59 protein-coding genes and 6 pseudogenes (2 of these 65 only partly in view) are annotated in these 55,537 nt (G+C 62.1%); 28 read left to right on the plus strand and 37 right to left on the minus strand.

Going from position 1 to position 55,537, the window contains the following annotated elements:
- The 7 genes in view from MTX19_RS27735 to MTX19_RS27765 are tightly spaced (at most 33 nt apart) and all read left to right on the plus strand, a layout consistent with a single transcriptional unit that may run on beyond the window.
- Positions 1-324: the 3' portion of an ABC transporter ATP-binding protein gene (locus MTX19_RS27735; protein WP_280980229.1), read on the plus strand. The gene continues 531 nt to the left of window position 1, outside the view; the window shows 324 of its 855 coding nt (coding positions 532-855); its start codon lies beyond the left edge, outside the window; the stop codon is at positions 322-324.
- Complete coding sequence (locus tag MTX19_RS27740; RefSeq protein WP_280980230.1) at positions 321-1,115, plus strand: ABC transporter ATP-binding protein; 795 nt, start codon at positions 321-323, stop codon at positions 1,113-1,115. Before MTX19_RS27735 ends, MTX19_RS27740 begins: the two co-directional genes overlap by 4 nt.
- The gene (locus MTX19_RS27745; protein ID WP_280980231.1) at positions 1,115-3,049 is read left to right on the plus strand and encodes an AMP-binding protein; all 1,935 of its coding nucleotides are present in this window, start codon (positions 1,115-1,117) and stop codon (positions 3,047-3,049) included. Before MTX19_RS27740 ends, MTX19_RS27745 begins: the two co-directional genes overlap by 1 nt.
- Positions 3,050-3,922 (plus strand): branched-chain amino acid ABC transporter permease, encoded by an 873-nt coding sequence (locus tag MTX19_RS27750; RefSeq protein WP_280980232.1) that lies wholly within the window; start codon positions 3,050-3,052, stop codon positions 3,920-3,922.
- On the plus strand, positions 3,922-4,968 hold the full coding sequence (locus MTX19_RS27755) for a branched-chain amino acid ABC transporter permease (protein ID WP_280980233.1): 1,047 nt from the start codon (positions 3,922-3,924) through the stop codon (positions 4,966-4,968). Before MTX19_RS27750 ends, MTX19_RS27755 begins: the two co-directional genes overlap by 1 nt.
- Before the next feature lie 33 nt (positions 4,969-5,001).
- Positions 5,002-6,162, plus strand: coding sequence for an ABC transporter substrate-binding protein (locus tag MTX19_RS27760; RefSeq protein WP_280980234.1), 1,161 nt, complete (start codon positions 5,002-5,004; stop codon positions 6,160-6,162).
- 2 nt (positions 6,163-6,164) lie between these two features.
- Positions 6,165-6,911, plus strand: coding sequence for an NAD(P)H-dependent oxidoreductase (locus MTX19_RS27765; RefSeq protein WP_280973577.1), 747 nt, complete (start codon positions 6,165-6,167; stop codon positions 6,909-6,911).
- Positions 6,912-6,921: 10 nt separating this feature from the next.
- On the opposite strand, the gene MTX19_RS27770 is transcribed toward MTX19_RS27765, so the two are convergent.
- The 9 genes from MTX19_RS27770 to MTX19_RS27810 form a co-directional block, all read right to left on the minus strand.
- Positions 6,922-8,115 carry an acyl-CoA dehydrogenase family protein gene (locus tag MTX19_RS27770; protein ID WP_280980235.1) on the minus strand — a complete coding sequence of 398 codons (1,194 nt, stop codon included), beginning with the start codon at positions 8,113-8,115 and terminating at the stop codon, positions 6,922-6,924.
- Positions 8,112-9,047 carry an alpha/beta hydrolase gene (locus MTX19_RS27775; protein ID WP_280980236.1) on the minus strand — a complete coding sequence of 312 codons (936 nt, stop codon included), beginning with the start codon at positions 9,045-9,047 and terminating at the stop codon, positions 8,112-8,114. Before MTX19_RS27775 ends, MTX19_RS27770 begins: the two co-directional genes overlap by 4 nt.
- Before the next feature lies 1 nt (position 9,048).
- Entirely contained in the window at positions 9,049-9,798 is a 750-nt protein-coding gene (locus MTX19_RS27780) for an SDR family oxidoreductase (protein ID WP_280980237.1), read from the minus strand.
- A 1-nt stretch (position 9,799) separates the two neighbouring features.
- Positions 9,800-10,594, minus strand: coding sequence for an enoyl-CoA hydratase-related protein (locus MTX19_RS27785; RefSeq protein ID WP_280980238.1), 795 nt, complete (start codon positions 10,592-10,594; stop codon positions 9,800-9,802).
- Between the two features lie 104 nt (positions 10,595-10,698).
- Positions 10,699-11,196 (minus strand): aromatic-ring-hydroxylating dioxygenase subunit beta, encoded by a 498-nt coding sequence (locus MTX19_RS27790; RefSeq protein ID WP_280980239.1) that lies wholly within the window; start codon positions 11,194-11,196, stop codon positions 10,699-10,701.
- Complete coding sequence (locus tag MTX19_RS27795; protein WP_280980240.1) at positions 11,196-12,455, minus strand: Rieske 2Fe-2S domain-containing protein; 1,260 nt, start codon at positions 12,453-12,455, stop codon at positions 11,196-11,198. The genes MTX19_RS27790 and MTX19_RS27795 overlap by 1 nt, the downstream gene beginning before the upstream one ends.
- A gap of 187 nt (positions 12,456-12,642) precedes the next feature.
- Positions 12,643-13,155, minus strand: coding sequence for a hypothetical protein (locus MTX19_RS27800; RefSeq protein ID WP_280980241.1), 513 nt, complete (start codon positions 13,153-13,155; stop codon positions 12,643-12,645).
- Positions 13,152-14,210 (minus strand): phosphotransferase family protein, encoded by a 1,059-nt coding sequence (locus tag MTX19_RS27805; RefSeq protein WP_280980242.1) that lies wholly within the window; start codon positions 14,208-14,210, stop codon positions 13,152-13,154. Before MTX19_RS27805 ends, MTX19_RS27800 begins: the two co-directional genes overlap by 4 nt.
- Complete coding sequence (locus tag MTX19_RS27810) at positions 14,210-15,763, minus strand: long-chain fatty acid--CoA ligase (RefSeq protein ID WP_280980243.1); 1,554 nt, start codon at positions 15,761-15,763, stop codon at positions 14,210-14,212. Before MTX19_RS27810 ends, MTX19_RS27805 begins: the two co-directional genes overlap by 1 nt.
- Positions 15,764-15,966: 203 nt before the next feature.
- Here MTX19_RS27810 and MTX19_RS27815 point away from each other — a divergent pair, with 203 nt between their 5' ends.
- From MTX19_RS27815 to MTX19_RS27830, 4 genes are read left to right on the plus strand one after another with little or no spacing between them, the layout of a single operon-like run.
- Positions 15,967-17,190, plus strand: a complete 1,224-nt coding sequence (locus tag MTX19_RS27815) for an ABC transporter substrate-binding protein (protein ID WP_280980244.1) — start codon at positions 15,967-15,969, stop codon at positions 17,188-17,190.
- Positions 17,191-17,245: 55 nt separating this feature from the next.
- The gene (locus tag MTX19_RS27820; RefSeq protein WP_280980245.1) at positions 17,246-18,361 is read left to right on the plus strand and encodes a hypothetical protein; all 1,116 of its coding nucleotides are present in this window, start codon (positions 17,246-17,248) and stop codon (positions 18,359-18,361) included.
- A gap of 20 nt (positions 18,362-18,381) precedes the next feature.
- A complete protein-coding gene (locus MTX19_RS27825) occupies positions 18,382-18,819 on the plus strand; it encodes a hypothetical protein (protein ID WP_280980246.1) in 438 nt (145 codons plus the stop codon).
- A 2-nt stretch (positions 18,820-18,821) separates the two neighbouring features.
- Positions 18,822-19,292: a hypothetical protein gene (locus MTX19_RS27830; protein ID WP_348638209.1), complete on the plus strand. Its 471-nt coding sequence runs from the start codon at positions 18,822-18,824 to the stop codon at positions 19,290-19,292.
- Between the two features lie 441 nt (positions 19,293-19,733).
- On the opposite strand, the gene MTX19_RS27835 is transcribed toward MTX19_RS27830, so the two are convergent.
- Positions 19,734-19,976: a hypothetical protein gene (locus tag MTX19_RS27835; RefSeq protein WP_280980248.1), complete on the minus strand. Its 243-nt coding sequence runs from the start codon at positions 19,974-19,976 to the stop codon at positions 19,734-19,736.
- A gap of 350 nt (positions 19,977-20,326) precedes the next feature.
- Between MTX19_RS27835 and MTX19_RS27840 the strand changes: the two genes are divergently transcribed.
- The 3 genes from MTX19_RS27840 to MTX19_RS27850 all read left to right on the plus strand — a co-directional run bounded on the left by MTX19_RS27840 (position 20,327) and on the right by MTX19_RS27850 (position 22,154).
- Positions 20,327-20,509 (plus strand): hypothetical protein, encoded by a 183-nt coding sequence (locus MTX19_RS27840; protein WP_057855957.1) that lies wholly within the window; start codon positions 20,327-20,329, stop codon positions 20,507-20,509.
- Positions 20,510-20,931: 422 nt separating this feature from the next.
- Positions 20,932-21,333, plus strand: a complete 402-nt coding sequence (locus MTX19_RS27845; protein ID WP_280980249.1) for a transposase — start codon at positions 20,932-20,934, stop codon at positions 21,331-21,333.
- 623 nt (positions 21,334-21,956) lie between these two features.
- Positions 21,957-22,154 (plus strand): hypothetical protein, encoded by a 198-nt coding sequence (locus MTX19_RS27850; RefSeq protein WP_280980250.1) that lies wholly within the window; start codon positions 21,957-21,959, stop codon positions 22,152-22,154.
- Positions 22,155-22,712: 558 nt separating this feature from the next.
- Here the strand turns inward: MTX19_RS27850 and MTX19_RS27855 are convergent.
- Together MTX19_RS27855 and bfr are read right to left on the minus strand one after the other, a co-directional pair.
- Positions 22,713-22,985 (minus strand): hypothetical protein, encoded by a 273-nt coding sequence (locus tag MTX19_RS27855; protein WP_280980251.1) that lies wholly within the window; start codon positions 22,983-22,985, stop codon positions 22,713-22,715.
- Complete coding sequence (bfr, locus tag MTX19_RS27860; RefSeq protein WP_280980252.1) at positions 22,975-23,457, minus strand: bacterioferritin; 483 nt, start codon at positions 23,455-23,457, stop codon at positions 22,975-22,977. The genes MTX19_RS27855 and bfr overlap by 11 nt, the downstream gene beginning before the upstream one ends.
- Before the next feature lie 197 nt (positions 23,458-23,654).
- Here bfr and MTX19_RS27865 point away from each other — a divergent pair, with 197 nt between their 5' ends.
- From MTX19_RS27865 to MTX19_RS27880, 4 genes are all read left to right on the plus strand, one after another.
- Positions 23,655-24,023 carry a VOC family protein gene (locus MTX19_RS27865; RefSeq protein WP_280980253.1) on the plus strand — a complete coding sequence of 123 codons (369 nt, stop codon included), beginning with the start codon at positions 23,655-23,657 and terminating at the stop codon, positions 24,021-24,023.
- Positions 24,024-24,105: 82 nt separating this feature from the next.
- Positions 24,106-24,858 (plus strand): cupin domain-containing protein, encoded by a 753-nt coding sequence (locus MTX19_RS27870; protein WP_280980254.1) that lies wholly within the window; start codon positions 24,106-24,108, stop codon positions 24,856-24,858.
- Positions 24,859-24,885: 27 nt separating this feature from the next.
- Positions 24,886-25,140: a hypothetical protein gene (locus MTX19_RS27875; protein WP_280985008.1), complete on the plus strand. Its 255-nt coding sequence runs from the start codon at positions 24,886-24,888 to the stop codon at positions 25,138-25,140.
- Positions 25,044-25,379, plus strand: coding sequence for a hypothetical protein (locus MTX19_RS27880; protein WP_280984896.1), 336 nt, complete (start codon positions 25,044-25,046; stop codon positions 25,377-25,379). Before MTX19_RS27875 ends, MTX19_RS27880 begins: the two co-directional genes overlap by 97 nt.
- Positions 25,380-25,431: 52 nt before the next feature.
- Here MTX19_RS27880 and MTX19_RS27885 read toward each other — a convergent pair.
- The 5 genes and pseudogenes from MTX19_RS27885 to MTX19_RS27905 form a co-directional block, all read right to left on the minus strand.
- A pseudogene (locus MTX19_RS27885) lies at positions 25,432-25,684 on the minus strand (ABC transporter ATP-binding protein); the annotation flags it as partial.
- Positions 25,685-25,768: 84 nt separating this feature from the next.
- Positions 25,769-26,782 carry a 2-dehydropantoate 2-reductase gene (locus tag MTX19_RS27890; RefSeq protein ID WP_280986143.1) on the minus strand — a complete coding sequence of 338 codons (1,014 nt, stop codon included), beginning with the start codon at positions 26,780-26,782 and terminating at the stop codon, positions 25,769-25,771.
- A gap of 75 nt (positions 26,783-26,857) precedes the next feature.
- Positions 26,858-27,601 (minus strand): annotated as a pseudogene (locus MTX19_RS27895) (fumarylacetoacetate hydrolase family protein); the annotation flags it as partial.
- 184 nt (positions 27,602-27,785) lie between these two features.
- Positions 27,786-27,947, minus strand: coding sequence for a hypothetical protein (locus MTX19_RS27900; RefSeq protein WP_280980255.1), 162 nt, complete (start codon positions 27,945-27,947; stop codon positions 27,786-27,788).
- Between the two features lie 589 nt (positions 27,948-28,536).
- The gene (locus tag MTX19_RS27905) at positions 28,537-29,466 is read right to left on the minus strand and encodes a glutamate cyclase domain-containing protein (protein ID WP_280980256.1); all 930 of its coding nucleotides are present in this window, start codon (positions 29,464-29,466) and stop codon (positions 28,537-28,539) included.
- Positions 29,467-30,006: 540 nt separating this feature from the next.
- On the opposite strand from MTX19_RS27905, the pseudogene MTX19_RS27910 reads away from it, so the two are divergent.
- A pseudogene (locus MTX19_RS27910) lies at positions 30,007-30,338 on the plus strand (response regulator).
- A gap of 21 nt (positions 30,339-30,359) precedes the next feature.
- On the opposite strand, the gene MTX19_RS27915 reads toward MTX19_RS27910, so the two are convergent.
- Complete coding sequence (locus MTX19_RS27915; RefSeq protein ID WP_280980257.1) at positions 30,360-30,494, minus strand: hypothetical protein; 135 nt, start codon at positions 30,492-30,494, stop codon at positions 30,360-30,362.
- Positions 30,495-31,181: 687 nt separating this feature from the next.
- Here MTX19_RS27915 and MTX19_RS27925 point away from each other — a divergent pair.
- Positions 31,182-31,568: a hypothetical protein gene (locus MTX19_RS27925; RefSeq protein ID WP_280980258.1), complete on the plus strand. Its 387-nt coding sequence runs from the start codon at positions 31,182-31,184 to the stop codon at positions 31,566-31,568.
- A gap of 146 nt (positions 31,569-31,714) precedes the next feature.
- Here the strand turns inward: MTX19_RS27925 and MTX19_RS27930 are convergent, their stop codons facing one another.
- Positions 31,715-32,083 carry a VOC family protein gene (locus MTX19_RS27930; RefSeq protein WP_280985566.1) on the minus strand — a complete coding sequence of 123 codons (369 nt, stop codon included), beginning with the start codon at positions 32,081-32,083 and terminating at the stop codon, positions 31,715-31,717.
- A 362-nt stretch (positions 32,084-32,445) separates the two neighbouring features.
- On the opposite strand from MTX19_RS27930, the gene MTX19_RS27935 reads away from it, so the two are divergent.
- Positions 32,446-33,672, plus strand: a complete 1,227-nt coding sequence (locus MTX19_RS27935; RefSeq protein WP_280985567.1) for a lactonase family protein — start codon at positions 32,446-32,448, stop codon at positions 33,670-33,672.
- Between the two features lie 152 nt (positions 33,673-33,824).
- On the opposite strand, the gene MTX19_RS27940 is transcribed toward MTX19_RS27935, so the two are convergent.
- On the minus strand, positions 33,825-34,766 hold the full coding sequence (locus tag MTX19_RS27940; protein WP_280985568.1) for a LysR family transcriptional regulator: 942 nt from the start codon (positions 34,764-34,766) through the stop codon (positions 33,825-33,827).
- A gap of 145 nt (positions 34,767-34,911) precedes the next feature.
- On the opposite strand from MTX19_RS27940, the gene MTX19_RS27945 reads away from it, so the two are divergent.
- Positions 34,912-35,889 (plus strand): tripartite tricarboxylate transporter substrate binding protein, encoded by a 978-nt coding sequence (locus tag MTX19_RS27945; protein ID WP_280980263.1) that lies wholly within the window; start codon positions 34,912-34,914, stop codon positions 35,887-35,889.
- Positions 35,890-36,291: 402 nt separating this feature from the next.
- On the opposite strand, the gene MTX19_RS27950 is transcribed toward MTX19_RS27945, so the two are convergent.
- Entirely contained in the window at positions 36,292-38,058 is a 1,767-nt protein-coding gene (locus MTX19_RS27950) for an adenylate/guanylate cyclase domain-containing protein (RefSeq protein WP_280980264.1), read from the minus strand.
- Positions 38,059-38,183: 125 nt separating this feature from the next.
- Between MTX19_RS27950 and MTX19_RS27955 the strand changes: the two are divergent.
- The 4 genes and pseudogenes from MTX19_RS27955 to MTX19_RS27970 all read left to right on the plus strand — a co-directional run bounded on the left by MTX19_RS27955 (position 38,184) and on the right by MTX19_RS27970 (position 42,613).
- Positions 38,184-39,061: pseudogene (locus tag MTX19_RS27955) on the plus strand (dihydroxy-acid dehydratase).
- Between the two features lie 379 nt (positions 39,062-39,440).
- Complete coding sequence (gene acs / locus MTX19_RS27960) at positions 39,441-41,468, plus strand: acetate--CoA ligase (protein ID WP_280980265.1); 2,028 nt, start codon at positions 39,441-39,443, stop codon at positions 41,466-41,468.
- Positions 41,469-41,522: 54 nt separating this feature from the next.
- On the plus strand, positions 41,523-41,780 hold the full coding sequence (locus tag MTX19_RS27965) for a hypothetical protein (RefSeq protein ID WP_280980266.1): 258 nt from the start codon (positions 41,523-41,525) through the stop codon (positions 41,778-41,780).
- Between the two features lie 117 nt (positions 41,781-41,897).
- Positions 41,898-42,613: pseudogene (locus tag MTX19_RS27970) on the plus strand (IS5 family transposase).
- A gap of 19 nt (positions 42,614-42,632) precedes the next feature.
- On the opposite strand, the gene MTX19_RS27975 reads toward MTX19_RS27970, so the two are convergent.
- Both MTX19_RS27975 and MTX19_RS27980 read right to left on the minus strand, forming a co-directional pair.
- A complete protein-coding gene (locus MTX19_RS27975; protein WP_280980268.1) occupies positions 42,633-42,788 on the minus strand; it encodes a hypothetical protein in 156 nt (51 codons plus the stop codon).
- A complete protein-coding gene (locus MTX19_RS27980; protein WP_280985451.1) occupies positions 42,785-44,008 on the minus strand; it encodes an IS701 family transposase in 1,224 nt (407 codons plus the stop codon). Before MTX19_RS27980 ends, MTX19_RS27975 begins: the two co-directional genes overlap by 4 nt.
- A 336-nt stretch (positions 44,009-44,344) precedes the next feature.
- Between MTX19_RS27980 and MTX19_RS27985 the strand changes: the two genes are divergently transcribed.
- Complete coding sequence (locus tag MTX19_RS27985) at positions 44,345-45,124, plus strand: hypothetical protein (protein ID WP_280980269.1); 780 nt, start codon at positions 44,345-44,347, stop codon at positions 45,122-45,124.
- A 108-nt stretch (positions 45,125-45,232) separates the two neighbouring features.
- Here MTX19_RS27985 and MTX19_RS27990 read toward each other — a convergent pair whose 3' ends face one another.
- The 4 genes and pseudogenes from MTX19_RS27990 to MTX19_RS28005 form a co-directional block, all read right to left on the minus strand.
- Entirely contained in the window at positions 45,233-45,457 is a 225-nt protein-coding gene (locus tag MTX19_RS27990) for a hypothetical protein (RefSeq protein ID WP_280980270.1), read from the minus strand.
- Between the two features lie 366 nt (positions 45,458-45,823).
- Positions 45,824-46,017, minus strand: a pseudogene (locus MTX19_RS27995) (DUF190 domain-containing protein); the annotation flags it as partial.
- Complete coding sequence (locus MTX19_RS28000) at positions 46,010-46,171, minus strand: hypothetical protein (RefSeq protein WP_280980271.1); 162 nt, start codon at positions 46,169-46,171, stop codon at positions 46,010-46,012. The pseudogene MTX19_RS27995 and the gene MTX19_RS28000, both read right to left, overlap by 8 nt.
- Positions 46,168-46,674: a hypothetical protein gene (locus tag MTX19_RS28005; RefSeq protein ID WP_280980272.1), complete on the minus strand. Its 507-nt coding sequence runs from the start codon at positions 46,672-46,674 to the stop codon at positions 46,168-46,170. The genes MTX19_RS28000 and MTX19_RS28005 overlap by 4 nt, the downstream gene beginning before the upstream one ends.
- Positions 46,675-47,012: 338 nt before the next feature.
- On the opposite strand from MTX19_RS28005, the gene MTX19_RS28010 reads away from it, so the two are divergent.
- Positions 47,013-47,531, plus strand: a complete 519-nt coding sequence (locus MTX19_RS28010) for a hypothetical protein (RefSeq protein ID WP_280980273.1) — start codon at positions 47,013-47,015, stop codon at positions 47,529-47,531.
- A 33-nt stretch (positions 47,532-47,564) separates the two neighbouring features.
- Here the strand turns inward: MTX19_RS28010 and MTX19_RS28015 are convergent, their stop codons facing one another.
- From MTX19_RS28015 to MTX19_RS28060, 10 genes are all read right to left on the minus strand, one after another.
- The gene (locus MTX19_RS28015) at positions 47,565-47,858 is read right to left on the minus strand and encodes a hypothetical protein (RefSeq protein WP_280985569.1); all 294 of its coding nucleotides are present in this window, start codon (positions 47,856-47,858) and stop codon (positions 47,565-47,567) included.
- A 146-nt stretch (positions 47,859-48,004) separates the two neighbouring features.
- Positions 48,005-48,355 carry a hypothetical protein gene (locus MTX19_RS28020; protein WP_280980274.1) on the minus strand — a complete coding sequence of 117 codons (351 nt, stop codon included), beginning with the start codon at positions 48,353-48,355 and terminating at the stop codon, positions 48,005-48,007.
- 878 nt (positions 48,356-49,233) lie between these two features.
- On the minus strand, positions 49,234-50,217 hold the full coding sequence (dhaK, locus tag MTX19_RS28025) for a dihydroxyacetone kinase subunit DhaK (RefSeq protein WP_280980275.1): 984 nt from the start codon (positions 50,215-50,217) through the stop codon (positions 49,234-49,236).
- A 37-nt stretch (positions 50,218-50,254) separates the two neighbouring features.
- On the minus strand, positions 50,255-50,668 hold the full coding sequence (locus tag MTX19_RS28030) for a hypothetical protein (RefSeq protein ID WP_280986144.1): 414 nt from the start codon (positions 50,666-50,668) through the stop codon (positions 50,255-50,257).
- Between the two features lies 1 nt (position 50,669).
- Positions 50,670-52,289, minus strand: coding sequence for a phosphoenolpyruvate--protein phosphotransferase (ptsP, locus tag MTX19_RS28035; protein ID WP_280980276.1), 1,620 nt, complete (start codon positions 52,287-52,289; stop codon positions 50,670-50,672).
- A gap of 1 nt (position 52,290) precedes the next feature.
- A complete protein-coding gene (locus tag MTX19_RS28040; RefSeq protein WP_280980277.1) occupies positions 52,291-52,593 on the minus strand; it encodes an HPr family phosphocarrier protein in 303 nt (100 codons plus the stop codon).
- A 31-nt stretch (positions 52,594-52,624) separates the two neighbouring features.
- Positions 52,625-53,017 (minus strand): dihydroxyacetone kinase phosphoryl donor subunit DhaM, encoded by a 393-nt coding sequence (gene dhaM / locus MTX19_RS28045; protein WP_280985571.1) that lies wholly within the window; start codon positions 53,015-53,017, stop codon positions 52,625-52,627.
- Positions 53,014-53,637 carry a dihydroxyacetone kinase subunit DhaL gene (gene dhaL, locus MTX19_RS28050; protein WP_280980278.1) on the minus strand — a complete coding sequence of 208 codons (624 nt, stop codon included), beginning with the start codon at positions 53,635-53,637 and terminating at the stop codon, positions 53,014-53,016. Before dhaL ends, dhaM begins: the two co-directional genes overlap by 4 nt.
- A 20-nt stretch (positions 53,638-53,657) precedes the next feature.
- Positions 53,658-54,683: an ABC transporter ATP-binding protein gene (locus MTX19_RS28055; protein WP_280980279.1), complete on the minus strand. Its 1,026-nt coding sequence runs from the start codon at positions 54,681-54,683 to the stop codon at positions 53,658-53,660.
- Positions 54,676-55,537: the 3' portion of an ABC transporter ATP-binding protein gene (locus MTX19_RS28060; RefSeq protein ID WP_280985572.1), read on the minus strand. It continues 236 nt past the right edge of the window; the window shows 862 of its 1,098 coding nt (coding positions 237-1,098); its start codon lies beyond the right edge, outside the window — the gene reads right to left on this strand; it ends in the stop codon at positions 54,676-54,678. Before MTX19_RS28060 ends, MTX19_RS28055 begins: the two co-directional genes overlap by 8 nt.

The following is a 55,537-nucleotide window of genomic DNA, read 5'->3' on the forward strand; positions in this document are numbered from 1 at the left end:
ACCGATCCCGTTCTGCTGGCGCTCGACGAGCCGTCGCTGGGCCTCGCACCGCTGATCATCGACCGCATCTATGAGGTGATCGTCCGCCTGCGCGACGAGCTGAAGATGACGGTGCTCTTGGTCGAGCAGAACGCGCAGCGCGCGCTCGACATCGCCGACTACGGCTACATCCTGGAGACCGGCCGCGTGGTGCTCGACGGCACGGCAAGAAAGCTGACGGCCAACGAGGACGTCCAGGAATTCTATCTCGGTGTCGCCTCTACGGGACGCAAGAGCCTGCGCGACGTCAAGCATTACAAGCGCCGCAAGCGGTGGCTGTCGTGACCGCGCTGCTTGCGATCGAGAACCTGTCAAAACGCTTCGGCGGCCTGCAGGCGGTCGCCGATGTCAGCCTGCGGGTCGCCCCTGGCGAGATCTGCAGCGTGATCGGCCCGAACGGCGCCGGCAAGACCACGCTGTTCAACATGATCTCGGGCGTGCTGCGGCCGAGCGCAGGCCGCATCACCTTCGACGGCATCGACCTTGCGACCATTTCGCCCTGGAAGTTCGCCGCCGTCGGCATCGGCCGCACTTTCCAAAATCTCGCGCTGTTCAAGCACGGCACCGTGGTCGAGAACATCCTGACCGGCCGCCACCCCCATCTGCGCTCGACCGTGCTCGACGCCGTGGTCTTCTTCGGCCGCACCCGCAAGGAAGAGATCGCGGCCCGCCAACGCGTCGAACGCATCATCGAATTCCTTGAGATCGAGCATATCAGGGATGCCGTGGTCGGCACGCTGTCCTATGGCCAGCAGAAGCGCGTCGAACTCGCCCGCGCGCTCGCCTGCGAACCGAAACTGCTGCTGCTCGACGAGATGGTCTCCGGCATGAACCAGGAGGAGACCGAGGACATCGCGCGCTTCGTGCTCGACATCCGCGACGAGCTCGGCATGACCGTCTTGATGATCGAGCACGAGATGCGCATCGTGATGGACATCTCCGATCGCATCCATGTGCTCAATTTCGGTCGCAAGATCGCCGAAGGCACGCCCGACGAGATCAGGCGCGATCCCGCGGTCGCGGAGGCCTATCTCGGCGGCCAGCGCGCCGAGGCGATGGCAAAGGCAGGCGCGTGATGTCGACGCTGGACAGTTTTCGCACCGTTCATCCGCCGTTGCAGGCCAGTGCCCCGCGCAGTGCGCCTGCGGCGGGCGCCGATGCGTTCCAGGCGGCGCTCGAGGACGCCGCCATCACCATACCGCAATTGCTGCGGCAGCGCGCCGCCATGCATGGCGAGGCGCTGGCGCTGCGCGAGAAGGATTACGGCATCTGGAACCCGTATTCCTGGCGGCACTATTACGAAACGGCGCGCGCGGTCGCGCTGGGCCTGCTCTCGCTCGGCATCAAGCCCGGTGACCGTGTCGCCATCGCCGGCGAGAACGCGCCGGAATGGTTCTACGCCGATCTCGGCACCCAGATGATCGGCGCGGTTGCGGTCGGCATCTATCCGACCAATCCCTGGGTCGAGCTGCAATATATCGTCAAACATTCGGGCGCCCGAATTGTCGTCACCGGCGACCAGGAGCAGACCGACAAGGTGCTCGACGCGATGGCCAACAATGGCGGCCTGCCCGATCTTGAGGCCATTGTCTGCATCGACATGAAGGGGCTGCGGCACTATCGCCAGTCGGAACTGATGTCGTTCGCGGCACTATGCGAGCGCGGCACGACATTTGCGAGAGAGAACCCGGAGGCCAACGCCACCCTCGACCGCCTGATCAGCCAGGGTGCGCCCGACGATGTCTGCATCCTGGTCTACACGTCGGGCACGACGGGCCCGCCGAAGGGCGCGATGCTGACCCATCGCAATCTCGTCTACGCCGCCTATGCCTATGCCAAAACCGTAGGGATCGCCGATAAGCCGTTCGAGGCGGTGAGCTATTTGCCGTTGTGTCACGTCGCCGAGCGCTGCTACGGCACGGTGACGCATCTCGTGCTCGGCGGCACCGTCTCCTTTGCCGAATCGATCGACACGGTCGCGATCAACATCCGCGAGATCGCGCCGACCTTCTTCGTCGGCGTGCCGCGCATCTACGAAAAATTGCAGCAGGGCTTCCTGTTCCGCCTCGGTGAAAGCGGCAGGCTGCGGCAGAGTTTTACAAGAGCGTGCCTTGCCTGGGGCCGTACGCTGTCCGACCGTCGGCAGGCCGGCAAGGACGGGCGGCTCGATCGCGCCGCGTTCGGCGTGCTCTATCTCCTGATGTTCCGCAATTTGCAGCGTCATCTCGGTTTCGCCTACAGCCGTCATCGGCTGTGTGCCGGCGCCTCGATCTCGCCGGAGACGTTGCGCTTCTTCGACATCATCGGCCGGCCGGTGTCGCAGGGCTATGGGCTGACCGAGAGCGGTGGCGTCGCTTTCATCCAGACCGCAGACCATCACCGGATCGGCGGCTGCGGCGTGCCCTTGCCGCGGACCGAATGGAAGTGCGATGCCGACGGCGAGATCCTGCTGCGCAACCCCGGCGTCTTCAAAGGTTACTTCCTCGACGAGAAGGCCTCGACCGCTTCGCTGGAACAAGGTGGCTGGCTGCGCACCGGCGACATCATCGACATCCTCGACAATGGCGAGATCGCCGTGGTCGACCGCAAGAAGGCGATCATCATCACCGCCGGCGGCAAGAACATCGCGCCATCGGAGATCGAGAACGCACTGAAGGATTCCGAGTTCATCAAGGAAGCGATCGTCGTCGGCGAGGCCAAGAAGTATCTCGGCGCCATCATCCAGGTCGATTACGACAATGTCGGCCGCTGGGCGCGCGACCGCGCGCTGGCCTATACCAACTACAAGTCGCTGTCGCAGCTGCCGGAGGTGCACGAGCTGGTCGAGCGGATCGTGGACGAGACCAACAAGCGGTTCGCCCGGGTCGAGAACATCAGGCGCTTCGCCATCCTCGAGAAGGAGCTCGACCACGACGATGGTGAGCTGACCGCGACGCAGAAGGTACGCCGCGCCATGATCGAGAAGAAGTTCGCGCGCGAGCTCGCCATCATCTACCAGACGGAGGGCTGAATGCAGTATCTCATCCAGCTCTTGATCTCCGGACTTGCGATCGGCGCGATCTACGGCCTGATCGCGATGGGCTTTGCGGTGATCTACAAGTCGACCGGTCTGGTCAATTTCGCGCAGGGCGAGATGACCATGATCACCGCCTATATCGCCTGGACCATCTCGACCACGGTCAACGGCAATGTGTTTGTCGTCGCAATAGGCGCCATCCTCGCTGCGGTCGTACTCGGCCTCGTCATCGAGCGGCTGGTGATGCGGCCGATGCTTGGCGAGCCGGTGTTCGCGACCGTGATGGTCACGATCGGGCTCGCCGTGATCCTGCGCTCGGCGATCAACTTCATCTGGGACGCCTACCCGCACGGTCTCGATATCGGCATGGGCCGCGGCATCGTGCATCTCGGGGGCATCGGCGTGCGCACCGGGCAGGTTGCCGTGATCGCGACGCTGCTGGTGCTGCTCGCCGCGATCTGGGCGTTCTTCCGCTACAGCAAGGTCGGCGTCGCGATGCGCGCGGTCGCGGCCGACGACCGCACCGCGCTCCTGATGGGCATCAGCGCAACCAAGGTGCACGCGCTGGCGTGGGCCGCGTCCTCCGTGATCGCCGGCATCGGCGGCGTGTTCTTCGCGCTGTCCTACGATCTGTCGCCGGCGATGTTTCAGCTTGGGCTGAAGGCGTTTCCGGCCACGATCTTGGGCGGCCTCGACGCCGTGCCGGGCTCCGGCCTCGGCGGCCTCCTGATCGGCATCACCGAAAACCTGGCCGGCGGGTATCTCGGCTCCGGCATGAAGGAGGTCGCGGGCTTTGCCATGATCATCGTGGTGCTGATGATCCGCCCGTTCGGCATCTTCGGCGAACGCGACATCGAGAGGGTCTGATGCGCACCGGCGATTACAAGCAGACCTATGGCGAACTGGTTGCGCTGATCGATTCTCCGCCGGTGTGGCTGTGGTCGGCGGTGCTGCTGCTGGCGCTGATCGCGGCGCCTTACCTGCTGAACTCCTACGCGCTGTCGTTACTGATGATCATCCTGATCACGGTGACCGGCGCGCTCGGGCTCAACATCCTGACCGGCTACACTGGCCTGATCTCGCTCGGCCATGTCGGCTTCCTCGTCACCGGCGCCTATGCCTATGCGGTGCTGGTGTCCAAATATCAGATGCCACCGCTGGTCGGCTTCCTCGGCGCCGGCGTGGTGCCGGCGCTGGCGAGCCTGATCGTGGGCGCGCCGTCGCTGCGGCTGAAAGGGCTCTATCTCGCGATCACCACGCTCGCCTTCTCCTGCATCATCAACACCGTGATCCTGGAGATGCGCTGGCTCACCAATGGCGCCCGCGGCATTCAGATACAGCGGCCTGAAATCTTCGGCATCAGCTTCGATAGCGATGCCGCCTTCACCTATCTCTGCCTTGCAATCGCGGCGCTGACGCTGCTTGCAACGCTCAACATCCGCCGCAGCCGGGTGGGCCGTGCCTTCGTCGCGATCAGGGATAACGATACCGCGGCCCGCGTCATGGGCATCAATCTGCACGCTTACAAGCTGTTCGCCTTCGTCACCTCGGCCTTCATCACCGGCATCGCTGGCGCGCTCTACGGAATCTATCTGTCCTTCGTCAGCGTCGAGGGCTTTCCGTTCCTGCTCTCGATCGAGGCGCTGGCGATCCTGATCGTCGGCGGGCTCGGCTCGGCGCTCGGCGCAGTGCTCGGTACCATCCTGATCGTGCTGCTGCCGGAGGCGACCAGGCTCATCTTCAGCCTGTTTAGCGCGCAGATGGACGCAGCGTTCACGACCGGCGCGCAGGAGCTGAAGAGCATGCTCTACGGCCTCGTCATCATCCTGTTCCTGCGCTTCCAGCCGAGGGGGCTGGTCGGCGCCTGGCACGACATCAAGCGGGCCTGGGTCCATTGGCCGCTGCGCTACTAACCAAAAAAGACGCAACACCATGAGGAGGAGACAATGATCAAACATCTGGCGGCAGCCTCGCTGCTGCTGACCACCGCCTGTCTTGCCGCCGGCCCGGTTCGCGCCGCCGATCCCGGCATCACCGACACCGAGATCCTGATCGGCGACGTCGAGCCGCTGACCGGTCCGCCGGCGCTGCTCGGCGTCGCGGCCTCGATCGGCCACAAGATCGCGATCGCGGAGGCCAACGCCGCCGGCGGCATCAACGGCCGCAAGATCAAATATGTGCTGGAAGACGACGGCTACGTCACCGCGCGCACCATCCAGGGCGTCAAGAAGGTGATCGACGTCGACAAGGTCTTTGCGATGCTCGGCATCTCCGGCTCGGGCCAGTCGATCGCTGTGATGCCGGTGCTGGAGAAGTCCGGCATCCCGACCGTGATCGACGTCGCGCCGGTCAAGCACCTCTGGGAGCCGCCACGCAAGAACGTGTTCGTGATCGGGCAATCCTACGAGGAGGGCATCGTCCACCTCGTCAACTTCCTGGCCGACAAGAACCCGAGCAAGAAATGGGGCCTGATCACCCAGGACGACGATTACGGCATCACGGTCCGCGACGGCTTCGACTCCGTCGTCAAGACGAAGAAGCTGAACGTCGTCTACAGCGGCAATTACAAGAAAGGCCAGCAGGACTTCTCGTCCGACATGCTGCAACTCAAGGATTCCGGCGCCGAGGTGTTCCTGGCCGGCGGCATCATCGCCGAGAACATCGCGATAATGAAGGAGATCGAGAAGCTCGGCATCAAGCCGGTGACCGGCATCTTCTGGCCCGGCCGTATCGAGCCGGTGCTGAAGCTGATGGGCCCGGCCGGCGACGGCATCTATGCGGTCGACTATGTCGAGTCGTTCGCGGGCGCGGCCGGCAAGGCGTTCCTGGAGAAGGCCAAGCCTTTGGTGTCGGAAGCCGAGTTCAAGGGCATCAACCGCTACACCATAACCGGCTATGCCGCGGCAAAGGTGTTGATCGCGGCGATCGAGCGCTGCGGCAAGCAACCGACCTGGGCCTGCACCATCTCGGAGCTGGAGAAGACCAAGAATGTCGAAACCGGGGTGATGGCGCCGATCAGCTTCGGCCCCGGCGTCCGCTTCTCCAACCAGAAGCTGCAGATCATGCAGGCCGATACGGCCACGCTCAGCTTCAAGCCGGTGGATTAACGATGAAGGTCCTGATCGTCTTTGCCCATCAGGAGGCGCAGTCGTTCAACACCGCGCTGCTGGCGCGGTCGGTGGCGGAGCTCACCGCGCTCGGGCATACGGTCAGGATCTCCGATCTCTATGCCATGCGCTTCAACCCGGTGGCGACCGCCGAAGACTTCGGCGAGCGGCGGTTTCCCGACCGGCTGCAGTATGACCGCGAGCAGAAATACAATCTGCAACATGGCACGCTCAGCGGCGACATCACGGCCGAGATCGAGAAGCTGTTGTGGTGTGACCTGCTAATCCTGCAGTTTCCGCTGTGGTGGTTCTCCGTCCCCGCCATCATGAAGGGCTGGATCGATCGGGTATTCGTCAACGGCGCCGTCTATGGCAGCGGCCGCCGCTACGACACCGGCGGCCTCGCCGGGCGTCGAGCGATGGTCGTGACCTCGACCGCGGCCTATCCCGGAATGTGCGCGCCGGACGGGCTGGTCGGCGCACTCGATGTGGTGCTGTGGCCGATCCAGAACGGCATGCTGGCCTATGCCGGCTGCAAGGTGCTGCCGCCCTTCGTGTCGTACTCGGTGAATTTCGTCGACGAAGCGACACGGCATCGCTATCTCGAAGACTACACCGAGCGGCTACGGCAGCTCGAGACCACCGAGCCGCTGTTCTTCCATCCGCTGGCGGATTTTGGCGAGGACTGGCGGTTGAAGCCGGGCATCGCCGCGCAGGCGGTCGGCCAGGGCAAGCCGTCAGCGCCGTAAGGATCGGCCCTCACATTCGCTTGGCAACTTCTTCCAGCATCACCTCGGTGGCACCGCCGCCAATCGTCAGGACGCGCGCGTCGCGCACCATGCGCTCGATCGGGGTGCCGCGCATGAAGCCGCTGCCACCATGCAGCTGCAGGCAGCCATGCACCACCTCGTGCAGGACCTCCGGCGACAACGCCTTCACCATCGACACTTCGCGGAGACATTCCTTCCCGGCCGCAGCGAGTTCGGCGGCGTGATAGGCCAGCGCCCGCGCGGCAGCCGCCTTCGCGGCGAGCTGGGCGAGCTTCATCCGCACGCCCTGCTGGTTCCAGAGCGGGCCGCCGAATGCCTGCCGCGCCTTCACATAGTTCGTCGTCAGCTCGATCGCCTTGGCGGACTCGCCGGCGCAGATGCCGCCGATGCAGATCCGCTCGTTCTGGAAGGTTTCCATGATGCCATAGAAGCCCTTGTTCTCCTCGCCAAGCAGGTTCTCCGCCGGCACCCGCACGTCCTGGAAGCCGAGCTCGGCGGTGTCCGAGCAGAGCCAGCCATGCTTGTCGAGCTTGGTCGCCGTGATGCCCGGCGTGTTGCGCTCCACGATGAACAACGAAATGCCGCGACTGCCCTTAGCACGCGGATCGGTGCGCGCGGCGACGATCAGGATGTCGCCATAGACCGCGTTGGTGATGAACATCTTGGCGCCATTGATCACCCAATGATCGCCGTCGCGCCGCGCGCGCGTCTTGAGGCCGGCAACGTCCGATCCGGCGTCGGGCTCGGTCACCGCGATCGAGCAGACCGTCTCGCCGCGGACGATCGCGGGCAGATATTTTCGCTTCTGCTCCAGCGTGCCGCGCAAGCTGATGTGCACCGCCGACATGTCGGTGTGCACGAGAATCGACGAGGTGAAGCCACCGAAGCTCGAGCGTCCGAGCTCCTCGGCGAACACCATCGAGGCCAACGGCCCCATGTCGGTGCCGCCATATTCGGCCGCATGGCGCATGCCGAGGAAGCCGAGCCCGCCCATGCGGCGGTAGATCTCGCGCGGGATCTTGCCGTCGCGCTCCCACGCCTCGGCATGCGGCATCACTTCCTTCTCGACGAAGCGGCGGACCTGCTCGCGCAGCATGCGCAGCTCCTCGGGCAGATTGGGCGGCTCCGAGAAATGGAATTCGGTCTCAGCGAGCTGGCGCGGGTCCGACGTCATGACGTTCATTGTGGCGCCCTCTCTTGGCCGATGTGAAGATGGTTGCGCAGGAAATTCGCCAGCGATGCGATCGCCTCTCGCGCCTGCGGAATCTCCGGGAATAGCTGGAACACGTGGATCATGCCGTCCCAGACCTGCAGCTCGACGTCGACGCCGGCGGCCTTGGCACGCGCAGCGAGCTCCGTCGAATCGTCGCGCACGGTCTCGCGGTCGCCCGCCTGCACCAGCAGCGGCGGCAGACCGGCGAGATCGGCGTAGAGCGGCGACGCGAGCGGATCATGGGGATCGCCATCCTTGCCGAGATAATTCTTCGCCAGTGCCAGGATCATCGCGCGCTGGTGGATCGGATCGGCCTCGGCCCTGTTCTTATAGCTTGCGCCCGTCGCGGCGAGATCGGTCCAGGCCGACATCAGCGCGCCGGCGGCGGGGAGCGGCCAGCCTCGCTCGCGCGCCGCCAGCATCGCGCCGAGTACGAGATTGCCGCCGGCCGAGTCCCCGGCGAAGGCGATATCCGCCGCGCGCAATCCCTGATCGCGCAGATATCGATAGGCAATCAGCGCATCATCCAGCGCGGCCGGAAAGCGATGCTCCGGCGCAAGGCGATAGTCGATCGCGAGCACGCGGCAGCCGGATGTATCGGCGATTCGCGCGATCAGGTCGCGATGCGAGGCGATCGAACCGATGCGGAAGCCGCCGCCGTGAAAATAGAGGATCGCCTTGTCGCGCGGTGCGTCTGATGGCACGAGCCATTCACCGTCAACGCCACCGGCCAAGACGGATTGGCACGTCACCTGTACCGAGCAACTGGCAAAGGCCGAGTCCCAATCGCTACGCATCTGCGCCACCGATGTCTCGCGGCTCCAGCCGCGATAGATCGCGCGCAAGCGCTCGATCGCACGTTCGACCGGATCGATTGCGATATCGTCGCCCGCGCTGCCCATCTCAGCCGCCGATGCCCATGCCGCCGGACACGCCGAGCGTCTCGCCGGTGATATAGGCCGCCTGGTCGGAAGCCAGGAACAGTGCGGCGGCCGCGACCTCCTCCGGCTCACCGAGGCGGCCGAGCAGCGTCGCGCCAGTCATCGCCTGCAGAATCTTGTCACCGCCCTTGGCCACCGCCTGCTCCAGCATCGGCGTGCGGATCGGTCCCGGCGCGATCGCGTTGGCGGTGATGCGAAACCGCGCATTCTCCCGCGCGATGCTCCGGGTGAAGGAGATCACGCCGCCCTTGGCCGCGGAATAGACCGCGCCGCCCTTGGAGCCGAGCCGCGCCGCTTCCGAGGTCACGTTGATGATGCGACCGAAGCGCGCCGCCTGCATCGCCGGCAGCGCAGCATGCGTGCAGGCGAGCACCGAGGTGAGGTTGACCGCGATCAGCCGCGCCCAATCGTCCGCACTGGTGTCGGTGAAGAAGGCATGCTGATCGATGCCGGCATTGTTGACGACGATGTCGAACGGGCCGTCCTGCGTCATCACGGCTTGCACCGCCGTGGCATCGCTGACATCGAGTCCCGCGACGTCAGCCCCGGTCTCCCGCGCGAGCGCCGAGGCTGCGGTCACATCGAGGTCGGCGATCACGACCCTGGCGCCCGCCCTGGCAAAGCTGCGGACAATCGCAGCTCCAATGCCGCGCGCGCCGCCGGAGACGAAGGCGCGGCGGCCGTCGAGGCGCCCGAATGGCAAGGTCGCCACCTCAGCGCCCCGTGAATACAGGCTTGCGCCGCTCGATCACGGCCGCCAGCCCTTCGCGGGCGTCGGCCATGCCCGAGAGCTCGGCAACCGTGCGGGCTTCTTCCGACAGGCACTGCTCGATACTTGTGCCGGTGCCGGCCCAGACCAGTCGCTTGGTCGCCGCCAGCGCCTTCGGCGCACCGGCCGCGAGCTCGCGTGCCAGTGCAAATGACGCATCGGCAAGCTCCGCGTCGGGCACGACCTTGGTGACGATGCCCATCTGCAGTGCTTCCGCAGCCGGGATCACCGGGTTGGTCAACAGGATCGACATTGCCCGCCGCAAACCGACCAGCCGCGACAATGTGACGGAGACGCCGGCATCCGGCGCCATCGCCACCCGCGTCGCACCGGCGAGGAATTTTGCCGACTCCGCGGCGATCACGATGTCCGAGGCGCAGACCAGGCCGAAGCCGCCGCCGCCCGCCGCAAAGCCCTGCACCGAGGCGATCACCGGCGCCTCGAGACGCAACAAGCCGGTCACCGCATTCTGCAGATAGGCGGTGGCCTGCCGGATATAGTCCGGCAGCTGCTCGCCCTTGGAAGCAAAGGCGCGGACATCGCCGCCGGCGCAGAAATTGGTGCCCTCGCCGCTCAGCAGCACCACGCGCAGGTCCGGATGGCCGTGGCACACCATGATGGCGTCGCACAGCGCGCGGAGCAGCTCGGCGCTCATGCCGTTGGCAGCATCAGGGCGGTTGAGCCGCAGCCGCGCGATGCGGTCGGTGATGTCGAGCAGAATGGGGCCCTTGTCGATCATGGCGAGACCTTCCCCTAAAGCATGATCCGGAAAAGTGTGAAGCGGTTTTCCGGACAGATCATGCACAGAAACAATGGTCTAAAGCGCGATGAAGTTATCGCGCTTTAGACCAGGAATGACAGCGTGTAGATCGCCTTGTCGTTGTTGACGAGGATGACCTTCTTGTGGGCCATTCGCAATTCGCCGTCGACATGACGGAGCCGGTATTCGTTGCGGGCTGCCCACAGCGTGTCGTCACGCAGGCTCGACTCGAAAATCAGGCTGTTGCTGGCGACCGCGATGTCGCCATCGTCAGGCTGCTCGTCCATCAGTTCGATGTTCGAGATCAGCCGGCGCAGGTTCGACTGCGGCGTCTGGGTGAAGTGTTTGCCGGTCATCAGCTGGCGGACGCGCAGCGCAATCCGCGAGCGGTTGTCGTAGATGATCGACATCTGCCGCTCCGGGTCGATGTCGACGCCGTTGGCCGGCACCCAGTAGACGCCGTCGTCCGTCCAGAGCTTTTCCCAGGCCTCATATTGATGCTCGTCCTGCAACCGCGCCTCGCGATAGAGGAAGGCGGTGATGGCGCTCATCAATGTGGCGCCGCTCTCACGCGACAGCATCAGGCCGGCTCCATCAGCTTGCGATAATGGGTCCAGATGCCGCGCGACGGCACCTCGTCGGTGACGTGGCCGACCGTGAAGCCGAGTTCGTCCTGCCGCTCGCGCTTCTCGCCGCGGCCAAGGAAGATCCATTCCGGATTGCGCGCCAGCACGCCGCGGTGGCAGCGCTCGTACATTTCGGAATCATCCGCGAGAAGGAAGCCGGCCGGGCCGACCGAGCCCATGGTCTGCTGGCGCAGCCTTCGGTTCAGATCGGGCGCGCCCTTGAATTGCAGCGCGGTGACGTGCTGCACGCTATCGTCGACGCCGAGCGGCTGGATCACGAACATCTGGATCTCGGCGATGAACAGGTTCGGGAAGATCATCACATGCGGCGTGCCGTCGATCATGATTCCGCGCGCCGCGGTATCGCCATAGGCGGCCTTCATACGCGTTGCGTAGTCCGGCAGCCGCTCCTCACTGGTGCCAAACCAGCTCATCGGCGCATCGCGCTTGCGGAACTCGGGCCGCAGGTCGATCTCGGTATGGCCGTTACCGTAATCGCGCGTCAGCGCGGTCGAGGCGCCGCCGTAGAGCTTGCCGATCATGCTGTCGGCGACACCGAAGATCGAGGTGTGGACGAAGGCCGGGTGATAGCCGTCGCATTCGTTCTCCAGGATGAACTTCCAGTTCGCCTTGACGCGGTGCTTGAGGAATCCAGCTGTGATCTCAACCTCGCCCTCGGGCGAGGTGCGCACCAGGCGGTCGATGGTCTCGGCCGCGCCGCCGAGATGCTCCTTCAGGGTCGGGCCATCCGCCGCGAACGAGCCGAACACGAAACCGCGATAGGACTCGACGCGCGTCACCCGCCCGAGCGCGAGTTGCGACTTGTCCTGCCCCTCGTAACCGTCAGGGAAGGCATAGCCGACCAGGCGGCCGTCATTGGCAAAGGTCCAGGAATGGAACGGACAGGTGAACGAGCGCGCATTGCCGCGCTCGTAGGAACAGACCTGGTTGCCGCGATGCGAGCAGCGGTTCAGCAGCAGATTGACCTTGCCCTGCTCGTCGCGCGTCATGATCACGGATTGCGGGCCGATCGACTTGACGACGTAGTCGTTCGCGTTCGGCACCTCGCTCTCGTGCCCGACATAGACCCAGGTCCGGTACCAGATGTACTTGAGCTCGGCTTCGAAGATCTCGGGATCGGTGTAGAGCGATCCGTGCACCCGGTCGGGCCGGATCAGCCGCTCCCATGGCGAGACGCCGGTCATCATGTTCATCGCTCCGTCTCCGTCGCCGGCCGCTTGCCGCGGACGCTTTCCTTGGTCGTCAATAATAATCCGAATGACCGTTCGATGAATTAATAGCACGGGTGCTGTAGGCCGGCAAGCTTCTTTCCGAACACCGCAGCCAATCCCGGAGCAGCATGCAATGATGCAATTCCGGGTAGCCGGCGGCGCAGCCGTCTCAACCCTGTGCGGCGCCGCCGTCGCGTTCGCCGCCGCCTGCGATCTGCTGCAACATCGACTTCGGCGTCGTCGCAAGCTCGATCTTCAGCTGGTCGCAGATCGCACGGCGCAGCAGGTGCTCGATCTCGGTCGCGACAGCGCGATTGACCGCACGCGCACCCTCGCCGCTCGCCCAGAGCAGAAGTTGCCCCAGCCGCCGGTCGCCATCGTCGCGCAATCCTTCGATCGCAGCAGCATCGGAGCTGTCGTGCGGGATGCGTGGGGTAGCCGGGATCTCGGGATGCGTCATGCCATCGGCCAATCGTTTGACCGCCGCAAAAGTATGATCCTGCAGACGCACCTGATCGAGCAGCGGCCCAGCCTTCCAATCGGCGGCGAGCTTCAGCCCGTTCAGCGCATAGATCGCGGAAAATACCTGCCCGCGGACGAAATCGTCGTTGCTGTTCGGCACGACGTGGCTCTTCAGTGCGTCGATGATGCCGTCGATCAACCGCTCGAAGGATGCACTCATGCTGCAGCCTCCAGTGCACGCTCGAAGGCCCGCACGATCGAGGGCATTTGGCTTGCCATCACCGCAAGGCGCATGTCGTTGAAGCGATCCACCTCAAACGCACGCACCGCGCACATCTGGATCGCCGCGGCCTGATACAGCGCATAGGCCTCGTAGAAGGCGAGGCTTTTGTCCGAAACCGGAATGCCGGAGGCGCGCTGATAAAGATCGATCACCTCCGCGCACTCGAGCACACCATAGAGCTTGCGGCTTCTGGCGTTGAAGGTCGGCATCATTGCCCAGGCCAGATCCTCGTGGGGATCGCCCAGATGAGTGAGCTCCCAATCGAGAATGGCGGTGATCCGCCCCTTGTGCTCGATGAAATTTCCGATCCTGTAGTCGCCATGCACGATGGTACAGCGCGGCGGCTGCGGACAATTCTCGTGCAGCCAGCGCCCGCCCCAGTCGAGCAGCGGATAGTAGCGCGCCGTCGGACGGGCGAGCGAGGCGCGCCAGCCGGCGATTGCGCGCAACTCGGCACGCTGTTCACCTTGTTGCAGCGATGCAAATGGGGTTGCACCTGGGTCGATGCGGTGCAGCGATGCGAGGATCTTGACGAACTGCCGGGCAATTGCGCGCTTGTGGTCCGGATCGAGCTCGCTCGCTGCCCAGGGCGCGGGAACGTCGCCCTCGACATGCGCGCAGATGAAGAAAGGAAAGCCGATCTCGGCGCCATCCTGCTCTGATGACACCAGCGTCGGCACCGGAACATTGCTGCCGACCAGCGACTGCAGCGCATAGACCTGAGGCAGCACCGAGTAAGGCGCAAATAACCCGCTTGGAGGACCGACACGCAGGATCAGCTTGCGATCTCCTTCAGCCGCAGAGCGCGCCACGAAGGCGAAAGTGATCCAGGAGAAGCCCGACGATTTGCGGCCGAAGCTGACAATCTCCGTCCGGCTCCCGGATACCCGCGACAGATGCTGAGCGAGCGCCGTCCGCACCGCATCGTCATTCACTACGGCGGGACGAGCGAGCTCCGGCGCATCGTCGGATCGTTTCGTAGCCTCCCGCATCAATTGACCGACCTCGTATAGCCCTGCCACTTCTCCTCGCGCAGCGCCGACTTCATGATCTTGCCGGAGCCGGTCAGCGGCAGCGGCTCGAGGCGGATGTCGACCGAGCGCGGACATTTGTAGCCCGCAATCAGGGTGCGGCAGTGCGCGATCACCATTTCAGAATCGAGGCGCTTGCCGTCCTTCGGCACCACGATCGCGTGCACCGCCTCGCCCCATTGCGGATCGGGCACCGCAATGACGGCGCATTCCTTCACATACTCATGCTGGAAGATGGCGTTCTCCACCTCGCCGGAATAGACGTTCTCGCCGCCGGAGACGATCATGTCCTTCAGGCGATCGACGATATAGACAAAGCCGTCCTCATCCATCCAGGCGCCGTCGCCGGTATGCAGCCAGCCATTGCGCAGCACGCGGGCGCTTTCCTCGGGCTTGCGCCAATAGCCGAGCATCACGCCGGCCCCGCGGATCGCGATCTCGCCGACCGTGCCGCGCGGAACTTCGTTGCCCGCCGGATCGATGATGCGGATTTCGACACCAGGCGCCGCCCGCCCCGCCGACTTCCGCTTCCCCGCCAGCGGCCCTTCGAGCGCGTGATATTCCCAGGGCAGGATCGTCGCGAGTGCCGCGCTCTCGGTCATGCCGTAGCCCTGGTGGAAGCGCCAGCTCGGCAGCACGCGCATTAGCTTGACCAGCAGCGCGTCCGGCATCGGAGACGCGCCATATTCGCAATCCTTCACGCTGCTGAGGTCATACGTCCCAAAGGACGGATGATTGAGCATCATGTTGAGCATCGTCGGCACGAAGAGGCAGTAATCCACCTTGTGCTCGGCGATGGTCTTCATCGCGAGTTCGGGCTCGAATTTCGGGATGGTGACGTGAGTGCCGCCCACAAGCGTGAGCGCGATCATCGGCGATGTGCCGGCCAGATGGAACATGCCGGCTGAGTGCAGATACCTGGTGTCTTCGCGGAAGCGCAGCGCATAGATCCAGACCAGCGATTCATAGATGATGTTGGCGTGCGACAGCATCACGCCCTTGGGGAAGCCGGTGGTACCGCCAGTGTAGAAGATGCCGGCGAGATCGTTGTAGGCGCCTGAGGCATCCTCGACCGGCGCGTGCGCAATGAGCTCGTCGTACCCCTGCATGCCTTCGGGGACCAGTCCCTCGTCGAGATAGATCATCGCAGTGAGTGATTTCGCGCCGCGCAGCGCGGATCCGATCTGGGCAAAGGCCTTGTCGACCAGCAGCAGCTTTGGCGTGGAGTCGTCGATCGCGTAAGTGTTCTCCGCGACCGCCCAGCGCGTGTTGAGCGGCACCGCGACCGCGCCGGCCCAGGCGATGGCATAGAGCGCCTCGATATAGAGATCGCTGTTGAGCGCGAGGATCGCGACGCGATCGCCGGCCTCGACGCCGAGCCGCTGCAGTCCGCCCGCGGCACAGGCAACGCGGCGGCCGATCTCCTTCCAGCTCCGCGACCGTCCGGCATGGATGGTGCCCGGTAAATCTTTGCGTAACTGCACCGCCGAGATGAGCGCCTGCGTCAGCTTCATGTTTCCTCCTCGCCGTCATGCGGCCGCGCACGCCCGCGGATGTTTCCGTCATGCGTGAGGCCGATAACGCTGCCCGGAGATTCTAGTTGATAATCCGGACAGACGGTCTATTATTACACGACCAACGCGACGGGTAAAGCCCTTGAAGGCACCGCCGCCGGGATCAACGAGCCCCGCAAAAGAGGGCGTTATGGGAGGGGAAGATGCGGAAGCCAATCGTCACGCTTGCAGTGTGGGCGTTCGCGCTCACCGGCGCGCTCGGAACAGCGAACGCCCAGAAGGCCTATGGTCCCGGGGTCAGCGACACCGAGATCATCCTCGGCGCCAATGCGCCCTACAGCGGACCGGCGTCGATCTATGCGAGCTTCCCGAAGACCATGCTCGCCTATTTTGCGATGCTGAACGAGAAAGGCGGCATCAATGGCCGCCACATCAACTTCCTGACCCGCGACGACGCCTATAGCCCTCCCAAGACGGTCGAGGTGACGCGCGCGCTGGTCGAGAACGACAAGGTGCTCGCGATCATGGCGCCGTTCGGAACGCCGACCAATGCCGCGATCCAGAAATATCTCAACAGCAACGAGGTCCCGCAGCTTCTCGTGCAGAGCGGTGGAACGCGCTGGAACGACCCGAAGCAGTTTCCCTGGACGACGCCCTACTCGCCGACCTACGTCAACGAGTCCCGGATCATTGCGCGCTACGTCCTGCGCGAGAAGCCGGATGCCAAGATCGGCGTGTTGCTGCAGGCCGACGACATCGGCAAGGATTTTGCGCTCGGTCTGAAGCAAGGGCTTGGCGCCAAGGCCGACACCATGATCGTCAAGGAAGCGATGTATCAGTCGACCGAACCGACGATCGACTCTCAGATCGTGAACCTGAAAGCATCGGGCGCCGATACCATCCTGATCGCGGCGCAGAACAAATTCGCCTCGATGGCGATCCGCAAGATCCACGAGCTCGGATGGAAGCCGCTGATCTTCCTCGGCTCGACCGCTAATTCGATCGCCGGCGTGCTGGTGCCGGCGGGCATCGAGGCGTCGACCGGCATCCTCACCACAACCTCCTACAAGACGCCCAACGATCCGGAGTGGGCCAACGACAAGGGCATGACCGACTATCTCGCGTTCGCCGCGAAGTACATGCCGGGGATGGACCCGAACGATGTGATCGCGGTGACCGGCTACACCACAGCCCAGCTCGGCGCGATCATCTTGCAGCGCTGCGGCGACAATCTCACGCGGGAGAATGTGCTGAAGCAGGCCACCAATCTCAGCGGCATCGAGCTGCCGATGCTGCTCCCGGGCATCACGATCCAGACCACGCCGCAGGACTACGCTGCGATCACCGAGCGCCGCTTCGCTCGCTTCGACGGCAAGACCTGGGTGCTGTTCGGCGACATCGTGGGCGCGGGCCCGGCGAAGGACTGACTCCGCGCTACGCATCCAACCGACCGAACCGGCTCAAAGACTAAGGATAAGAACAATGTTGACAGCCCAGGACGATCTCATCGGCCACCAGACGCCAGAGCCGTATGCCAAGGCAGGCGGCGGCGACGTCCGCTTCACCGAGCGCTACTGGTACACCGCGCACCCGATCGACGGCAGCGAGCTGCTGATCGATATCGGGCTCGGCTACTACCCGAACCGCAACGTGATGGACGGCTTTGCCGGCATCACTATCGGCCGCCGCCAGCACAATTTCCGTGCCTCGCGGCGGCTCGGGACGCGTCCGCTGGAGACGGAGGTCGGCGGGCTCAAGATCGAGATCGTCGAGGGCATGGGCCAACACAGGCTGTCACTTGCCGAGAACCTGTCCGGCATCAGCTTTGAGCTTGAATTCAAAGCGAGCTTCCCCGCGGCGCGGGAGAAGCAGAATTTTCGTGAGCGCAACGGCGTCGTCGAGGAAGACCTCTCCCGCGTCTCGCAATTCGGGCGCTGGCGCGGCTGGATCGCGGTCGATGGAAAGCGCTACGTCATTGAACCCGAGTTGTGGTGGGGCCAGCGCGACCGCTCCTGGGGCTTGCGCTCGGAGATGCGAACCGACGAAACGCGGCCGCCGGTTGCGACCCATCGCAATTTCTTCTGGACCTGGTCGATGTTCCAGTTTCCGCAGTCGGCGCTGTCGATCTTCATCAAGGAGCGCACGCCCGGCAAGCCGCATTACCTCTCGGGCACGGAGTTTCGCCGCGAGGCGGACGGATCGGTGTCGCATCGCGAGGTCACGTCGGTCGAGCACAACATCGAATGGGCCGACGATCCGCTCGGTCAAACCATTTCGACGGCCGACTTCACCTTCACTTTCGATCGCGGCGAGCCGCGGCGCGTCAGGATGCACGGATTGCCGACCCGGTTCTATCTCAAGGCCGGCATGTACGGCGGCCTGCAAGGCTGGACCCATGGCGACGACCGCGGCGAGAATCATGTCGGGCACGACATCTGGAACCTCGACGATGCCGCAACCCGCGCCATCGCGCGTACGCTGTCGGATCATGTCGTCCGGCTCGAGAGCGGCAACGAGACCGGATTTGGCATCAGCGAATATGGCGTTGCCGCCGGCTATCCGCTCTATCAGGGACCGCAGAAATTCCCGGCCATGTGATCGGGATGGAACGGCAAGCCATGCGCGTCGCGGAGAGCAACGAGGCCGCGTGCGATCCGTGGGATAACCAGGCAGCCGAGGCGCTGGTCTCGCTCGAGACCATCGCACCGCTCCGCTATCGCAGCCGCTTCGGCGACGGCAATCTCAACGGTCGTTCTTATGGCGGCCAGATCCTCGGGCAGGCGATGATGGCCGCGACGCTCAGCGCGCCCGAGGATCGCCCGGCCGCCATGCTGCAGCTCTTGTTCCTGCGCGGCGCCGATCCCGGCCGGCGCATCACCTTTGACCCGGAGGTCCTGCAGGTCGGCAAGCATTCTCCTCCCGCCATGTCGTCGGCAGCCAGGACGGCGGACGAACCATGCTCAGCGCGCAGGCCACGTTCTGCGCGCCACAGCCGGGCCCGCGGCACGCAGTATCGTTTGCGCCGCCGGAGGATCCCAAAAGCCTGCCCGATCTGACCATGATCCCCGACGCGCTGATGGCGCAGTTGCGGCCGCTCGGTCCCTACTCCCCGCAGATCAAGCCCAGCATGGATTTTCGAATTCCCGAGATCGAACATCAGCTCTCGGCCGCGACCGCAGGACCTTGCCTGCGCTTCTGGATCAGATGCCGGCAGCCACTCGCCGCCGGTTCGCGCGCCCAGGCCGCGGTGTTTGCCTATCTCTCGGATTGGTGGCTCAACTTCTCCAGCGTCGGCGGCCATCTCCGCGATCTGCAGTCACGGACGCCGCTCTATCTGTCGAGCCTCAACCACTGCATCTGGTTTCACCGAGCATTCTCACCGGATGCGTGGATGCATGTCGCAACCGAAAGTCCCTCCTCCAATGGCGGCCGCGGCTTGTCGGTCGCCCATGTCCACGATCGCGACGGGACAATGCTTGCGACCTCGATCCAGGAAACTCTGATGGTTCATCCCGACGCCAGAGCATGATGCTTTTATACGGAAACGTAACCTGAGTTTTTGAAGTAGTTGGTGCACTCCTCCTTGGAGAAGAGATCGAGGAGTTCACCGGCCTTTCGCCAGGTTGTCTCCACACGAGGCTCTGCAGCTCGCATGATCAAGGTGTGGTTTCCCGGGATGCCACCATGAACAAATCCTAGCGGCTTCTCTCCCAGCGGATTCCGGCGCGAGAAGCACGGCTGGAAGCCGACGCGGTAGCCTGCCAGGCATGGAATGCGCGCATGCTGGCGTTCTCCAGGGGCACGGGCGCGTGGCCAGTCTTGCTCGCTATGTAGAATGGGCACGGCCCCAGCCTTGGAGGAACTGGGGCCGTGGGGGGCATCGTGGTGTCTGGGTTTGGGGGACTTCGACACCTCGCGTGGAATGGAATTGAGAACCCGCCCGGTCGCCCTGGTCAATAACTCAAACGGGTCACCTCGTTCGGTGCAGACCGTGCAAGGTCTCGCCGGCGAGAAACTCTTGTGCGACCTGACGCTTGAACTCCAGGCTGTGAATGCGGTGCTTGAGGCCGTGCGCGCCATTGGTGATCGAGGGCGTGTTGCGCGCTACGATCGGCACGATCTCGCCGAAGCCCAGCGTCACGATGGCCAGATAATCCCCCTTGAGCCTCAGCGTCGGCGCGCCGAACAATACTCCGAAGAAGGCAGTGACCACACCGTATATCGTGACACGCTATCCGAAGGCTTCAGCCACTTCGTCACCTCCATAGCTGCTCCGGTTGCTTCCGGCTGGAGCGTTTGCCGGGTGGGACTTGCACCCACTGGAAAGCGCCGCCTTATCACGGCGCACGCCAACAGCGGTCATTCCGCAACCGCGTAGATGAGTGCTGCCCTCACCAGGAAGCGAGGCGGCGCATCGGGTGGAGCGGGTACAAACGCCGCAAGCCATTTGAAGCGCCTCGCCTTTACGTTTTCGGTACACAGGCTTGACCTTGACGCCCGCGCGTCGCAGGTTTCGGGGCGCCGCGCGCGGCTCGTGCGCCCAACAAGCAGAATCGATCTTTCATGGCATTCGTGCAGTTCACGCAACCGGACGATCAGCCCATCGTCATCAACACGGATAGGATCGTGACCGCCACACCACTGCCCGACGGACAAGGCACGCGCATCACCTTCAACAACGGTGGCCATCAGGACGTGAAGCAACTCATCGCTGACGTGCTGCGGCAGTTGAACATAAGCGCGTAGGCTCAGGACATCGCCGCCTGGGCGAACCATTCCGCCGATCAAGTGAGATCGTGCACTTTCTTGAGGGCTGCCCAATGTCGCAGATGGGTCATTGAACAAGCAAAACGGCCTCAGTGCGCGCACATCTGAGGCCGTTTGGGACCTCCCGCCGGGGGTGGGCAAAATGTCGACCGGTCGGTGGCTTGGCTTTCGGAGATAGGATCGCCGATTGCTGAGGACCAAGACCAGCCCAGGTGAATGGGTCCGTCCCAATCTGAAATATTTAGCGTCCTGATCGCCCCGCGGATGGCGCGCTGGCCCTGTTTTGACCCTTGAGTCGCTCTGTAACCACTAATTCGTAAGCCCCCGGCGAGGGCCGTCTTCCCGGATTGTGTTCGAGCGTGAGATGGTTTGCTCATTGATTTGCAAACAAATGAGCAAACGTGACGACGGTTACGGTTCTGTCCGGTCCAGAGCGGCGACGGCGGTGGACGACTGCCGAGAAGCTTCGGATCGTGGAGGAGAGTCTGGCGCCTGGGGCCAGTGTTGTCGAGGTTGCTCGACGACATGATGTCCACCGCAATCTGGTCACGGCCTGGCGGCGGCAGGCACGCACAGGCGTCCTCGCTTTCGAACCTGGGCCGATGCAGCGGCAAGCTGACGAGGTCGGTTTTGCGGCGGTCTCCATTTCGCCAGACCGGCAACCGTTGACCTCGCCCTCCGGGACCTGCGGCGCGATCGAGATTGAGTTCGCGGCCGGGGCTCGGATGCGGATCACGGGCGCGGTTGACGCGACGACGCTGAAGGCAGTTGTCGCGGCGCTGACGGAAGGGCGGTCACGATGATCCCATTGCCGGCCGGCGTGCGGGTATGGCTCGCGACCGGCTATACCGACATGCGGAAGGGCTTTCCGTCGCTGATCGGACCGTCGCCCCACGCGATTATCCCGCGGCCCTCACCGGACGGTTACACTAATTCGGCAACCGAACACGAATTAACTGGCTATTTGGTTCGATCGGGATCCATATAGCTCCATCGCCGCCGCATCACGGGCATCCACCGGTGACAGAGAGTGTTGCGCTCCCGCCTATTCGAGGGGAGGCATCATATGCCCCAATCTCAACGCATGTCGTCCGCCATTCCGCCGGTTGCATTTGGGCGCCCCGCCTGTCCGAAGTGCAAGGCCGAGATGATGCTTACCAGCATCGAGCCAGCACGCCCAGGCGTCGACTTGCATACGTTTGAATGTGCTGTCTGCAATCACGTAGTTACGGCCCTGGCCGCGTATGAAGATCCTATGAAGTCCAAGGCTCTTGGACGCTGGCTTCAAGGCGATTTGCACTCGCCGAAGTAGTTAAGTGTAAACACAAAAGGGCAAATTAGGTCTCGAGCTCCCGGGAAACTCCGATGCGACTTTCGACCCACCGACAAAAAATTGCGTAGTAAGCAAACGCAAAAGGAGGAGGAAATGAGGGATTACACATACGAACGTCAGGTGCCCACCGCGGCCTTGCGTAAGGCACGAAAAGCCTTCAAGGAGGCCGACGTCAAGGTAGCGATGACCGAGTATGAACGCACTCAAAAGGCGTTCCATGCAAACTACGAGCGGTTAAAGGCGGAGCGATTGGCTCGCGACGCCGAAGCAGCGCGGAAGCTCAAAACCTGATCGGAGGCTTTCGGTCAAATCTGAGTAGCTCCTCGAACCTGCTAGGCTGAAATATCTTGCGGTACTCGTCGGTGATCTGCACCTGCCATCCGGCCCTAACTAGAGTGCGAGCTTTCGCAACCGCCAGCATTGGACTGACATGGCTCGCAACGACGGTTTCCCGTCCTCCTTCCTCGCATGAATGCTGAACGTCATCGCATCCTCAAAAGAGAAAGGCCGGCGGGCGTTACGCCGCTCTGCGGGACTATTAGCTACAACCACTGATGGCCCGGCACCGCCTGGTCATACGTTGGTCGGTATCTGCCCCTCAGCGAAAGCCAGCATAGATGCGTGCGCTCGACACCCCGTCCCTCCCACCACTGGGTGTGACAGTCACACTGTCCTTTACGACAGCTAGGTCACTGCAAGCGTCGATCCGGTGTCACGACCGAAATGACCAATGTCTCAATTGGGTCACAAGCGCCGGTCAGGGGTAGGCGGGACTTCGTCCGGTGCACCCCTGACAACCGACGTGCCAACGGCTTACGCGCTCTTCGGTTCGGGGCCAAAGGCAGAATCTCATTCGATCACGTCGTCGGCGCGGGCGGGGCTTGTCGGTGAGAGCTCAATCACCACCGTTTTGGCGATGTGGAGATTAATCCTGAGATAAAATTTGGTGGGTCGCTCGAAAGGCAACTCGGCTGGCTTCGCACCCTCCAGAATGCGATCAACTTGTGAGATCAAGTGCGTAGCGTCCATGAGATCGGGCCCAAACGACATAAAGGCGGTCATTGGCGACCCAGTCGGGCGAAGAAAAAATCGCAGGTTCGACCTCAACACCTCAGTCTTCACCAAGTTCTCCGATATGATGTTGGGCATAGAGCTCGGGGCCGATCTTCGTGACGAGATCGATCTGAATTTCCAGAAAGTCGATGTGCTCTTCCTCATCGTGCATCAGTGTCTCAAACAGCCCTCGTGTCACGTAATCTTTGACCAAATGGCAATAGGTCGCGGCTTCAGCGTAGAGGGAGTGCGCTGACAATTCGGCCTTTAAGTCGCTATCGAGCACCGCCTTCACGGTTTTCCCGATATGAAGCGACTCCAGCGTCTGCATATTGGGAAATCCATCGAGGAAGATGATGCGTTCGATGAGCTTGTCAGCGTGCTGCATCTCTTCAATGGATTCCTTGCGCCATGTCTTGGCGAGCGCCTTGTAGCCCCAATTGTCGAGCAGACGGTAGTGCAGCCAGTACTGGTTCACCGCGGTGAGCTCGTGGCGCAGCGCTTTGTTGAGGTATTCGATAACGTTCTTATCGCCCTTCATGCTCTGCTCCTTTCGCGGGGTGCCACTTGGGGGTGATTTATCCACGACCTAGCTTACCACAAGCGGCAGGCTCAAAAGTCGCGAAAGCGGACGCGGCCACCTCACACTGGCTCGCCGTTCAGCCGGGGTCCTGCTTTTCGCAGGGAGAAGTATCGACTACAAATGGCGCAGCGAAATAAAACAGAAGAGTTCTGTCCATGATCGAGGGGATCAGCGCGGTCACACTGGGCATCCACGAAATGCCACGGGCAGTCCGATTCTACCGCGCGCTCGGGTTTGAGGTCCTGCATGGCGGCGAAGAGTCGTCATTCACCAGCTTTCGGACGGGGACAGGCTATCTCAACCTCATCGCCCAGCCTGCCGAGCGGCGCTGGTCCTGGTGGGGCCGGGTAATCTTCTATGTTACCGATGTCGATGAAATCTACGCAAAAGCCCTGGCGATGGGCCTCAAGCCATCGACCGCGCCCCGCGATGCCGAATGGGGCGAACGCTTCTTTCATCTCATTGATCCGGACGGTCATGAATTGAGTTTCGCGCGGCCTTTGCTTCCGGTTTCCGTCCAATAGCAGATCGAAGCGGCCGGCCATTCCAAGAGGCGCCTGGAGGGCGTATGGTGCTTCGATTTTCCGCTGACCCTGGGAGGCAATTATGCAGTTCAGGACAACGGGGCTGTTGCTGCTCGGCGCGTTGGCGCTTCCCGCCTCCGGGACCGCACAAACCACCCCGGCTCCACCGGCAATTACACGAACAGTGGTCGCCGCAACCAGACTGCCAACCGTCACCGACGTGCCGCTCTATTTCAAAGCGGTGAGCGTCACCCTTCAACCGGACGAGATGACCGGCATCTCGGCGGCCAATGGCATCCTCTACCAGATGTCAGGTTCGACCCAGGTCGCTCTCGATGGCTGGGCTAAAAGGCTCAACGCTGGAGAGGGGCTGTTCATCGCCGGCGGAAAGAACGCGGCGCTGAGGGGAGGCGCCAACGGGCCATCTACTTTCCTCCATTTCTTGCTTGCTCCCGCCGGTGACCTGGATCGGCCTGCCGAGACGACATCTGCCCCTGCGAGAGAATTATATCGCTCTGTGAATCCGATCCCCGACCTGAAGCCAGGCGCTTACGATCTCAATCTCACGCGAGTCACGTTTCCGGCAGGGATGCCCTCCAACCCGCCACACCATCGGTCAGGGGCCGCTCTATACATCATCCTGTCCGGCACCGGCGCCAACACGGTCGGCGGCAAGACAGAAGCAAGGGGACCGGGTTCCTTGATCTTCGAACCGTACGGCCTCGTGCACCAATGGGGAAGCCCCGGCCCCGAGCCGCTGATTTTCCTGGCCTTCAATATCAATCCGGAAGGCGTGGCAGCAGTGCTTCCAGGCGCACCAGCAAAGAATCAATAGCGACTTTGCTCGGGAAAGTTGGCGGGCTTGCTGAAACAGAAAGGCCACCATCCTGACATCTGCTTCGGCTGGAGCTATGCTACTGTCTCTCTGAACACCGAGAAAATCGGAGGATGGCAACGAACGGTCGCACCGTCCCCGTGTTCGGCGGAACCGGCTTTCTCGGCCGCCGCATCGTTCGGCATCTGCGCTCTCGCGGATTTCCCGTTCGGGTCGCGTCAAGGCATCCAGATCAGGGGCACAGATTGTCTGGTCGTGATGATCCGCAACTTCAATCCGTAGGGACCAACATTCACGACGAGCGGTCAGTCGCGGACGCGCTTGCCGGCGCCTACGGCGTTGTAGATGCGGTTAGCCTTTACGTCGAACACAGCCAGGAGACCTTTCAGCTAATCCGCGCATCGCACGCCGATGTTAGCTGGCTGCAACAAACCCTCGATCGGGACAGTCAAAGACTGGGAGTGCGCATCAGCTTTACATCGGACGGGCGGCTCACGCTTTCTTGGGCACCGGCTTCTTGATCGACCCCAATCACGTCATCATCTAAACGGGCCAGCGTTTGCGCCGCTTGCTTCACTTCGCGGAATGATTTTCCGCTTGTCCTCGGCAACGCCAAGATATAATTCCTTCACATCCTCATTTGCGGCGCGCCTCGCCATCCGTCACGACGCGTCCATTCTCGAGAATATATCCGTGGCTGGCGTATTTGAGCGCCATGTTGGTGTTCTGCTCGGCGAGAAGCTTCCTTGACGTTGAGATCCTTCACGATCTCGAAGATCTCTTCGACGATCTACGGCGCGAGCCCCATCGAAGGCTCGTCGAGCATTCTTCGGGCATCGTTCGTGATTCAAAAGCAAATGAGCGGACGACTCGATGCCGCAACAGGATCGCTCCCCTTGCGTTATCGTTCTCAAGCCGCTTTGACTTCCGACCTATCGAGCTTGACGCCACCGCCCTCGATCAGCATGACCCTGTTCAGCAGTTTCACGAGTGCATAGACGGCTTCGATCGCAGGTGCGGGGGTCTTCGTGAGCTTCGCCATCTCGAGAATCGAACCGATCAAAGCCTCGGTTTCAAGGGAGCGGCCGGCTTCGACATCCTGCAGCATCGACGTCTTGTGCGCGCCGACCGCTTCAGCACCGGCGATGCGCTTGTCGATGGTGACGCGGAAGGTGACGCCGAGCTTTTGCGCGATGTCCTGGGCTTCCTTCATCATGGCCGCCGCGAGTTCGCGCGTCTCCGCGAACTGGCAAATGTCCACCAGCGTAGCATGGGTTAGCGCCGAGATCGGGTTGAACGAGAGATTGCCCCACGCCTTGAGCCAGATCTCCGAACGGATATCCGTTAATACCAGTGATTTCAGTCCGGCCTTGATGAAGACATCGTGCAATTCCTTGACGCGCTCAGTCTCCTTGCCGTCGAGTTCGCCGATCGGGAAGCGGTCGCCTTCGACGTGGTGGATGACGCCCGGCGCCGTTGCTGCCGCCGCGGGATAAACCACGCAGCCGATGATGCGGTTCGGATCGATATTCTTGGTGAGGATGCCGGAGGGATCGAGGCTCTCCAGCCGGCGATTGTCGTACTGGCCGCCGAGCCTTTGGAAGTACCACCATGGCAGGCCGTTCTGCACGGTCAGCACCACGGTGTCCGGACCCAGCAGTGAGTCGATATCCCGTACCACCTTATCGAGGAAGTGCGCCTTCACCGCCAGCACGACGATATCCTGCTTGCCGGCCTCGGCCGGCTTGTTGGCGGCTTTCATTCTGGCGATGTGAACCTTGCCGTCATGCCATTCCAGCTTCAACCCGTTCTTCTGAATCGCGGCGAGGTGCGCACCCTGGTCGATCACGGTGACGTCCTCGCCTGCGAGAGCAAACCTGGCCGCCAGCAGGCCACCGATGGCGCCTGCGCCAACCACGCAAATCCTCTTCTGTCTGGGTGGGGCGCCTAACAGGTACGGGCTTGGCAATACCTGATCGAAAACGCTGCTGAGGCTGCCAACGCCATCGATGACAATGTCGACGACGTTATGGGCATCACCCATGGTACCGGCACCAAGCGAAGTGCCGCAGGCAATGATATCGCCGGGCATCAGCGTCACGTCTTTGGAAATCGCGGCGACAAGCTTATGGGGTGGGAAGAACATGTCGGCGACCGGGTAGTTCTGCCGCTCCTTGCCGTTAAGGATCGTTTTGACCGACAGTTTCATCGGATCGACATCGGTCGCAATCACCGGCCCGAATACGCCAAAGGTGTCAAAACTCTTCGCGCGCGCCCATTGTTCGAACGATTTATCCTTGCGCAGCAGATCGACGGCGGTGACATCATTCACGCAGGTATAGCCAAAGATATAGTCGCGGGCTTCAGCTTCGCTGATGTTGAAACATTTTTTGCCAATGACGACGCCAAGCTCGCCCTCGTAGATGATCCTTCCAGCGTAGGTTGCCGGACGTTGGATTGGACAGCCCGCGGGCCAATAAGCGTTCGGAGCCTTCAGGAACCAGAGCGGCTCTTTCGGCTGCTGGAAATCGTTCTTCGCCGCGAGCTGATGGAAATTGTTCCACAAGCAGATCATCTTCGAAGGCTGGCACGGGATCGACAGCCGGACATCGGACAGCTTCAGCGTCTCGCGAGTCGGCTTCGCAGCTGCGAACATGTCACCGCTGTGTACCGTAATCATTTCGCCTTCGATCGTGCCGAATCCCGTTTTCCCACCGTTCTCAAAGCGAATCCAATGAGCCATCGAACGTCTCCTCTATTTTTTGCGTCGCAAGATAGATTCATGATTTGCGCCTGAGCGCGTCACTTCGGTCCTTCCGAAACAGCCAGAGGAAAGTCGGCGCGTAGCACGCCGACCACCGCGGCATCAATCACGAGAATAGCAACACCGGTCGCAAGGGGAACATTCTAGTTTCCGGCGAGATCGATCAGCCAGCCGAAGCCACCGGTGAGGTGACGCCCGCAATCGCGACGCCCATGATGATATGGACGCTGCCCAATCCAGCATATTCCTTTGAGATGTCCATGGGCACCGCATACATCGGCGCGATCGTGCGCTCGAGGAAGACGGGGCGTTGAAAGGCGGTCATCCTCTACCACCTGTTCGACGGGCCGCAAGCAATCAGCAGCGCTGTTTTTGCGGCTTTAGGAAACTCGGTTTTCAAGGTCTGCGAGGTTGGCTCGGCCGCGGTGCAACCGTAGGAACTATTCTGGGTGCTCAGATCGAGCCGGCCGACGAGCGGTTGCCTTTGTCGGATCTGTTCAAGGCCACGGAAGTCCTGGCTCTCACCCTGCTTGATCAATTGGGCCAGGAAGCCGTCGCGTGAAGGTCACTTCAAGCTCAAACCGCTCAGAGCAGCGCCGAACCTAATTGTGGCGCTGGTCTGGCAGATGAGGCAGGAGATCCAGCGCCTTCGGCATCTGCCTGACCGCTTCTGCCGTCGCCGAGCGCTCGTCTCAGCCACCGCAAGCACCGGCTTGCGTCAGTGCCGCTGTCATATTCGTCGATCGTCTGTTTCATCATCTGACCTCGCGCTGAAGCGCCTGACGGGCACAGGCACGCGATGCCGGGCCTGTTACGGAATGGCCGCGCTCGGTTGGGCTAAGGAGGCGGTCATTGAGGTCAAGACATTCCAGACCAGGATAGCGATCCTGCCGCCACGATGCTACGTTAGGTGATCAACTCGGCTGCGACGCCACGACGGCGGAGATCTCTTCAAGAAGCGCCGCGTGCTGTTTCCAGGGTATGCGGTCGACACTCATCTGCGGTCGCCCGGGATGCTCGGCCCGGCTGTCATCAACCGCCTGCCCGGTCTCCACCGCCGCCGACAGGAACAGCTGATCCATATCACGATTGAAATAGTGTAGAAGAGCGTCCCGCAACGCCGGCTTGGTGCAGGCCATTGCAGCAAGGAGCCCATAAGCTCCCCAGTTCGATACGCCGGCGACGATGAGCGCATCAACCGGGGTCGTTGCTGCGATCACCTCGCCGTTGGGAATTCCGCGTTCGATGATTTCCTTGGGCAGGGATCCCATCCCGATTTCATTGCCGCCGTCCCCGATACCGATCGTGTGCCAGCGACGCTTCGCGGCGGGGTCGCTAAAGAGAAGATGGAGCGGTGCCGTTTCGCGCGACATATCCCATCCGTGCTCCCGATGAGGCTTTCCATCCGAACCCGGAGAAGCCCGCTCAATTGCGATCAAGTGAGTGATCGGCCGATCGCCTGTTTCGAGATACTGTCGTAGGCGAAGAACCGAACTCTCCGTCGTCGACACGATCTCAAGATTCACGGGCGCCGGCAGCGCATCGACTACGGCCCACACCGCCTTTGCGCACGGTGCATCGGTAATGACCGTTACCGGGATCCCCACATTTGCGAGGCCCGCGGCCAGATGGGCCATCCCCACAAGCCCATCCGTTTCTGGAGAAGGCGGCTCCGCGTGCCGGATATAGAAACCGGTGACGATGCCAACGTGCGCGTTGGGCGTGTTCATGATAACCTCTGCGGCGCGGGCGAGATTGCCTTTTGCCCACTCGGTCATCTGGCTGATGTCGCGTTTGACTCTGCGCCCGATGATTGCCTCGATCCGGGCTACGGCCTCATTCACTGTCTCCACCTCGACTTGCAGCGTATCCAGGGATAGTTCGTCAGGTTCGTGTTGGCTTCTGGGGATGGAATAGCTCTTCGACGGACTGTTTCGGGTCCTTGATGCAAGAGCGGTCCTTGCGATCGTTCTTCTGGGCCTCGAGCTTCTGCAGAAAACGGAAACGCGGCGATCGGGTCGCGTGCCCCGATCGCCCGTGCTTGGTCATGCCGAAACCCTTTTGGCCCCCATGCGTCATTTGATCACCAACGAAAGCCGTGCAGCTCATCTCTTGCACCCGGGAGCTGCCACCGGAGGCCAAAGCTTCATGCGGTTCGCCGAGAATAGCCCTGATCGTCAGGAGGCGCGAGGCTGGGACAGTCGGTTTGTGCGGCGCACCGAGACGCGCAAAGCTACTCCCGGATCAGAGGCACGAAGCGGACGGGCGCTATGATCGTAGTTGTGGTCGTTCCGTCGGCGTGTTTTGCCAACACCGTAAGCTCCTGGACCACGACATTGGGCCAAGCATCGATCTTCTTGGTTGAGGACGAAGCCCTCATCCGAATGATGATTGCCAGATGGTGGAGGAGCTTGGGCATCGGGTCGTCGCTGAGGCGGGCAGCGTCCGCGATGCGGAACCGCTTGCTCAGACCTCCGCATTCGATTTGGCTATTCTCGACGTCAATGTAGGCGGCCAGGAGATCAATCCGGTGGCCGAGGCCATTGCTCGCCGAGGACTGCCGTTCCTGTTCGTGAGCGGATACAGCGCGACCGTGTTGCCCGCCCAATTCTCGGGGGTGCCACTCCTCCGGAAGCCATTCCTTATCGAGCAACTGAACGACGCGATCAACGCTCTCCTCGATCGACGCGGCGCGGTTGTTTTGAAGTCCGATTAAGCTCGGCAACCTTCGGCAAATTCAAATCCCAAACGAGTGCCGGATTTGTCGCAGCATCGCCATGGTGGCGTCGGTGTACCGACCATGGGTAAGATACTGATCGACCTGCGATGCACCAAGCAGCGCGAGGGCTGCAATTGCGAAGCCTTTGAGCATGGGCCTCTCCTTCGGAAAGACCGCCAACCGGGCTGGTCGGGTTCAAAACAATTTCGGATTCGCTGCCGCTGATCGCGACCTGCCTGCAATGGATGGGGATGCTGGCACCAATTGGTAGCCAACCGATAAATGGCGACCGTCGATTGGCCCGAGAAGGGGTCGCCACGAGACGCGGCCAGGTTTCCTTGTCGATCGCGCACCTAGACTAGAACATTTATGGGGTCATAAAACGCGGTATGGCCATGACTGAAACGGAGCAAGAACGGTTAAGCGTGTTCATTTTGATCATGAATGCCGAGCCACTCTCTTGGCAGTCGATGGCACGTGGCGGCGCGACTGCATCCTCATCGACATTTCCGAAACGGGAGCAAGGCTCAGCATAGAAGGCTCGCCATCGTGCTCCGAGCCCGACAGTTCTTCTTGTTGCTTTCCTCGACCGGGCTGGCGTTCCGGCGTTGCGAGCTGGTTCGGCTCGAGGGGGCGGAAGTGGGCGTCCACTTTGTGACTCAAGGGGCTGTTCGCGCACCATCCGCACACCCAGCTCCAGCTTCAGACCATTAAGCTGCAATGGAATTGCTCTGCGCACGAACCATCGCCGCCTTCGACGCAGAATCGCTGCTTCCGTGTGTGGCCAGGGAAGCGCTCTTTCGTGACCGACATGGTTTTCTTCTCTACCTGACTAAGGAGGTGTCGTCGGCTCAGCAAAAGCGCGCTTACGTCATCGCCGATAATCGCCTGACGGACGCCAGCGATTGGGACGACGAGATGCTGCGGCTCGAATTGGCCGACCTCGTCGAGGGCGGTTTCGAGATCGCGCTGACCGGCATAACCGAGGACGAGCTATCGAAGCTATCGGTCGGGGTCGGCGAGTTGGAGCAGATGCCCGAATTGCCGGACGGCGATCGGTCGCCGTTCCGCGACATGACCTTCATCCTGTACGGCGATCAATGGGGCATCGTCGAACGCGCCATCGCCAGGGCGACCGCGCCGCGCGAGGCGAGCAATCCCAATCGATCGCCGCAAGGCAATGCGCTCGCCGCGATTTGCGCCGAATATCTAGGGCGCGTCGCATAATCGAGTTTGATTGGTGCGGCTTACGCGATGTCCGCTATGCCCCGATACCGACCAAATACCGGAGCGCAGCGAAATGGTGCGATGGGCCAGGACCTGACTCACGCAATTTCTCGAACACCTCATCGCTTCAGCGGAGGGGTTGAAGCTCACTGCGGTACGGTCATGAGTTCGAGCACATGGCCATCAGGGTCGCGAAAATAGACGCCGCGGCCGCCGTTCCAGTCGTTGAGCTTACCGTCGTCGAAGCTCCACGGTGCGCTGCCATAGGCGAGCTTCGCCTCGCGAATGCGGCCGAAGATGGCATCGAACTCGGCATCACTGACGTGGAAGGCGTAGTGGTGGCTCTCGAACTCTTCATCGTCGTCGAAAAGGAGCGTGAGCGTGTCGTTGATGCGTACCGGCGCGAAATGGCCGCCTTTCGGATCGGCATGGAGGCCAAAAATGCTCGCAAAAAATTGCGCCGCTGCCCTCTTGTCGCGGGCAGGGACGATGGTGTGGTTGAGGGTGATGGTCATCGGAAGACCTCTCGCTACCGACTGCCGCAGACATATCGGCATGCTCAAGACAAACCATAGATAGGTCTTGCAGGTTGTGGCGTGAAGGCTTCACCGGACAGTGGGATGCCATCACGACTAAAGACTGGATTGGGTCGCAAGCGCCGTTCGGAAGATCGTCCGGCTGGTTCCGCTTTGTCCCCGAAAACAAACGTCGGGCTCGTGACACGCCTTCCGGGCACACAATCTTGCTGGCATAATTGGCTGGTCGCCCGAGATAGGCCCTTTTTGATGCTTCGGCGCGACTGCACAAGTCGGCGTGCGAAATCCGACATTGGGCCCCAAAACCGACTAGCGCGATCTCAAAGCGAGGTAGGTGGAAAATGGCCAAAGCATCACCTGCTGCAGACAAGCGCATCAACAGGCGTGTCATATTGAAGGCTGGAACGGCTCTTGCCGCGGCAGGCCCGGCGCTATTGCGAGGAGGACATGCCGAAGCGCAGCTCCGAGCCGACCGCGCAAGGGCGCTGTTCGCCTATGTCGGCGCCTTCACCACCCCGGAACGCAAAGGGCATGGTGGCGGCATCAACGTCTATCGGGTGGACCCGACCTCGGGCGCCTGGACTCACGAACAGCTCCTTGAGATCGTCAATCCCTCCTTCCTGACGCTCGACTGGACGCAGCGCTTTCTTTATGCGGTGCATGCCGACCTCGAAGAAGTCAGTGCGCACGCGATCGACAAGCAAAACGGGCGCATAACGGCGCTTAACCGGCAGTCCTGTGGTGGAAAGAACCCGGTACACCTGTCGATTGATCCAACGGGCCGCTGGATCGTCACCGCCAATTACGGCGCCGGCTCGGTCGGCGTGGTGCCGGTTGAGAAGGACGGAAGTTTGGGACCGCGCAGCGATCTGGTGAACCTGCCCGGCGAACCAGGTCCGGATCGCAAACAACAGGCCAGCTCGCATCCACACGACGTTGTTTTTGATCCAAGCGGCCGGTTCATCGCCGTGCCCGACAAGGGGCTTGACCGGATCTTTGTCTTTCGCCTCGACGCGACGAGTGGAAAACTCACGCCGGCCGACCCACCCCTCGTCGCCACGCGCGCTGGCGCCGGCCCCAGGCACATTGCGTTTCATCCGCAGATGCCATTTGCGTATGTTATCAACGAACTCAGTTCGAGCGTCGCCACCTACCGCTTCGATCCGCAGCGGGGCGCTCTGCAGCCGATCCAGATCCTGCCTTCGCTCCCGGCGAGCTACACCGGCAACAACACCGGCGCCGAGATCGTCGTCGCGCCAGCCGGCCGCGTCGTGTACGCATCGAACCGCGGACACGACAGCATCGCGATTTTTGCAGTCGATCAAAGTAATGGGACCCTGACACCAGTGGGCTGGGCGCTGACCCACGCGAAGTCCCCCCGCTTTTTTTGCCTCGATCCGACAGCCGAAATCCTCTATGCGGCCAACGCCGATGAGGGCTTCAGCATTGAGCAGAACACCGACACGATCGTGGCGTTCAGCATCAACCAAGCGAACGGGATGCTGACGCCGACTGGTCAGGTCATCAAGACCAGCAGCCCGTGCACGATCGTCTTCGCCGGCGCGTAGACCTGCGGCTCTCGCACCCGAGCGTGCCGCCCAAAGTCGGTTGAGGGTCAAAATGCGAAGAACTCAGAGTGAGCAAATTTAGTCAGCTATGCCCGAATAAGTGGACAACGGGGCGTCACTTCGCTGATGGGCCAATCACGGTCATCACGGAATCACAATCTTTTCGCCAGCGGCCTCGCAACTTCGCGAGCCGCTTCGATAAACAGCCGCGCAACAGGCGTCAGCGTACGATTCTTCAGCACGACGATTCCGTTCGGGAAGCGGGCCGGCGGCAGTTCAACGGGCAGGACCTTGAGTTCTGGCCGCTTGACCGGAAACCTCAACGTTGAAACTGTAAAGATCGTCAGAAAGCGCCCGGTGGCCACGAGATTCATCCGCGCCAGGGGAGAATCGGCGACAACGACCGTGCGGGGGTAGTCGAGACCGGCGGCGCGGAAGCTTTCCTGCGCGATCGATATGACTCCGGTCCCTCGCGGCGGCAGCACCCATGGTTCATTGATCAGTTCAGCGAGCGCGATCCTACGGCGCCGCACCCAGGGGCTTTCCGCACCGGCAGCAATCACACACGTGTCGTCGAAAAGGGACTCGAAGTCCACCGGTTCGCCGTCAATTGCACCGAATCGTCGCGCGATCAGGAGATCGAGGTCACGCGCGCGAAGCTTCTCGAGAAGGGTCTCATTAAATCCGCTCACGAGGCGAACCGTCATACGCGGATAGCGCTGAGAGAGTCGATCGATCACCGCGGAGGTGAAGCTCGCGGCCAGCGCTGTGTTGGATCCGATCCGGACTTCTCCCGCCGTCGGGTCGGCAAGAAACTCGATGTTCTTCACTGTCTGGCGCAGTTCGTCGAAAACGATCGTCCCGCCATCGAGCAGCGCGCGCCCATATTCGGTCGGCTCAATTCCCTGCCGGTGACGGTCGAGCAGACGCACGCCGAGCGCACGCTCCAGATCCCCGATCGCTTTCGAGATATTCGGCTGGGACGTATTCAGGTGACGCGCGGCCTTCCCCATGCTGCCGGCTTGCACGACGGCCATGAGGACATGCACGTCCTGCAGCCTGATCCGCTTGCCAATGCGATCGCTCATCTGCATGGACGACCCTCATATGAGAACATATATGCCAACATCGAATAATACTATTATTCATTGATGCCTGGATCAACTATCGTAACATCAGGCACGGAATAAGCCTGCGAACCATGGACCTTCGCACCGCAAAGCCGACATGGAGGACGCGATGACACCTCACCGTCGCCAATTCCTGCAACTCGCCGCCGGCGCGATCGCGCTCCCAGCCGGCTCGCGCTTGGCTCTGGCGCAAACCTACCCGTCGCGGCCGATCGACCTTCTCGTCGGCTTCACGGCTGGCGGACCGACCGACGTCACGGCCCGCCTCATCGGTCAGTGGCTGTCAGAACGGCTTGGCCAACCCTTCATCATCGAAAATCGTCCGGGGGCCGGCAGCAATCTCGCAGCCGCGGCGGTCGCGCGGGCGCCTGCGGACGGCTATACCTTGCTCGTGGTCACGTCGAGTAACGCCATCAATGCGACCCTCTACGACAATCTCGAGTTCAATTTCATGCGTGACATCGCGCCGGTCGCAGGCATCATGCGCGCGCCCTTCACGCTGGTGGTCAATCCATCAGTACCAGTGAAGACTCTCACTGAGTTCATCGCGTACGCCAAAGCCAATCCGGGCAAGATCAATATGGCAATCACCGGCATCGGGACCGGGTCGCACATTTCGGGCGAGCTCTTCAACATGATGGCCGGGGTCACTTTGGTGCCGATCCCGTATCGTGGCGGCGGACCTGCGCTGGCCGATCTGCTCGCTGGACAGGTGCAGGTGATGTTCGAGGGCATTGCCTCGGTTATCGGCCACATCAGGGCCGGAAGGCTGCGTGCGCTTGCGGTCACGTCCGCCATGCGCTCGGCCGCGCTGCCTGACCTTCCCAGCGTGGGCGAATTCGTGCCGGGCTACGAGGTGACCGCCTGGTTCGGCATCGGAGCGCCGAAGAATACGCCGGCCGAAATCGTCGCAATGCTCAATCGCGAGATCAATGCCGGCCTCGCCGATCGCGCGGTGCAGGAGCGCCTTGCGAGCCTGGGCGGGGCGCCGATACCTATGACTCCGCTCGAGTTCGGGACGTTAATCGCGGATGAGACCGCGAAATGGGCCAAGGTGATCCGCACAGCGAACATCAAGCCCATATAGATCGTGTCGCGCGCCCGCGTCCTCGGCCGATGAACAGGAAGCGCGCCATTCCAATATTGTCCGAGACTGTCGGCTCTCTCGCATCTGCGCTCGTGCTCATTGCGACGGCCAGGAAGCAGAAGGTGTCAAATGGGCCCCGCCTGCGGGTCGATGCCTGGAAGAGGGACGGGTTCCTGAGCACTGCCACGAGCAGTGCTGCCCCTTGAACTAATGGCTCGCATTGACGAGGACGACTTTGGGCCAATACCGGCGGTTGAGGGCTGGTCGTGACAATTCCGGTCCAGTCTTGACAGCCGACACGCAGACGAACGCTGGCACTCGTCGGTATGGCACAGAAGCAGACGTGCGACATTAGTCCGTCACCGCCGGCGGCCGTGATCGCGGCGACGGCGGTGTGTAGGGTCATTCCGGAATTTCCGCGAGCCGAAGGCCTTCGGCCAGCTTGACGCGATGATCAGCGCTTGAGAAGCCCGATGCCAACAATCGGCGGATCGTGAAATTCGGGACGAGCTCCAGCAGACGCCGGGCGCTCGCCCGTGTCTCATCTTGCCGGCCTAGCCGGGCTAATGCCGCGGTTTGCACCGATAGCGGCGGACCGAAGCCCGGGTTGACGCGTGCTGATTGCTTCGCGGCTGCTGCTGCTCGTTCGAAATCGCCGGCAAAGTAGTGCGCGTAGGCCAAACCGTTGTAGGGCAGGTGCAAAGCGAGATCGCGAGGACTAAGACGAATCGCCCGTTCGCCATACTCGACGGCTTTTTCGTAACTTCCGGCCCAGGCGTAGATCATCGAACCAAAACTCAGCGCCATAAAGCAGGACGGTGTCGATCCGATTGCGCGATCAAACGCATCAAACGCAGATTCGTAGTCCTGTTCTTCCGAGCCAATCACGAATGCTGCGGCACCGAGTGTTGTCGCATCATCGCCGGCCCTTGCCAGGGCAATTCGTGCGTGGCGGAGCGCGGCATCTTTTTCCTGCTCCCGGCGGCTACCTCTCTGGTACTGGATATGGTGACAGAGCGCGATTGCCGCGTGGGCAGCGGCATAATCGGGGTCGATCGCGACCGCCCGCTCGAGCAAGGGAAGAGCCCGCGTAGCCGGTTCCGGGTTTCCGCTGAACGCATCGGGAAGCGCGCGAAGATAAAGATCGTAGGCACCGAGATTGTCGGGCCGCTTACGCCGAGCGCGCTCGATCTCGGCCTGACGCAGGCTTGGTTCGATAGCACCAACGACATGCGTCGCTAGTTCATCCTGAAGGACAAACACGTCATTGAGCGCACGGTCATAGCGCTCGGCCCAAATGTGGCCGCCGCTGACGGCGTCAACTAGCTGTCCGGTGATGCGCAACCGATTGCCCGCTTTGCGCACGCTCCCTTCAAGTACATAACGAACCCCAAGTTCTCGACCAACCTGCTTAATGTCTACCGCCTTGCCCCTGTAGGTGAAGCTCGAATTGCGCGCGATAACGAAGAGTGACTTAAATCTTGAGAGTGCCGTGATGATATCCTCGACCATACCGTCTGCAAAATACTCCTGCTCGGGGTCGCCCGACATGTTCTGGAACGGCAGCACCGCAATTGAGGGCTTGTCGGGCAGCGCCAAGGGTTTGGTTGTCTCTGCAGTCGCTCCAGCTGTTGCCGCTGACCTCATGGCTGGCTGGACCGCGCAGAGCCGAACAGGTCGATCAATGTTCTTGAGCGATTTCTCGCCGAGATCGTCGAACCCGAAGCTTGTCTTGCCTCTGACTTGTTCAAAAGCGCTGGCGGATAGGTAAACGCCACCCGGCTCACACTCATTCTCAACGCGTGCCGCGATATTGACGCCGTCACCGAAAATGTCGTCGCCCTCAATGATGACGTCGCCAATATTGATGCCGATGCGGAACGCAATTTTTTGCACGGCATCGCTGTTGCGCTTGGCCATTTTGGTCTGCACTGCCATCGCGCAGGTCACCGCATCAACGGCACTGGCGAACTCTACCAGCAAGCCGTCGCCGGTCGTCTTGACGATACGGCCGTGATGCTCGGCGATTTCGGGGTCGACAACTTCGCGCCGGTGCGCTTTCAATGCAGTCAGTGTCCCGACTTCATCGGCGCCCATCAGGCGGGAGTAGCCTGCGACATCAGCCGCCAGCACCGCTGCCAACCGCCGCTCGACACGTCCGCCGGTCACCAAATTCCTCCAGTTGCCTTTTCTCGTCAGATCAAATCATAGAGTGAGAGCTGGTACCAGCATGGCGGAGGGAACCCGTTGGAGGTCCATCGGCGATCTCCCTTTCAAATGCCGTCGCAGTCGTGATGGCCACTGGAGGATCGACCAACCCGGTTCTCCATTTTCTTGCTATCGCAAGAGCAGCAGGGGTACGCTGGGACATCGACGATTTCGAGCGGGTTGCGCGCCGGACCCGGTGCTGTGTGATCTGAAGCCTTCGGGCCGCTTCGTTGCGGTGGATTTCCACCGCGCCGGGCGCGTCCCGCAAGTCCTGAAGGTGCTGCTTGAGCATGACCGCATCGACGGTGATTGCATGACGATCACCGGTCGCGCGCTGGCTGAGGAATTAGCAGACCTGCCCTCGGAGCCTTCCGGCGATCAAGAAGTAATCCGGCCGTGGTCCAATCCGCTCTACGGGCGTGGTCATTTGTCGATCCTAAAAGGGAATCTTTCGAGCGAGGGGTGCGTTGCAAAGACCTCGGGCATCAAGCAGCCCAAATTCACCGGTCCCGCTCGAGTGTTCGATTCCGAGCAGGCATGCTTGAAGTCGATCCTCTCGAAGAAGATCAAGCCCAGAGACATCGTCGTCATCCGTTACGAAGGTCCAAGAGGTGGCCCAGGCATGCCGGAGATGCTTTCTCCAACCGCGGCGCTCGTCGGCCAGGGCCTACTCGACTCCCTCGCCCTCGTTACCGATGGTCGGTTCTCTGGAGGATCCTGGGGCTGGATCGTTGGCCACGTGGCGCCGGAAGCCTTTGTTGGCGGGACGATCGCCCTCGTGAAAGATGGCGATTTGATCACCCTTGATCGGGACAAGCGCCTCATTGAACTCCACGTTTCAGCCAAGGAACTTGCGGCGCGAAAGAAGAAGTGGAAGGCACCACGACCCCGCTACAGGGACGGGATCCTCGCGGAATATGCCCGCCATGTCTCATCGGCGAGCCTGGGTGCCGTTGCGGATTAGTCCAATCACGGCCCTATTCCCGGTCCCGAACAACACGGGGCGTCGACGTCCTTGGCGATAGATTCATTTGCTGCGCCGCGCCATTCGGAGCGCTGCAGCGCGGCAGGACGCTACCCTCACATGCTGCGAGCACAAACGAACCAAACCTCGCCAACCCGACTGAAACGATTTAAGCTGCCCGTCAGCTTGTAACGCCCAAGGTGGGCGTTCAGCCCTGAATTGCGCTCCCGCCGCACTATAGGGAGTGCCGGATGATCAGATTTCTTCAACATGTCTTGTTCGGCCGGCCTCGCTCTACGAGCGCCGTAAGCGCCGTTTGCGCGAGAGTGCCACGTGGCCTGCACGATCGCGAGGCTACGCGATAGCTTGGAGGCAGCGTATGTCACATCAAACAGCAGAAGTGTCGGAAGCCGAGATCGCGGTCCATTGGCAGGAAGAAAACTATGTCAACGCGCCGGAGAAATTCGTCGCGCAGGCCAACCTGACGGACAAAGCCGTCTTTGACAGATTCAGTCTCGACAACTTTCCGGATTGCTTCAAGGAATACGCCGACCTTCTCGACTGGTACCGGCCCTGGGACGTCACGCTTGACACGAGCAATCCGCCGTTCTGGCGATGGTTTGTCGGCGGCAGGATCAACGCCAGTTACAACTGTGTCGATCGCCATCTCGCCAAATACAAGAACAAGACTGCAATTCACTTCGTTCCTGAGCCGGAGCACGAGCCCATCCAGCACGTCACCTATCAGGAGCTCTACGTACGCGTGAATGAGGTCGCTGCCCTGTTGCAAGACTTCTGCGGTCTGAAGAAGGGTGATCGGGTGACGCTGCACATGCCGATGGTGCCGGAGCTTCCAATTACGATGCTCGCCTGCGCGAGGCTCGGAGTTATTCACTCGCAAGTCTTTAGCGGCTTCAGCGGGAAAGCCACGGCGGACCGCATCGTCGATTCCGAAAGCCGTGTGCTGATCACAATGGACGCCTATTACCGCGGCGGCCAGCTTCTCGATCAAAAGGAGAAAGCGGATGTCGCGGTCAGCGAGGCGGAAAAGGAAGGCGTGAAAGTCGAGAAGGTGCTGGTGTGGCAGAGATACCCAGGGCGGTATTCGAGCAAAACGCCAATGGTCGAGGGTCGCGACTTCATCATGAACGAAGTGTTGTCTGGCTTCCGACGCCGCAGAACCTTGCCGGTACCGATGCTTGCTGAGGACCCGCTGTTTCTGATGTACACGAGCGGCACTACTGGACGACCGAAAGGCTGCCAGCACAGTACCGGCGGGTATCTCGCCTACGTCGCAGGGACGTCGAAATACATTCAGGACATCCATCCGGAGGATGTCTACTGGTGCATGGCCGATATCGGCTGGATCACGGGCCACTCCTATATCGTCTACGGGCCATTGACGTTGGCAGCCTCCTCGGTGGTGTACGAGGGGCTTCCTACGTTTCCGGACGCCGGACGACCCTGGCGCATCGCGGAAGAGCTTGAGGTCAATATCTTTCATACCTCGCCGACCGCCATACGGGCGCTTCGGCGCGCCGGCCCGGATGAGCCGCTGAAGTACGATCACCACTTCAAGCACATGACCACGGTGGGCGAGCCCATCGAACCGGCGGTATGGAAGTGGTACCACGAGGTCGTCGGCAAGGGCGAAGCGGTCATCGTCGATACCTGGTGGCAAACGGAGAACGGTGGTTTTCTGTGCAGCACGGTGCCGGCTCTCCACCCCATGAAGCCGGGAAGCGCGGGGCCAGCGGTGCCTGGCATTCATCCGATCATCTATGACGAAGAGGGCCGCGAAATTCCTTCACGCTCCGGGCGTGCGGGAAACATCTGCATCCAAAACCCCTGGCCCGGCACGTTTCAGACGATCTGGAGGAACTCCGACCGGTACGTCGAACAGTACTACGCGCGCTACTGCAAGGACCGGAAGAGCCGCAACTGGCGCGATTGGCCCTACTTCTGTAACGACGGCGCCTTGCAGGCGGCCGACGGCTACTACCGCATCCTCGGTCGGATCGACGATGTCATCAACGTGGCCGGGCATAGGCTCGGGACCAAGGAGATCGAGTCCGCCAGTCTGCTCGTTGACGAGATCGCCGAAGCGGCAGTGGTCCCCGCCAGAGACGATATCAAGGGCAAGATACCCGACCTCTACGTATCGCTGAAGCCCGGACTCGCTCCAAACGAAGCCATCCGCAAGCGCGTGGAAGACTCGGTAATCCGCGAGATTGGAGCCATTGCGCGTCCGCGCCGTATCGTGATCGTGCCCGACATGCCGAAGACCCGCTCCGGCAAGATCATGCGCCGGGTGCTTGCCTCGATTTCGAACAACGAGGACGCCGGCGACATTTCGACGCTGGCCAATCCCGAGATCGTCGATGAGATTCGCAAGATGAAATCTTAGCCCGAGGTCTTCGCGGGCTCCCTGCGAACGCGTCGGACGGAATAGGGAGGAGCGATGGGAACAGACGAGGTCGTGGAATGCATCCGGCCATTGCTCAAGCGGTTCTCCGAGAATGAAGAGACCGTGCGCCGATTGGTCGCGACGGACGACACCTTCGACGCGCTCTGCCACCAATACCGCTACGTCATCGAGCTTCTGAAAGGCTACGAGGCTGAAGCTGATCGTGAGACGGAAGTCGAGCGGCTGGAGCAGCGCCGGGCGGGGCTGGAAGAAGAACTGCTGACGCGCATTGAGGGATATCAGCCCCACTAGGCAGTGTGGACTCTAAGGATTCCCTTTTGAGAGCAAATCAGATTCAAGGCTGCTTTTGGGGAGGCAGTCTTGGGTGTGATGGATCGTTTGGTGTTGAGCGACGCGGCCTGGGAGCGCATGGCGCCGCTGATCATCGGCCGGCCCGACCAGAAGGGCTCGACCGGGCGAGACAACCGGATGTTCGTGGAAGGTGTGCTTTGGATCGTGCGGACCGGCTCTCCCTGGCGTGATCTTCCGGAGGTGTTCGGGGACTGGAACAGCGTGTTCCGGCGCTTCAGCCGATGGAGCACCAAGGGTGTTTGGTGGCGGATCTTCGAGGCGATGTCCGACGACCCAGACTTCGAATATCTAATCGTCGATTCCACCATCGTCCGGGCGCATCAGCACGCCGCTGGGGCGAAAAAAGGGGGCCTGAAGATCAGGCGCTTGGCCGCTCGCGCGGCGGCCTGAGCACGAAGATCCATATGGCCGTTCGCGGTCTTGGATGTCCTGTCCGGTTCACGCTCACCGCAGGCCAGAAGGGCGATGCACCGCAAGCCGCCGCATTGATCGAGGGACTGCCCGCCGAGGTCGTCATCGCCGACACAGCCTATGACGCCGACCATTTGCGCCAAGACATCGCCGCCAAAAAGGCGCTCGCCGTGATCCCCAACAACCCGTCACGCGCGCTCAAATATCCGCTCGACAAGCATCTCTATGCCCAGCGCCATCTCGTGGAATGCTGCTTCTCCAAACTCAAGCAGTTCCGTCGCGTCGCTACCCGCTTCGAAAAAACCGCCCGAAATTACCGCGCCGTCGTCACTCTCGCCGCCATCGTCCTATGGATGCGATAAGTGTCCACACCGCCTAGCATTACAGTTGTAATTTTTGCTTGAGATGCGCTTTGCGCGCGTTGGCTTGATGAGCCCTGCGCCAGGATGACCATGCGAGGATGTGGGCATGCGGGATGCGCCGCTGGGCGAGCTTCATGGCGATGCGGCGGATTTCCGGGATCGACCAGCGGATCAAGAACGATGCTTCGGTCGGGGCCGCGGTCGCGTTTTTTTAAGCAATGCTCCGGTGTTGGCCCGATGACGGATGACGGCCATCGTGGCGAAGGCAAGCATGACCAGTGAGACATGGCGATGCCAGCCATGCCAGGAGCGGGTTTCGTTGTGATCAAGACCGAGCTCGTTCTTGGCGGTTTCGAAGCTGTCTTCGATGGCCCAGCGATGGCCTTCCACGGATACCAGCTTCTGCATGGACGTGCCCTTGGGGCACCATGTGGAGAAGAAGGCTAAGCTGTTGTCGGCAATATTGCGGCGGATCAGAAGACCTCGGGTCCATTCCCCGGCAAGGTCGTCGTTGTATTCGCCGGCGTCGAGATCGGCCAGCTCAAGATAGGCCCAGTCGTGCCAGCGCGGACCTTTGGTTCCTTCGCCGGACGGCAGGCGGCGCCAGGCCTTCTTGGGAAGGCTCTGCGCGATCGTAGAGGCAGTGCCGGCGACAGGCTGCTGCTTGCCCCAGGAATAGAACACGTGATTGGAAGCAACCCCCAGAACATAGCCTTTGCCCGCCTTGCGCAGCAGGGTTTCGATCGCTCCCGTGCCATACACGCTGTCCGCTGCTACGAACGAGAACGGCACCTTTGCGGCGATCGCGCGAGCGATCATTTGATGCGCGATCCGGGGCTTCGTCGCAAAGCTCACATCGCTCGGGACATGTGCGGCCTTCAGGCGAGCGGGTTCGTCCGTCCATTCCTTTGGCAGGTAGAGCGCCCGATCGATGAAGGCATGGCCATGCCGCGACACATAGGAGGCAAACACTCCGATCTGGCAATTGGTGATCTTGCCCGCCGAGCCAGTGTACTGGCGCGCGACCCCACACGAGGCCTTGCCCTGTTTCAAAAAGCCGGTCTCATCGATGACCAGAACCGCGTCCTCGTCACCCAGCGTTTCCAGCGCGTACTCACGTACAATATCGCGCAGCGCGTCGGCATCCCACTGCCCCCGACCCAGAATCGCCTGCTGGCGCCACGGGCCTGGATCGCCAGCCGCTTCCGCCCGCATCCAACCCGTCTTGCGCGGCTCGTTGCCCAACAGTCCGTCGAGAAATTGCCCCGCCGAGGCCGCGACCCGCTCTTGCGTAAACAGCGGACGGATGCGTTGCTTGGCATCTCGCAACGACGAAGCCCACAGCGTCAGCGTATCCTCAACCGACGCGCCACCAATCATCAGATCCCGAATCATGGTCGCCCATAGATTCAGAACCTTCAGGAAGATGCAACTGTAATGCTAGCGCGAACCCCGCGAAGCGCGGAGCCGCGATGCGGTCGCAGACGGAGAGAACCGAGTCCGGCCGGCATCGCGCGGAGATGGTTTGTGCGCTGTGTCCGGTCCGTGAGTGCAGGCGCGGTCGTCGGCTAACGCATTCCCGCCCCACGTCAGAAATTTGCTGCGCTCACGTCAGTCGCTTGTTGGCAGCACGGTATTGGACTATAAATGTTGATGGGCGGAGGAGTCCGCCTTATACGCCCGGAGGGCTAATGACTCCTGTCGATGCGTCGCGCTCGATAGGAGGAGGCCATGGCCCCACACGATCACAGCGAAAGTTTAGCGGACATCGAGTTTTGGCTCCCGCGACTGCCAGGCGGATTGCCTGTCAATTTCGACTACCGGGCAATAAAGTCCGAGGTGGATGCCAAAAAGCTGATTCTGGAGCTACCGGGTTGCGACCGGGGGCGCGCCGCCGTCGAACTCTATCGACACCGTGAGCTGATCGGCAACGCCGCCGCCTACCGCGGCATCATGGTTGCCTGGGATCATAATCATCGCGATATCATCGAGGCGTTTGGCTCTCCCGACCGGTTCGTTGCCGCGCTCCGAGACGTTGCACCTCCGATCGAGCCATGCTCGTCAGAACCGATCGATGCCTGGCGCGGAGCACTCTTGCAGAGGGATGAATCGCTCAGGCGCTCCATCGGTCCCACCTGGACCCACAGCCGCGAAGTCGCTTGTTGGTTCGCACTGCACGACTACGTGGCGCAATTGCAGCCTTCGCTCACTCCAGTTGTCCTGCGCACAAGGATCGATCGATCGTTGATCGTCGCAGAGCACAATGACCGCACCGAGCAGGAGTTGATTGTGGACGCGCGACGACTGCTCACGGCTACCAACGCAGTCAGGCTGGACGGAATCGACACATGGCTCAGTAAAGTTCGACATCGAATCGCCGACTTATGCCCCGATGGCAAAGCGTTTGATCGCTTGCTTGCCGATTGGCGACGCGCATCCGCCCGTTACGAACGCTCGAATAGCCTCCTAACGTCTACTGTGGAGTATCGCCAATATCGGCGCACTGCTTAATGCCAACCGGCTCTTGCCGCGCTCGTCTGTGGCCACGGTTATTCGGGTCGATGCGGCTGACAACTCTCAGCATGGAGGTTGATTCCCCGGTTGCGGCCTCGCAATACCTCAGTGCCCCTTCATCTCAAGATGGGCACGGGGCAACAGCCATCCCATGATCTTCTCGTACGGATCGCGACGACAGTGGGCAAATGCATTCTTGTTCTGCTGCGCCGCGGTCTTGGCGAAGGCGGAGATCTCCGCGATGGACCCGCGCTTGTCCGTGGGAATCCTCGTCCATTGGCGAATGATCTTTCGGCGCGCTTCGCGTTGTACCTTCATGACCTCGGGCATATGCGGGACTCCTCTTTTGCCTCCTGGTGGATTCTTACCTCATCGTTCTGACGGCAAGGACAACATTCGGATAATTCTACTCCCGTGTTGGGGGCGCTGCCACTGGCTTGCATCAGTCTCGTGGTTGCCCGAGCGAGCCACAAAGGATCAGCTCAATCCGTCTTCGGACGAACGTGGCCGGAAACCTGGGACGAGCAATAATCCCTCTTTGATCAGCGATGGCGCGTTGCGTGAGCTTGTTTGCCCAGCAGCTGCTGTCTGCGCAGAAGTCATTCCCCGTCGATCCATCATTTTCAAGAAAGTGGCGTGGCCTTGATAGCGTCGGCCACTACCCTGCTTTCCGAACTGGTCCGACAAGGTCGGACATCACGTCGCCGGCGAGCATGCAAGCTCAGGCGGTCGCGACCGGATCATCTCGGACCCATATTGCAGAACCTGCACCTTCTCGAGGGTCACGAGGCCGCTAGTCATCATCTGGTCGAGAACAGGAAGTAAAGAAACTTGCCGATCTTTTCCTGTGTGTCCACGATCTCGACGACAAGCGGAAGATCCTCAGCTAGCGGCGACGGCGCTGTTGCCAGGCTGCGGCATAGCGCGGGCGATTATCTCGGCCACGGCGGCCGGAATGCGATCCTTATTCTTCGGATCGAGAACCCAACCGTCGATGCACGTGACGATTTGATGCGGCTGCCAGCCGGGAGGCGCTGCCTTCATGTGCGCGGCACCTCAATCTCAATTGTGCGCGCTTCCGCGCTGCGGTCGAGCACGGTGAAGTTGGCTTCGCGGAGCACCGGATTGATGTGAGGCACGGGCTTCGGCTCATCGACCGCGTCAAGATCGACAACATCAGGCGCTTGAGGATTGAAGTCGCCACCGCGCGAGCCGCGGAGCTGGGCGCGGCGCGGATCGGTCACGGCGACCGCGATGCCTTTGTCCAAGGCACGGCGCGCCGTAGCGACCGGCATGGTCGCATCCTCCCACTGACCGGCGAACCGCTTACGACCGGCTTGGTCGCGAAACCACACCGATTTGAGCATGAACACAGCCATCGTCGGCGCGGACGGTTCTGTCACGCCGATGGTCGCAGCCTTCGGTTTCGGTGCCGGGATCGGCGCGGTCCCATCGCGGATAGCGAATACCGCAGCGCGCAGCTCCTGCAACGAGAAAGCGGCTGCCACCTCAACCTGCGAAGAAACGTTGGCAACGAAGGTCGCCATCTGCCGGCAAGCCTAGAGACCGCGAGCCGATTTGCGAAGGCTAGGGCTGTGGCGCGCGCCACGCGCCGAAGCGGTTGTTGTGGCGAGCGCCAAACGGGCGGGCCGCGCCTCTCGTCCGTGAAATTCCTCGGCAGGCCCTTCTTCCGATATCCGTTCTGGAGGTGTATGGTTAAGTGTTTACTTTTTGGGAGCTGCCAGGGGCGTGCCGAAGTCCCAATCATTTGCGGCAGCGTCAGAGCCACCGGCGGGCACTGAGCCTCAATAGACCAAATCATTTTTGCGGTCCTACTGCACTCTCTCTATCGTGTGTTCTGGCACACTCATTTCAGGAGACATCTATGCACAAGCGCATCATTGTTACTATTGCCTGTTCCACCATCGGCTTATTCTGCGCAACTGGATTTGCGCTGGCGGAAACGGTCGGCCGCTATGAATGCAGCGTCATCGGCCTCGCAAGCCAAGACCCCATCGGTGACACGGATGGTCATCGGCTCGCCAGTTCTCAATATGCTTGTTTCGGTGTTGAAGGTTTGCTGAAGGGCGCGCTGTACACATCGTCTTCCACCACCGAGTGGGACGGTCCTCATGGAACATTTGTTGCTGGAGGCGGGATTGTCCGCGCGCCAGGCGGACTTGCGGTTACTCAACTCACCGAAGGTGTAGCATCCGTTGCCGTGAAGGACGGCAAGCCTGCTGGTACCGAAGCCTCTGGAAAAGCGGTGTTTAAGTTCGCTTCCGGTGCATTTGCCCAACTCTCAGGAAAGGTCGTCAAATGGGAAGCCAAACCAGCAGGCTTTAATCGGTTTAGTCTCGAAGTTACGACTGACGAAGAAGTAACTGCTGCCCGCAAGGAATAACAACCCACGGCGCAATCACGGCCCTGAGCCACGCTAGGCGGCATCTGGTGGCGCTTCGGAGCTATCGGATGCCGCGCTTTCCGGCACCGGAAGCAGCTCAATTGGCTGTGCCCAGTTTTGATACTTTTTTGCCCTCTCCTCGGCGTGTGCCCGCACCTCCGGGCCACGGCGCCGGTCGATGCGCGCTTGTTCGAGATCGTCAAGCAATTCCAACAGGCCGACGAACCAGCGGTTAGCGAACTTGATCCCAAGCCGGCGCTTCGTTCCGGCGGTCAGATCACACTGCTTTGCGGATTTTTTCGTCGCTGCACTCAGCGATGTCGGCACCCTGCTCCAACGTCAACAGCTCGCCCCGCAGAATACGAGTGACTACACTGCTTTCGGTTTCGAGCTGCCGCAGACGGTCTGCAAGACCGCCCAGTTCGCCGTGAGCCGGTCAAGCTCGGCGGCCAGCGATTTCGGATCGTCGGTCATTACTCGGCCCCTTCGGCCAACAAGGCCAAGCACTGCTCTTGCGTCCACTCGCCAGGCCCCTCGAAGTTGCGCATGGCAAGCCGAAAATGTTGGTCGTAACGCAAGGAGGCCCGCAGATCGTCCTCGCGACGCGAGCGCGCATCGGCGCGCATGGCCGTGTCCAACTCAATCAGGATGGCCATCAACCGGCGTGCCTCCCGGCGCCGAGCTTCGAGGTCCGGCAGGCGGTCGAGGCCCTTGCAGGCGATGTCGAACTGTTCAAAGAGCGCATCCAACCGAGCCTGAGCAGGCGCAACGGCACAGTTATTGCGCCCGAGGTGCCGATCAACCGCCTCCAGGATCGTCTTCACCGTAGCCTACGTGAACTCGTTAACTTTTGGATCTGACCGTCAAGAGAAACATCGCCGTGTGTACGGGTCATCACGACGAATCCTTACTTCGGACGATCGTCGGAGCGGGGTGCTTTTGGCATCGCGGAGCTAGGTAGAGAGTCTTCTGACCTAAGGATTTGAAATGGTCTCAGCTTCGCCGTCGAGTCCTTGAAATGGAAACGGACGCGATTGAGGTTACGCGAAAGCGGGACAAATGCGCGGTCCCTCCAGCTCAAGCAAACATTATCGAGTCGTCCAGCCTGCACGGAGGAGCAACGCCGGGACCTGATCCGCACGCTTCTACACTGCGCACGGCGTCTGTTGCCGCAAGGATTCGACTACCACGAGTCGGAACTATTCGACGCGGTGCGCCGGGCGCCAGCCGACGAGACACCAACTGGACACCGTTCACCCGCATTTAGTTAAGTAATTGAAACTCTGGCGCTGGGGAATCGAACCCCTGTTTCAGCGTTGAGAGGGCCGAGGCCGAACCAGCACTCGGTTGCTCGGCTCGCCTGCGCCACTTTTCAGCGGAATTGCCGCCGGCGCGCTTGGAAATTTTCGCAATCTAAATTTTCGCAATCTTAGGTGACGTTTTCGCAGCTTTTGCCGGACTGTCCAGCAGCTGCCGGTCATGAACCGTCGGAAGAATTTGGTGGGCGTCGTTGTTCTTGGCGCCAGGATCCGATCGATCAGCACGTCCGTAAACATCCGGCTGATCGGATATTCATCATATATCCAGTTCCGCCGTGCAGCTGTGCGCCAAGAACAAGCATTCGGAGCGGGGGTGAGCCGTCACCGAGCCGATCCTCCGCCGGCACCTCGAATCGACGATCGTCTACCTCTCACTTTCACAATCACCATTTCAGTGCGGCTGTGCGCACGGGGGCATCCCACAGCGGTGATGTTTCGGCATCGAGCAGGCTCACGGTGAGCGAGCAGCCGGCCATGTCGAGCGAGGTGACGTAGCTGCCGACCAGCGACCGGGCAATGCGCAGGCCGCGCTGCTCAAGCATCCGCCTCGCCGCATTGTACACCAGATAGAGTTCGATCGTCGGCGTGCCGCCGAAACCGTTGACCAGCAGCAGGGCTTCGGAGCCTGTACGCGCAGCCAGATCGTCTGCGATGGCGGAGGTCATCTCGGCGGCGATCGCATCGGCCCGCTCGAGCTTGACACGGCGGCGTCCCGGCTCGCCGTGAATGCCGACGCCCATCTCCATCTCATCCTCGCCAAGCACAAAGGTCGGCGTGCCGGCGGCAGGGACCGTGCAGCTCGTCAGCGCCACCCCCATCGAGCGCGTCCGAGCGTTGACGCGCTCGCCGAGCGCAACGCAGCCCTCAAGGTCAGCGCCCTTCTCGGCGGCTGCTCCGACGATCTTCTCAACGATCAACGTGCCGGCCACGCCTCGGCGCCCAATGCTGTGGGTCGAATTCTCGACCGCAACGTCATCATCGGTCACGATGGTGGCCATGCGGCCCTCGGCGATCTCAGCCGCCATCTCGAAGTTCATGCGGTCGCCCGCATAATTCTTCACGATGAACAGGACGCCGGCGTCGCCTGCGACCGCCTGGGCCGCTTCGACGATCTGGTCCGGCGTCGGCGAGGTGAACACCTGCCCGGGACAGGCGGCGTCGAGCATGCCGTAGCCGACGAAGCCCGCATGCAACGGCTCATGTCCGCTGCCGCCGCCCGACACGAGCGCGACTTTCTTCGGGCTCAGCTCACGGCGGCGCACGAACTTCCGCTCCGCGCCGAGCACGACCAGATCGGCATGCGCAGCCGCAAAGCCATCGAGGCTCTCGCTCAGGACGTTGTCGACCGCATTGATGAACTTCTTCATTGTGTCCTCCCCGCTTCCTCGGTTTGGCGTTTCTTGCCTATTTTTCCCGCATGATGGCAATCAGGCGCCGCGTGAATTCCTGCAGTAGCGCGTCGAGCTCGGCATTGCGCTTGGCACTGCCGAGATCCGGCAGATGCAGCGTGAGCGTCCGCTCATGCGATCCTTCGCTCAGCCGGCCGACGCGGCGCGGGTGCGCGCGCGCATAGGCGCGCAAAAAGGCAGTCTTCGCCTGCGGCGGGAAGTGGCAGACATCGAAGATCGTGTTGAGATGCTGCACCGGTATCGGCACCGGATAGGCCGGATTGCTGATCTGGCTGACGAAGCTGCGGTTCTTGCCCATGGCATGGGCCAGGCGCAGCCGCATGCCGGACGGGCGGCTCTCAAGCACCTCCTTGAAGATGCGCTTGTAGACCGCAACCGCGCCAGCTTCAGGTGTTTCATCGGCCGCCATCTCAGCCAAGGCCACCTCCGCCGCTCAGCCGGTCGATCGCCTGCTTGATCTGCGCTAGTGCCGATGCATTGACGGACAATTCGCGCAGGCCGCAGTTCAGCAGAGCGGGAAGGCAGCGCGGATCACCTGCCATGTCGCCGCACAGGCTGACGCTGATGCCGGCGCGTCTGCCATGCTCCGCGGTCCGCGCGATCAGTTCAAGCACTGCCGGATGCAGCGGATCCATCAAGGAGGCGAGAGCTCCGTTGGAACGATCGCAGGCGAGGACATATTGCGCGAGATCGTTCGAGCCGATCGAGAGGAAGGACGCCTTGAAGCTCGAGACCGCCAGGGCGGCCGCTGGAACCTCAACCATGATTCCGAGCTCCGGGAGCATCGCGGTAATGCCGTCGGCTTGCAAGCCTTGCACGATGTCGGCGAACAGCTTCCGGCCCACCTCGAGTTCGTCCGCCGACGTAACCATCGGGAACATGACCTTGAGATTGCCGCGCACCGCGGCGCGTGCCAGCGCGCGGAGTTGGACGGCAAAAATCTCAGGCCGGGCGAGGCAAAGCCGCAAGCCGCGCACGCCGAGGAACGGATTGGCCTCGCCATCCAGTGTGAAGCCGGGCACCGGCTTGTCGCCGCCCGCATCGAACGTGCGAATGGTGACGGGCCGCTGGCCGGCCCAGCGCAACACCGCGTCATAGGCCTGGAATTGGGTCTCCTCATCCGGCAGGTCGCTCCGCCCGGCGAGCAGGAATTCAGTCCGCATCAGGCCGATGCCATCGGCATATTGCGCATCCGCATGATCGAGGTCGTCGACGCGCTGGATATTGATCAAGAGCTTTATATGTTCGCCGCGCCAGGAGGCCGTCGGCCGCCGCAGGATCGCGCGAGCGGATGCCCTGCTCCTGCGATGGCTCTCGCGCCGCTTTTCGAAGATGCGCACCTGCTCGGCGCTGGGATCGAGTTCGAGCGTCGCGCCTTCGCCGTCGAGCAGCGCGGTGGCGCCGGCATCCGGAATGGCGCCGAGTTGCACGACCATCGGGATGCCGCGCGCACGCGCCAGCATCGCGACGTGGCTCGTCGGACTGCCGTGCAGCAGCGCCAGGCCGCCGCCGCCGGACCAATCGATCTCCAGGAAGCGCGACGGCGGCAGGTCGTCGGCACAGACGACGCCTCCGCTCGGAATCTTCAGCGGCTCGCTCTCGTCGCCGCGTAGGATGTGGATCACGCGGTCGCGCAGGTCCGCAAGGTCCGACGAGCGGGCCTGCAGATACTCATCCGCCGCCGAACTGTACTCCGCGATCTGCGCGTCGAGCGTCGAACGCCATGCGACGTCGGCCGGACGCCCCTCGCCGATCGACGCGAAGATCGCCTCGATCAGATCCTCATCCTCCAGCAACGCGACCTGAAACTCGAGGATTTGCGCGGCTTCACCACCGGCGCTGGCGGCAAGATCGGCGATCTGCCTGCTTGCCACGTCGATGGCATTGCGCAAAGCGAGCGCCTCCTCGACCAGCGTGCCGGCAACCCGCTCGCCGCCCGCGCCCGCGTCGACCCGGACCAGCGGACCATGGGCAAAGCCGATCGAGGCGGTCCTGCCCCGGTAAGCCAGTCCTGCAGCGCCGCCCTGCATGCTAGCCTGCTCCATCCGGAAAGTCGGTCGCGATCAGATCGACCAGCGCGGCGACAGCGGCCTCGGCGTCGCTGCCCAACGCCTTGATCTCGATCGTGCTGCCGTGCGCGGCGCGCATCGCCATGATCTTGGCCACGCTCTTGGCATTGATCCATTCGGGCGCACCCGCGACCCGCACAGAGATCTGAGCCTGGAACTTCTTGGCGAGCTTGGTCAACTTGACCGCCGGGCGAGCGTGCATGCCTACCGCGTGCACCAGCCGTACACTGCCGGTGAAGATCTGTCCGTCCGCTTTATCGAGCATGCTCATCATCCATCATCGCTTCGCCGACATCTCAGTCGGCAGAGAGTTCCTCGGCCACGGCCTTGACCTGGGCCAGGGTGCTGCCGCCCGCCGCCTCGGTCGCCGCCATCACGGCACCCTCGACGATCGGTGCGTTGCAGACGACAACGAGATCGCGCCGCGCAGGCTCCAGCATCTCGACCGCCATTTCGCTGTTCGTCTCGGCGCCCCCGAGGTCGACGAGGACGGCGACGCCCTTTGACGACCAGGCGTCATTGATGGCGTCGATGATCAGCGGCACGCTGGTGCCCAGCCCCCCGTCGGGATTGCCGCCGCAAAACGCCACCTTGACCTCGTTGCCGACCATCTGCCGCACCATGTCCGCGGTTCCCTTGGCTATGTCTCTGGAATGCGAGACGATCACGATCCCAACAGTCTCGGTCATTGCCTCGCCTCCAGACCCGCGCACACCGCCTGCACCAGAACGCAGCTCGACCGTGCGCCGGGATCGACATGTCCGACACTGCGCGCCCCGAGGAACGATGCGCGTCCCTTGGTGGCCTGCATCGGCGCGGTCCGTTCGGCCGCCTCAGAGGCGGTCGTGCGCACCCGCGCGATCAGATCCGGTTGACCGGCGGCGGCCTTCAATGTTTCGAGCACGGGAACCAACACATCGAGCATCGTCTTCTCGCCGGCCTGCGAGCGGCCGCGCGCGCTCACCGCGTTGACGGCGCTGCCGAAGACCTCAGCGAGATCGTCGGGCAGACGCTTGTCGTGCGAAAGTGCTTCGCCCGCGGCGAGAAAGAAGCTGCCATAGAGTGGCCCCGAGGCGCCGCCGACCGTCATTACCAGGGTCTTGCCGATCATCTTCAGCGCCTCGTCGAGCGACTGCGCCGAGATGGTATCGAGCTTGCCGAGCACGGCTTCGAAGCCGCGCTTCATGTTGGTGCCGTGGTCGCCGTCGCCGATCGCCTGGTCCAGGCTCGTGAGCTCCGGCGCGCTGGCGATGACCTGCTCTGCGGCCGCCTTGACCAACGACTTGAATGTCTCGGGTTGCACCGACATCGTCCGAACCTTTCACTCCTCTAATGACACACCGCGGGGATGCGCTGCCCTGCACGGTCGAAACACAGCGGCCGCACCAGATGCAGTTCGATCTCCTGGCCCGCCTGCAGCGGCTGATGCGGATCCGCGAGCGTCACCAGCGTCTCGCCCTTATAGTCCAGGTGAACGTGATTCTGCTCGCCGAGGTGCTCGACGCGATGCACGCGGCCGACCATCTGGCCGCCATTGCGCGCGGCGAGCCGAAGATGCTCGGTGCGGATGCCGACCGTCTCCGTTCCGGGCGGCACTGCCACGTCGGCAAGCAGGCGGGCGGGAAGGAAGTTGATCTGAGGCATCCCGAGCCGCGAAGCGACGTAGCTGCTGGAGGGGCTTTCGTAGATTTCCCTGGGCGTGCCGAGTTGAAGCAACTGACCGTCCCTGATCACGCCGATCTTTGATGCCATCGTCATTGCCTCGACCTGATCGTGGGTGACATAGAGGATGGTTGCGCCCAGCTCGATCTGGATCCGCTTGAGCTCGAGCCGAAGCTCGGAGCGGAGTTTTGCGTCCAGCGACGACAGCGGCTCGTCCATCAAATAGATCGAGGGATCGCGGACCAGCGCGCGGCCGATCGCTACCCGCTGCATCTCGCCGCCGGAAAGGCGCGTGGCCCGGTTATTCAGCTTGCTGGCGATATGCAACAGCTCCGCCGTCTGTTCGACGCGCTTGCGGATAATCGGCTCGGCCACGCGGCGCGCGGGCGAGCGCAGCGGAAAGGCTAGATTGTCATAGACCGTCAAATGTGGATACAGCGAATACTGCTGAAACACGAATGCGATATCCCGCGAGCCCGGCGGATCGTGCGTCACGTCGCGCCCGTCGATCATGACGGAGCCGGCATCCGGGCTCTCGAGCCCGGCGATTAGCCGTAGCGTGGTGGTCTTGCCGGCGCCGCTCGGCCCGAGCAGAACGATGAACTCGCCGTCGTTCACCACGAGCGAGAGATCGCGCACCGCCTCCACCGCGCCGAAGCGCTTGCTGATGTTGCGTAGGGTGACGTCAGCCATGGCGCGCGCCCTCCTCCCTGGCGGTCCGGATCGCAAGGCCGCTGCCGATGTCGAACAGCGCAAGCCGCTCGGAGCGGAATTCGAGACCGATAGTCTCACCGATCCGCACTGACGCGCTGGAGGGCAGCCGCGCCGCGACCCGCCCATACGCCGTGTCGACGGTGACGATCTGCGTGGTGCCGAGATATTCCGCCCCGAACACTTCGCCGCGGACGGCGCCCGCGTCGGCGAAGCGGATGTGCTCCGGCCGGACCCCGAGCGCCAGCGGCGCGCTTGCGCGGTCCTCGCGGATCTCGGGCACCGCGATCGTGGTGTCGTGGAGGCTGACCGCCTGATCGCCGGATCGCAGGCCGCTCTCGAAGCGCAGGAAGTTCATCGGCGGCGAGCCGATGAAGTCGGCGACGAACATGCTTGCGGGCCGGTCATAGACCTCTTGCGGCGTTCCGATCTGCTCGATGCGGCCCTTGTTCATGATGGCGATCTGGTCCGCCATCGACATCGCCTCGAGCTGGTCGTGCGTGACATAAACCGTAGTCGCCTTGATGCGATCGTGCAGCTCGCGCAGCTCGCCGCACATCAAATGCCGAAACTCGGCGTCGAGCGCGCCTAGCGGCTCGTCCATCAGGAAGGCCTTCGGCCGCCGCACCATGGCACGCCCGAGCGCGACGCGCTGCCGGTCACCCCCCGAGAGCTTCGAGGTCTTGCTCGACAACAGATGCTCGATCCGCAACATCCGCGCGGTCTCCTGCACCCGCTGTCGGATCTCGCCCCGGCTCATGCCCTGGCACTTCAGAGGGAAGCCGATGTTCTGCCCGACATTCATGTGGGGATAGAGCGCGAAAAGCTGGAACACA

The organism is Bradyrhizobium sp. ISRA464, from assembly GCF_029910095.1.
Classification (GTDB): domain Bacteria; phylum Pseudomonadota; class Alphaproteobacteria; order Rhizobiales; family Xanthobacteraceae; genus Bradyrhizobium.

Excerpts from the sequence above, each read along its gene's own strand:
- MTX19_RS27745 (WP_280980231.1), top strand. The coding sequence starts at position 1,115 with ATGTCGACGCTGGACAGTTTTCGCACCGTTCATCCGCCGTTGCAGGCC.
- MTX19_RS27750 (WP_280980232.1), top strand. The coding sequence starts at position 3,050 with ATGCAGTATCTCATCCAGCTCTTGATCTCCGGACTTGCGATCGGCGCG.
- MTX19_RS27755 (WP_280980233.1), top strand. The coding sequence starts at position 3,922 with ATGCGCACCGGCGATTACAAGCAGACCTATGGCGAACTGGTTGCGCTG.
- MTX19_RS27760 (WP_280980234.1), top strand. The coding sequence starts at position 5,002 with ATGATCAAACATCTGGCGGCAGCCTCGCTGCTGCTGACCACCGCCTGT.
- MTX19_RS27765 (WP_280973577.1), top strand. The coding sequence starts at position 6,165 with ATGAAGGTCCTGATCGTCTTTGCCCATCAGGAGGCGCAGTCGTTCAAC.
- MTX19_RS27770 (WP_280980235.1), bottom strand. The coding sequence starts at position 8,115 with ATGAACGTCATGACGTCGGACCCGCGCCAGCTCGCTGAGACCGAATTC.
- MTX19_RS27775 (WP_280980236.1), bottom strand. The coding sequence starts at position 9,047 with ATGGGCAGCGCGGGCGACGATATCGCAATCGATCCGGTCGAACGTGCG.
- MTX19_RS27785 (WP_280980238.1), bottom strand. The coding sequence starts at position 10,594 with ATGATCGACAAGGGCCCCATTCTGCTCGACATCACCGACCGCATCGCG.
- MTX19_RS27790 (WP_280980239.1), bottom strand. The coding sequence starts at position 11,196 with ATGCTGTCGCGTGAGAGCGGCGCCACATTGATGAGCGCCATCACCGCC.
- MTX19_RS27795 (WP_280980240.1), bottom strand. The coding sequence starts at position 12,455 with ATGAACATGATGACCGGCGTCTCGCCATGGGAGCGGCTGATCCGGCCC.
- MTX19_RS27800 (WP_280980241.1), bottom strand. The coding sequence starts at position 13,155 with ATGAGTGCATCCTTCGAGCGGTTGATCGACGGCATCATCGACGCACTG.
- MTX19_RS27805 (WP_280980242.1), bottom strand. The coding sequence starts at position 14,210 with ATGCGGGAGGCTACGAAACGATCCGACGATGCGCCGGAGCTCGCTCGT.
- MTX19_RS27810 (WP_280980243.1), bottom strand. The coding sequence starts at position 15,763 with ATGAAGCTGACGCAGGCGCTCATCTCGGCGGTGCAGTTACGCAAAGAT.
- MTX19_RS27815 (WP_280980244.1), top strand. The coding sequence starts at position 15,967 with ATGCGGAAGCCAATCGTCACGCTTGCAGTGTGGGCGTTCGCGCTCACC.
- MTX19_RS27820 (WP_280980245.1), top strand. The coding sequence starts at position 17,246 with ATGTTGACAGCCCAGGACGATCTCATCGGCCACCAGACGCCAGAGCCG.
- MTX19_RS27825 (WP_280980246.1), top strand. The coding sequence starts at position 18,382 with ATGCGCGTCGCGGAGAGCAACGAGGCCGCGTGCGATCCGTGGGATAAC.
- MTX19_RS27830 (WP_348638209.1), top strand. The coding sequence starts at position 18,822 with ATGATCCCCGACGCGCTGATGGCGCAGTTGCGGCCGCTCGGTCCCTAC.
- MTX19_RS27840 (WP_057855957.1), top strand. The coding sequence starts at position 20,327 with ATGGCATTCGTGCAGTTCACGCAACCGGACGATCAGCCCATCGTCATC.
- MTX19_RS27850 (WP_280980250.1), top strand. The coding sequence starts at position 21,957 with ATGAGGGATTACACATACGAACGTCAGGTGCCCACCGCGGCCTTGCGT.
- bfr (WP_280980252.1), bottom strand. The coding sequence starts at position 23,457 with ATGAAGGGCGATAAGAACGTTATCGAATACCTCAACAAAGCGCTGCGC.
- MTX19_RS27865 (WP_280980253.1), top strand. The coding sequence starts at position 23,655 with ATGATCGAGGGGATCAGCGCGGTCACACTGGGCATCCACGAAATGCCA.
- MTX19_RS27870 (WP_280980254.1), top strand. The coding sequence starts at position 24,106 with ATGCAGTTCAGGACAACGGGGCTGTTGCTGCTCGGCGCGTTGGCGCTT.
- MTX19_RS27900 (WP_280980255.1), bottom strand. The coding sequence starts at position 27,947 with ATGACCGCCTTTCAACGCCCCGTCTTCCTCGAGCGCACGATCGCGCCG.
- MTX19_RS27915 (WP_280980257.1), bottom strand. The coding sequence starts at position 30,494 with ATGCTCAAAGGCTTCGCAATTGCAGCCCTCGCGCTGCTTGGTGCATCG.
- MTX19_RS27930 (WP_280985566.1), bottom strand. The coding sequence starts at position 32,083 with ATGACCATCACCCTCAACCACACCATCGTCCCTGCCCGCGACAAGAGG.
- MTX19_RS27935 (WP_280985567.1), top strand. The coding sequence starts at position 32,446 with ATGGCCAAAGCATCACCTGCTGCAGACAAGCGCATCAACAGGCGTGTC.
- MTX19_RS27940 (WP_280985568.1), bottom strand. The coding sequence starts at position 34,766 with ATGCAGATGAGCGATCGCATTGGCAAGCGGATCAGGCTGCAGGACGTG.
- MTX19_RS27945 (WP_280980263.1), top strand. The coding sequence starts at position 34,912 with ATGACACCTCACCGTCGCCAATTCCTGCAACTCGCCGCCGGCGCGATC.
- acs (WP_280980265.1), top strand. The coding sequence starts at position 39,441 with ATGTCACATCAAACAGCAGAAGTGTCGGAAGCCGAGATCGCGGTCCAT.
- MTX19_RS27965 (WP_280980266.1), top strand. The coding sequence starts at position 41,523 with ATGGGAACAGACGAGGTCGTGGAATGCATCCGGCCATTGCTCAAGCGG.
- MTX19_RS27980 (WP_280985451.1), bottom strand. The coding sequence starts at position 44,008 with ATGATTCGGGATCTGATGATTGGTGGCGCGTCGGTTGAGGATACGCTG.
- MTX19_RS27985 (WP_280980269.1), top strand. The coding sequence starts at position 44,345 with ATGGCCCCACACGATCACAGCGAAAGTTTAGCGGACATCGAGTTTTGG.
- MTX19_RS27990 (WP_280980270.1), bottom strand. The coding sequence starts at position 45,457 with ATGCCCGAGGTCATGAAGGTACAACGCGAAGCGCGCCGAAAGATCATT.
- MTX19_RS28000 (WP_280980271.1), bottom strand. The coding sequence starts at position 46,171 with ATGAAGGCAGCGCCTCCCGGCTGGCAGCCGCATCAAATCGTCACGTGC.
- MTX19_RS28005 (WP_280980272.1), bottom strand. The coding sequence starts at position 46,674 with ATGGCGACCTTCGTTGCCAACGTTTCTTCGCAGGTTGAGGTGGCAGCC.
- MTX19_RS28010 (WP_280980273.1), top strand. The coding sequence starts at position 47,013 with ATGCACAAGCGCATCATTGTTACTATTGCCTGTTCCACCATCGGCTTA.
- dhaK (WP_280980275.1), bottom strand. The coding sequence starts at position 50,217 with ATGAAGAAGTTCATCAATGCGGTCGACAACGTCCTGAGCGAGAGCCTC.
- MTX19_RS28030 (WP_280986144.1), bottom strand. The coding sequence starts at position 50,668 with ATGGCGGCCGATGAAACACCTGAAGCTGGCGCGGTTGCGGTCTACAAG.
- ptsP (WP_280980276.1), bottom strand. The coding sequence starts at position 52,289 with ATGCAGGGCGGCGCTGCAGGACTGGCTTACCGGGGCAGGACCGCCTCG.
- MTX19_RS28040 (WP_280980277.1), bottom strand. The coding sequence starts at position 52,593 with ATGCTCGATAAAGCGGACGGACAGATCTTCACCGGCAGTGTACGGCTG.
- dhaM (WP_280985571.1), bottom strand. The coding sequence starts at position 53,017 with ATGACCGAGACTGTTGGGATCGTGATCGTCTCGCATTCCAGAGACATA.
- dhaL (WP_280980278.1), bottom strand. The coding sequence starts at position 53,637 with ATGTCGGTGCAACCCGAGACATTCAAGTCGTTGGTCAAGGCGGCCGCA.
- MTX19_RS28055 (WP_280980279.1), bottom strand. The coding sequence starts at position 54,683 with ATGGCTGACGTCACCCTACGCAACATCAGCAAGCGCTTCGGCGCGGTG.